Origin of the sequence: Pseudomonas sp. PI1, assembly GCF_000812405.1 — a bacterium.
In the GTDB taxonomy this organism is placed as follows: Bacteria; Pseudomonadota; Gammaproteobacteria; order Pseudomonadales; family Pseudomonadaceae; genus Pseudomonas; species Pseudomonas citronellolis.
On sequence record NZ_JWMC01000006.1, the window covers coordinates 1 to 57,141 of the forward strand.

Here is a 57,141-nt window from a genome sequence, read left to right on the forward strand (position 1 = left end):
TGTTACTTGTGATGCTGATAATCTTGCGATCACCAGTCTTAACTCACAAGCACCCACACGAATTGCTTGATTCAACTTGTTAAAGAGCAGTTGGCTGAGGCTTTCGTCTCAACCGAGGCCGCGCATTCTACAGCAACCTCGCTTCCCGTCAACACCTGATTTAAAAAATATTTTCTTTAAATTCAGCGTCTTATGTAAAACCCAGTGGGCTTTGCCAGTTGACGGGCGGCGAATTATATAGACATCCGAACAGCTGTCAACAGCTTCTTTCAAAACGATGCTTCTCGCTGCCGATTCAGGCGCACACGCTCATCTATATATAGAACGTGCCGTAGGGCTGCTGCCCAAGGCCAGGGAGGTGATTCCCCACCCCACCGCTGAAGCATCGCCCGATGCCGACGGGGCGGGGAACCGCTTCTGTAGACAGCGCTACGACAACAAGTTCCCCTCCCGCTGCATCCCCGCGATATCTCTCCGAGAAGGCGATGCATTCGCCGCGCGCCCTGCATCCGTGCGCACGGCCAAGGCCGGCTGAGGCACCTCAGCCCAGCGGCCGCTCCACGCTGCGCAAGTGGGCCAGCACCTGGTCCACCGCGCGGTCCAGGCAGCCCTTGAAGAAATGGTTGGCGCCGGCGAACAGGGTGACCGGGCGCTGTTCGGGCCGCGCCCAGTCCAGCAGATTGGCCAGCGGCGCCATTTCATCGGCCTCGCCGTGCAATAGAAGGCAGTCCGCCGGCAGCGCCATGGGTTCGTAGTGCCGGCCGCCGGGCACCGTGCCCACCGGCAGGCCCATCAGTACCACGGCCTCGGCCGGCTGCGCCAGGTCGCGGGCGGTGCGGGCAAACACGTAGGCGCCGAAGGAAAAGCCCACCAGCGCCAGCGGCAGGTCCGGGTAGCGCTCGCGCAGATAGGCAGCCACCGCCTGGCTGTCCTGCGCCTCGCCGATGCCCTCGGCGTACTCGCCCTCGGTACCGTCCACCCCACGGAAGCTCGGGCGCACCGCCAGCCAGCCGGCCTTGCTCAGGCGCCGCGCCAGGGTCAGCGGCACCAGGTGCCGTGGGCTGCCGCCGAGCAGCGGCTGCGGGTGGCTGACCATGGCTACGCCGCGGAGCGGGCCGGCCGGGGCGTCGATGAGCAGTTGGATCCGGCCTGCCGGGCCATCGATCAGCAGCGGGTTGCGGTCTTCATCGGGCATCGCGGTGTTCTCGTTCATAAAGCGGGCGGCCAGGGTACTGCAGGCGGGCGCAGGAGCACGAGCGGATGACGGCAGCCGCCGGTCCCCGCCACTGATACACTGATCAACTGCCGCCGGCCCAGTGCCCGGCGGCCTGCCCCGGAAACCGGGGCGCCGAACAAGAAGTGAACGAGGACAGTATGAAAGCCGATTTCGCGACCACCCACCTGCAAGCGGCGGTGACAGCATGATCGAGGTAACCGAGGTTTCCATTGCCGAGCTGCGCGACGCGCTCGAGTCCGGCCGCACCACCGCGGTCGAGCTGGTCAAGGCCTATCTCGCGCGAATCGACGCCTACGACGGCGCCGACACCCCCACCGCGCTGAACGCGGTCGTGGTACGCAACCCCGATGCGCCGGCGGAAGCCGAGGCCTCCGACGCGCGCCGCGCCCGGGGCGAGACGCTGGGCCCGCTGGACGGCATCCCCTACACCGCCAAGGACAGCTACCTGGTGAAGGGCCTGACCGCGGCTTCCGGCAGCCCGGCCTTCAAGGACCTGGTGGCCTACCGCGACGCCTTCACCATCGAACGCCTGCGCGCCGCCGGCGCCATCTGCCTGGGCAAAACCAACATGCCGCCCATGGCCAACGGCGGCATGCAGCGCGGCGTGTATGGCCGCGCCGAAAGCCCCTACAACGCCGCCTACCTCACCGCGCCCTTCGCCTCCGGTTCGTCCAACGGCGCGGGCACGGCCACCGCGGCCAGCTTCTGCGCCTTCGGCCTGGCCGAGGAAACCTGGTCCAGCGGCCGCGGCCCGGCCTCGAATAACGGCCTGTGCGCCTACACCCCGTCGCGCGGGGTGATCTCGGTGCGCGGCAACTGGCCGCTGACGCCGACCATGGACGTGGTGGTGCCCTACGCCCGGACCATGGCCGACCTGCTGGAAGTGCTGGACGCGGTGGTGGCCGAGGACGCCGACAAACGCGGCGACCTGTGGCGCCTGCAACCCTGGGTGCCGATCCCCGACGTCGCCTCGGTGCGCCCGGCGTCCTACCTGGAACTGGCCGCCAAGGCCGACGCCCTGGCCGGCAAGCGCCTCGGCGTGCCGCGCATGTTCATCAACAAGGATGAAGCGGCCGGCACCAGCGAGAACCCCGGCATCGGTGGCCCGACCGGGCAGCGCATCCACACCCGGCCCTCGGTGATCGCCCTCTGGGAACAGGCCCGCAAGGCCCTGGAAGCGGCCGGCGCCGAAGTGGTCGAGGTGGACTTCCCGCTGGTTTCCAACTGCGAGGGCGACCGCCCCGGCGCGCCGACGGTGTTCAACCGCGGCATCGTCTCCAAGGAGTTCCTCCACGACGAGCTGTGGGAGCTGAGCGGCTGGGCCTTCGACGACTTCCTGCGGGCCAACGGCGATCCCAAACTGAACCGCCTGGCCGACGTGCAGGGCGAGCTGATCTTCCCCCACGACCCCGGCACCCTGCCCAACCGCGAGGGCGACCTCGCCGCCGGCATGGACGAATACGTGCGCATGGCCCAGCGCGGCATCAAGCCCTGGGACCAGATCGCCACCCTGCCCGATGGCCTGCGCGGCCTGGAGAAGACGCGCAAGCTCGACCTGGAAGACTGGATGGACGAACTCGGCCTCGACGCCGTGCTCTTCCCCACCGTGGCCGACGTGGGCCCGGCGGACGCCGACGTCAACCCGGCCTCGGCGGACATCGCCTGGAGCAACGGCGTGTGGGTCGCCAACGGCAACCTCGCCATCCGCCACCTGGGCGTGCCCACGGTGACGGTGCCCATGGGCGTGATGGCGGACATCGGCATGCCGGTGGGCCTGACCTTCGCCGGCCGCGCCTACGACGACTCGGCCCTGCTGCGCTTCGCCGCAGCCTTCGAGTCGACCGGCAAGCGCCGCATCGTCCCGCCGCGCACCCCGCCGCTGGCGCACGGCTGACGAGGCCACGGGCAGGCTTCCGCCACCTGGGCACCTCACCCAACGGCTACCTGCGGTACGCGCTGCAAGTAGCGCCATGTAAGGCGCATGGGTAGCCGACCTGCCCCACACCAAACGCCTACGACATTCCCCCTCAGCCGGAAATGAAAGCCCGGTCGCAGGAAGAATCCTCCTCTGCCGACAGCGCGTAGGGCGAATAACCGTTCGCGGTTATCCGCCGCTGGCCGGAGCACCGATGTCCGACGACTTGCATGGCCGGTGGCCGATCGCGGACGGAGTCCTACGATTCCAGGAAGCACGGCTTTTCGTAGGATGGTGTTGAGCGAAGCGATACCCATCACCACGGCAGCATGGGTATCGCAAGCTCAACCCATCCTACGAAGGGCACCTCGGCGCAAGACGGTTGCTCCTACATTGCAGGTGGGCACGGCTCCTACGTCCGTGCCCCCCCGGACTCCGTCCGCGATGATCCCTCCCTGGAAACAGCCGCCCCTCAAGGCCACCTTGGTGACGATCTGTAAATGCTAATTGTTTTTATTTACAACATATTTACTTTTCCTTACCATTTTGCCGGCGGAGAAATCCCTCTCCGATTTCCTACGTAAACAAGAATCGCAGCCGGCCTCTGCCACGGCCTCATGCGGCTTACATCCGACCAGGACCCTGCAAAATGAGACAAGTAGTATCCAGCGCCCTGTTGCTAAGCCTCTCCGCCCTCCCCCTGGCCATCCAGGCCGCGGCCAAGGATGACCGTGTGGACCTGGGCGCCACCGAGGTGCTCGGTACCCAGGACCCCGCCGCAGCCGCCACCACCGAAGGCAGCGGCTCCTACACCACCAAGGCCATGCGCACCTCGACCAAGATCCCCATGTCGATCCGCGAGACGCCGCAGTCGGTCAGCGTGGTGACTCGCCAGCGCATGGACGACCAGGGCATGAACGACCTCAACGACGCGGTGAAGGGCGTCACCGGCCTGACCGTCCAGCAGTACGGCCCGGCGCGGGTGAGCTACGCCTCGCGCGGCTTCGACGTCGACAACATCATGTACGACGGCCTGCCCACCAGCATCTCCACCTACACCCAGGACGTGATCTCCGCGGCGGACCTTGCGATGTTCGACCGCGTCGAAGTGGTGCGCGGCGCCACCGGCCTGATGCAGGGCGCCGGCAACCCGGCGGCGGCCATCAACATGGTGCGCAAGCGCCCCACCCAGGACTTCCACATGAGCCTGGAAGGCAGCGCCGGCACCTGGGACCGCTACCGCAGCGAAGCCGACGTCTCCGGCCCGCTGAACAGCGAAGGCACCCTGCGCGGCCGCGCCGTGATGGCCTACCAGACCAAGGACAGCTTCCAGGACTACGTCAGCAGCGAGCGCGGCGTGCTCTACGGCATCACCGAGGCCGACCTGAGCCCGGACACCACCCTGGCCATCGGCGCCTCCTACCAGGACGACAACCGCAACGACAACTGGGTGGGCCTGCCCGCCCCGCTGGGCGGCCGCCACCTGGACCTGAAGCGCTCCGACTACTACGGCGCCGACTGGTCCTACTGGGATACCAAGACCACCCACCTGTTCAGCGACCTGACCCACCGCTTCGACAACGGCTGGCAGATGAAGCTGGCGGCCGACAAGCTGTGGGCGCGCATCAACATGCTCGGCCTGTACAACAGCTGCTACTACACCCAGGACTGCCCGACCATGACCCAGGGTGCCGGCAAGTACGACTACACCGACGACCACGAGAGCTACGACGCCTTCGCCAACGGCCCCTTCCAGCTGCTGGGCCGCGAACACGAGCTGGTGGTGGGCGCCAGCTATCGCCAGGAGCGCTTCGACGGCCACGGCGGCTGGGGCGACCTGTTCAAGAAGGATGGCACACCGCTGGGGGAAATGGACCCGACCCAGTGGGACCCGACCTCGACCCTCAAGCCGAGCATCGACATGAACCTCTGGGGCATGAAGCTCGACCAGGAGCAGAAAGGCACCTACGTCACCACCCGGCTGAACATCGCCGACCCGCTCAAGGTGATCCTCGGCGGCCGCCTGGACTGGTACGAGGCCGACGCCCACGGCGACACCGACGTCTTCAAGGTCACCCGCAAGGTCACCCGCTACGCCGGGGTGATCTACGACCTCAACGACACCTACTCGGTCTACGCCAGCTACACCGACATCTTCAAGCCCCAGGACACGCTGGACGCCACCGGCAACGTACTCACCCCCATCACCGGCAAGAACTACGAGATCGGCCTGAAGGGCGAGCACTTCGGCGGCGCGCTGAACTCGCAGATCGCGCTGTTCCAGGTGGACCAGGAAAACCGCGCCACCGACGACACCAGCAGCCCCAACCCGTGCCCGGCCAACCCCAGCTCCTTCGACTACTGCCAGCGCGCCTCCGGCAAGGTCCGCAGCCAGGGCGTGGACATGGAACTGAGCGGCGAGCTGAGCCAAGGCTGGCAGGCGATGGTGGGCTACACCTACGTCGACGCGAAGTACAAGCATGACGCCGACGAGTCCAACGTCGGCAAGCCCTTCGACCCGAGCAAGCCGCGCCACCTGTTCAAGCTGGCTACCACCTACAACCTGCCGGGCGACCTGCACAAATGGCGCGTGGGCGGCAACCTGACCACCCAGAGCAAGACCGAAGATACGGAAACCGGTTTCCAGCAGGGCGGCTACACCGTGGTCGACGCCATGCTCGGCTACAAGGTCAGCGAGAACATCGACACCCGCGTCAACTTCAACAACATCTTCGACAAGTACTATTACAGCGGCATCAGCTTCGGCAACCTGAACTACGGCGAGCCGCGCAACCTGATGTTCAGCGTCAAGTACTCCATGTAACGCCCCCGGAGCACCGAGCAGCTGTCTTGCAGGCTGCGCCGAGGTGCTCTTCGTAGGATCGATCGAGAGGGACGCCTGGTTCTTGCTCGCGAACAGACTCCGCTGCGGGGCTTGTTCGCGAGCAAGCTCGCTCCTACGAGAAGCCGTGCCCGTTCGGGCCTTAATCCACGATCACCAATACACACCGGCCTGTCCCTTGCACCCTCCCTGTAGGAGCGGGCCCTGCCCGCGAATCGCGCGCAGGGCGCGCTCCTACATGGGAATGGCAGGGATATGAGACTCCGTCCGCGGTCACCGACACACGCCGGCCTGCCGGCCGGATCGCGGATGAATCTCCTACGGTTTGCCCCCTGTACCGAGGTGCTTTTCGTAGGATGGGTTGAGCTTGCGAAACCCATGCGGCCGTGGCGATGGGTATCGCTTCGCTCAACCCATCCTACGGGCCCGGCAAGACCGCCGCTCCCGCTCACGGCCGCCGTCCCGCCCCGCTGCGGGCTATCGGCTCGCCGCCCAGGCGCGGTTTGTAGAACAGGAAATGCTCGGTCCGCGCCGTCCTCAGGTAGGTCCTCGCCCAGGACGGCCTGACGTGGCGGTCGTGGAAGTACAGCGCGCCGTCGGTGCGATCGGGCAACTGGCGGTTGAGCGCCTTGCGCGCTATGTCGCGGGCCAGGTCGTAGCGCTTTTCCTCCACCACCTGGTCGGGGCGGCCATCGCACCACCAGGAGAACTGGCAGCTCCTGCTCTCCGAACCCTGCTTGACCACGGCGCAGACGGTATCGGGGAAGTCCTTGCTGGCCACCCGGTTCATCACCACGTTGGCCACCGCCTCCATGTCACCGCGCGATGCGCCCTTGGCCTCCCAGTAGACGGAGCGGGCCAGGCAGGTGATGGCGTCGTCCAGCGGCGCCTCCCCGGCCGGGTCCACGGCGCGGGCCTCGCTGCGGGTGATGGGCCTGACCTGGGCGGCCGTGCCGCTCGCCCCCTGCTCGGCCGCCTGCTCCTCGAGCACCTCGGCCTTGTTCTCCGCCACCGCGGCCTTCTGCCCGAGCGGCCCGGCGAATGCCGGGGCGCCGAACAGCAAGGCGACGATGCACGCTACCCGGACTGCCCAGCGCATGATCGACCTCACTCGCCGGCACCTGGCGCGCCACGCCTGTTCGCGGCGCTGCCGGCCGGCTTCGCTCGGTTCTGTAGACCGCCGCGCTGGCGGATCATTCATATTGATTCCGCCACAGCCCACGGCTGGCGCGGCCTGTAACGCAACGGCGGGTGTCCGCGAGGGCTCTGGCGCGCCTCTCGCCGGCCTCGCTCAGCCCAGGAAGGCGCACACCTGCGCCAACACCTCGTCGGCTTTCTGCCGGTGCGGAACGTGGCCACAATCCGCCAGCAGCTTCATGGCGGCCAGCCCGGCGGCGCGGGCGACGAAGCGCTCGGGGTGGCGAGCCGAGCCGAACTCGTCCTGCTCGCCGTGCAGGCACAGCAACGGGCACTGCAGGCGCGCCAGCTGGGCATCCAGGTTCCAGTCGCCGAAGGCATCGGACAGCCAGGTATCCACCCAGGCCCGCAATACCCAGTGCGCCTTGTCGCCGTGGTATTTCGCCAGGCGTTCCAGTCCGCCTGGCCGGGCGAAGTCGCGCTCGGCGGCGCGGATGCCTTCCAGGGTGCGGTCTTCGACGAAGGCCTGGGCCGACTCCAGCACCAACGCCTCGCAAGCCGCGCCGAAGGTCGCGGCGCAGCCCACCGCCATGCCGCCGCCAACGCTGTGGCCGAAGGCGACGAAGCGCTCGAAGCCCAGTCGCTCGCGCAGCGCGGAGAAGCCCTGCCGCGCCTCGTCCTCGACGAAGCCCCGCGCCAGCGTCCCCGGATGGGCGTCGGACTGGCCGAAGCCCAGGCGGTCGTAGGCGATCACCTCGCGCCCGCTGGCCCGCGCCAGTTGCTCGGGGAGTTCGCGCCACAGCGCCACGCAGCCCAGGGAGTCGTGGAACAGCACGATGGGCGCCGCGGCGCCGCCCCCAGTCGGCGTCCAGCGCCGGGCGAAGAGCCGGCCGAGCGGCGTGTCGATCCAGTGTTCGCGGGTGCTGACCGCTGTCATGGGGGCTTCCTCTGCTGCTCCGGTGGCCGGCCACTGCCCGGCGGGGGAGCGGCGCGCTGAAGGGATTCGCTTTTAGGCCGGCAGCGGCCGGAATGCAACCCCGGCGACGTACGGCCGAGTGGGAAACCACCGGCAGGTCAATACTGGTGAACATGCCCTGCCCTGCGCGGTAGTCGATCATCCGGCCATGCGGAGCAGCGGCTCCGTCGGCGAAGCGCAGCGGCCACGCGGCCCCATGGGCCGCCACGCCTGACCGCCGGGCAAGACTTTGTGAACTCCTGCGAACGGGCAGCCTCGACTGTTCAGCTCTTACCGGGGAGGCGCGGGCCATGAATACCTTTTTCATCCTGCTGATCATCGCCGTGGCGGCCCTCATCATCATCATGGACCTGGGCCACCGCTAGGGTGCCAGCAGCGGACGGCAGCACCCATGGCGGCTCGCAGGGCCGCCGGGCAGACGTGGCCGTCTCGCCGGCACAGGGCGAAAACACCAGGGACGGCCCTGCGAAGCACATCCCACTCCACCTACCGACAGGAAATCGAACAATGAGCCCGGAGCGCATCGCCGAAATCCTCGAGCAATACCTGCCGTTCTACGAATGCCGCATTTCGCGGGAGGCGGACGGCCAGCTCACCCTCCACTTCGACAGCCGAGTCACCACCCGAACGCACTTCACCATCCCCGGCGTACAGCCCGAACTGATCACCAGCGAACCGGCCGTGCGCGCGCTCAGCCGCGCCCTGGGCAACGAGTTCGCCCTGGTGCGCGCCGGCCAGCGCCGCGCACCGCAGGTCGCCGCCTTCGGCCTGCACCAGGGTCGCTAGCGAGGGATCTTCGCCCGCCCCGGAGCGCCGTCCTCCTGCGCCGCCAGCGACAGCGGCGGCGCCACGGCCTCCAGGGCGCGGCGCTCGGCCGCCACGCCCCAGCGCGCCTGCACCAGCCCGGCGAACACCATCAGCCCGGCGCCTATCCCGTAGCCGATGAACAGGTTCTGCCGGCTGGCCGTCTCGATCAGCTGGCCGAACAGCAGCGGCCCGGCGATGCCGCCCAGGCCGGTGCCCAGGGCATAGAACACGGCGATGGCCAGGGCGCGGATCTCCAGCGGGAAGGTCTCGGCCACCGTCAGGTAGGCCGAGCTGGCCGCTGCAGAGGCGAAGAAGAAGATCAGCGTCCAGGCGAGGGTCTGCTGCGTCGCGTCCAGCCAGCCGCGCAGGAACAGGTAGCCGCTGGCCAGCAGCAACACGCCGGAGATGAGATAGGTGGCGCTGATCATCACCCGCCGCCCCACCACGTCGAACAGCCGCCCCAGCAACAGCGGCCCGCAGAAATTGCCCAGGGCGAAGGGCAGGATGTACCAGCCAACCCGCTCCCCCGGTACGCCATAGAACTCGCCCAGCACCAGCGCATAGGTGAAGAAGATGGCGTTGTAGAAAAAGGCCTGGGCGGCCAGCAGCGTCAATCCGACCAGCGAGCGACGCAGGTGCCGGCGCAACAGCGTGGCGGCCACCTCCCCCAGCGGCGTGTGGTGGCGCCCGCGCAGGCACAGCGCCTGGCCAGGCGCCACCGGCGCCAGCACGTGCCCCTGGGCGCGCAGCTGCGCCTCCAGGCCCTCGACGATGCGCCTGGCCGCCTCGGGGCGCTGGTGGATCAGCAGCCAGCGCGGGCTTTCCGGCAGCCACAGGCGCATCGCCAGGATCACCAGGCCCAGCGCCGCGCCGATGCCGAAGCACAGCCGCCAGCCCAGGTCGCCACCGACCCGCTGCGGGTCCAGCAACACCAGGGAACCCAGCGCGCCCAGCGCCGTGCCCACCCAGAAGGTGCCGTTGATGGCGAGGTCCACCCAGCCGCGGAAGCGCGCCGGGGTGAACTCCTGGATGGTCGAATTGATGGCCGAGTACTCGCCGCCGATGCCCGCCCCGGTGAGGAAGCGAAACAGCAGGAAGCTCCACAGGTTCCAGGAGAAGGCCGTGGCCGCCGTGGCGCCGACATAGACGAACAGGGTGACGAAGAACAGGCGGCGGCGGCCGAGCCGGTCCGCCAGCCAGCCGAACAGCAGCGCCCCCAGCACCGCGCCGGCGATGTAGACGCCGCCGGCCAGGCCGACCCCGGCATTGTCCAGGCGCAGCGCCGGGCTGGCCTTCAGGGCGCCGGCCACCGCGCCGGCCAGGGTCACCTCCAGCCCGTCCAGCAGCCAGGTGATGCCCAGCGCCACCACCAGCCGGCTGTGGAAGCGCCCCCAGGGCAGACGGTCCAGCCGCGCGGGCAGGTCGGTGCGGTACACGGGGGCGGGCGTGCTCATGCGGCCGTCCTCTTCTTCCTCCTGGCTGCGAACAGCGCAGCGACCCATGGCTGGCCACTACGCCCTGTGCAGGTAGGGCCGCTGCGGCGCGCGGGAGTTCAGTGCAAACGCAGACGCGCGCGCCCACCCCCACGCCGGTCATCTTCTCGTCGTCGGAGAGGCTTTACAGCAATACTGTATGCACATACAGTATTTTCCACAGAGTCAATCAGCCACTTCCCAGACGCCAGGGGGACACCATGCACGCCGATACCTACCAGCAGCTCTCCGCCCGGGTTAACGCCCAGATCGCCGCCCACGACGCCCGCCAGCGCCCCGGCCTGACCCTGCAGCGCATCCCCGGCGACGACGCCAAGGCCTGGGAACGGGTGCTGATGGAACTGCGCGGCGCAGACAACCTCACCGTGCTGCCACTGCGCGACGGCGCGGTGCGCCTGGCCTGGCACAGCTGGCTGGACTGAGCCGGGGCGAACGCGCCCCTACGGGCCGTGCCGCCGCAGCCATTCGTCCACCACCTCGCCCATGGTCGCCGGGGCGCCACTGCGTATCCAGGCCATGAAGGCACGCTCGAAACGAAAGCCCTCGCCGCACTGCTCGCGCAGGAAGCGGCGGACGTTCTGGGTGTTGCGGTAGCCCGGATCGACCGGGGTCTGCCGGGTGATCGGCTGGCTGTGCCAATCGAAGCGCATGGGGCCACTCCCAGGTTGCGGCATGGAAGGAGTTAGCCTGACAGGATGCGGCGTGGCCAACCAGGGCCATGTCGCCATGCGTTGCGGATACGGCTTCCGGGCAAGCGCTCCTGAACTATCCGTCCGCAACCCGAGCGCACGGCGGCCGCACCACACCTGGGCCACGCTGGCCGGCGAGTTCATCCGCTGGTCGACCTGGGCGCGCTTACGGGGAAACGATGTGGAAAGCCCCGTAGGATGGCGTTGAGCGAAGCGATACCCATCGCCACGGCCGCATGGGTTTCGCAAGCTCAACCCATCCTACGAAGAGCGATGAGGCTGGGGTGCCCTAGCCTCAGCGCCGGGTTCGTATGTTTGTATGAAAACCCGCCGCCCAATCGTTAGAAATGCACGATGGGTGGCGCCGGCGCTGCTCGGCGAGATTATGGGAAACAACAACCCATGGGCTCTCGCCATGAAACGCTCCCTCTGGCTCCAGGAAATTGCCGACGAACTCACCCCGACCGCGCCCCTGCGGGAGGACCTCAGCGTCGACGTCGCCATCATCGGCGGCGGCTTCGTCGGGCTATGGACGGCGCTGCGCCTGCTGGAGCTCGAACCGCAGTGCCGGATCGTGATCCTCGAACGCGACATCTGCGGCGGCGGCGCCTCGGGGCGCAACGGCGGCTTCGTGATGTCCTGGTGGCCGAAGATCAGCTCGCTGGTGGCGCAGTGCGGCAAGGAAGAAGCCCTGCGCCTGGCCCGCGCCTCGGAAGCGAACATCGGCGAGATCGGCGAGTTCTGCGCGCAGCACGGCATCGACGCGCACTTCCGCCGCGGCGGCTGGCTGTGGACCGCCACCAGCGACGCCCAGCGCGGCGCCTGGAAAGGCGTGCAGCGCACCTGCGAAAGCCTGGGCGAGCAGGTCTTCCGCTCGCTGCCGGACAACGAAGTGCAGCGCCGCGCCGGCTCGTGCCAGCACCTGGAAGGCGTGATCGAGGCCAGCAACGCCACCGTGCAGCCCGCCCGCCTCGCCCGCGGCCTGCGCCGGGTGGCGCTGGAGAAAGGCGTGCGAATCTTCGAGAACACGCCCGTGGACGACATCCAGCGCAGCGAACCGGCGGTGCTGCGCACGCCCTCGGGCTCGGTCACGGCGCGGCGCGTGGTGCTGGCCACCAATGCCTGGGCCGCGCAGATCCCCGAACTCAGCCGCGTCGTCCTGCCGGTCACCAGCACCATAGTGGCGACCAACCCGATCCCCCGGCGCCTGGAACAGATCGGCTGGACCGGCGGCGAGTCGATCACCGATTCGCAACTGATGGTGGACTTCTACCGCACCACGCAGGACGGCCGCATCGCCTTCGGCAAGGGCACCGGCATGATCAACTACGCCAGCCGCATCGACGCCAGCTTCGACGACAACCCGCGGCTGAGCGAAGAGACCGAGAAAGACTTCCGCCGCACCTACCCCAACCTCGCCGACGAGCCCATCAGCCACGCCTGGTGCGGCCCCATCGACCGCACCTACGACAGCATGCCGGTGTTCGGCCACCTGAAAGGCGCGCCGCACATCTTCTACGGCATCGGCTGGAGCGGCAACGGCGTCGGCCCCAGCCGCCTGGGCGGGCGCATCCTCGCCAGCCTGGTGCTGGGGCGCAGCGACGAATGGAGCCGCTGCGGCCTGGTGGGGCGCCGGCCCAAGAGCTTCCCGCCGGAGCCCATCCGCTACTTCGGCGGCCTGCTGGTGCGCGGCGCGGTGCAGCGCAAGGAGGAGCAGGAAGCGCAGAACCGCAAGCCGTCCTGGCTCGACCTCAGGTTGAGCAAGTTCGCCCCCGTGGGCCTGGAAGACAAGAGCGCCTGAACAGGCGAGGAGACCCCCGATGCAGCACCTGATCCATCTGCCCGATACCGCCCGCTTCCCGCTGCCCGCCGGCGTGCCAGCCAAGGCGCCCGTGGGCACGCCGGTGGCCGAAGCCGCCACCTACGCCGCCGAAGGCCAGGGCGGCCTGCTGACCGGCGTGTGGGAATGCACGCCGGGGCGCTTCCGCCGCCAGGTCATGGAGCGCGAGTTCAGCCACTTCATCAGCGGCCACGGCTTCTTCATTCCCGACGAGGGCGAGCCCATCGAACTGCGCGCCGGCGACGCCATCCTGTTCCCGGCGAACTGTCACGGCACCTGGGACATTCGCGAAACCCTGCGCAAGAGCTTCGTGATCATGCCTTGAGGCCGGCGATGTCCGCCGCGCGCAGGGCGATCCACAGCACGGCGACGTCCTCGGTGGAGTCCAGCGAGAGGCCGGTGATCTCCTCGATGCGGCGGATGCGGTAGACCAGCGTCTGACGGTGCACGTTGAGCCGCTCGGCGGTCTTCTGCCAGGAGCGGTTCTGTTCGAGGAACACCTGCAGCGTGTGCTGCAGCTGCGCGCCCTGCTGCTGGTCGTAATCGGCCAGGGCGCCCAGGGCGCGGCGGTGGACCAGCTGGGCTTCCTCCAGGCTGGACGGCAGCCACAGCAGCTCGCCGGAAGCCCGCCCGTAGTGGGCGACCTGGCGGCTGGCCGAGGTATGCGCCAGGGCCAGGCGCGCCTCGCGCAGCGCCTCCGGGGTGCGGCCCGAGTGCCCCAGCGGATTGGACAGCCCCAGCGGGCAGCCGAGCACCTGCTGCACCTGCTCCGCCGCCGCGTCCGAGGCCAGCAGCAGGATCAGTTCCTCGCCCTGCACGCGCGACAATAACGCCACGCCCTGCAAGTGCAGCCGCTGCGACCAGCGCTCGGGCAAATCCGCCTGGCAACGGGCAACGGCGAAGACCGCCTGGCCGACGGGGTAGCCCAGGGCGCCCAGGCGCTCGTGGGCGGGCCGCTCGCTCAGGCGCTGCTGCAACAGGTCATCCAGCAACTCCCAGCCCTGGCGCAGCAGGCGCTCATGCTCGACCTGCTGGCGCTCCAGCTCGATGCCCAGCACCGCCGTCACGTGGTGCAGCAGGCCGTAGTCGATCAGGCCGCCGCCGCACGCGAGAATCTTGCAGGCCGGCACCGAAGGCAGGGCCATGACCAGGGCGTCGCCCTCCTCCGTCGAATGGCGGGTGACGGTGGTCGTGGTGTTCGCACGCTTGCCCAGGGCCGCCCGCCAGTGCGCCGGCAGCGGCGCCAGGCCCGCATGCCAGGGCTCCAGCGAGGCGGCGTCGAACAGGTACAACTGCGTGCGCAAGTCCGCCGCCAGGCGCTGCAGCAGGAACTCCACGCCGACGTGGCGCAGGCCCATGCGGGCGCTTTCATAGATGCGCGCCACCGCGCTGCGGCGCTCCTGCTCCTCCTGCTTGCTGGCGTCGATGATCGCCCGGGCGACCGCCGAGAACGGCACCGAGCTGTGCGTCAGCAGCAGCGGGAAATCCAGTTGCATGGCGGCATCGAACAGCGCTTCCATGTCGCTGGGCGCGTGCATGTTCTCGCCGATCATCAGCCCCGCCACCCGGGCCCTGGCCAGCCGCTCGATGTACTCGCGCTGCGCCGCGGCGTCGGCGGGAATGCCCAGGCCGGTGGTCATCAACAGCTCGCCCTCGCCCAGCCATTGCGAGGGGTCGGGCAGTTCGCAGACGTGGGCCCAGCGCAGCAGCCGCCCGACGTGGCTGGCGCCGCTGACCAGGCGCGTGGACAGCGCGTTGTCATCGAGGATGTCCTGAATCGAAATCGGCACGGCGCCTCCGGCAGGTGGGTTCGCAGCAGCGAATCAGAGGATCGCATCGGCCCCGGGCCGTTGAATCCATACAAAGGTATGAACCAGCTGCTGGCGAATTGTAAATCTGTCTGATGTCGCCGCGCCCGGGCCCTGGGGAAACTGGAGGTCAGGCCGCGCGCAGTCCAGCGCCCCCCGGCCCATTGCCCTCACCGGACATTCCCTCGACTCATCGGAGCCCATAACAATGCCAAAGTCTCTGAGCAGCGTCATCGCCCTTTCCATCGCGTGTCTTTCCACCCACGCCCTGGCCGACCTCACCGTGGCCTCCCAGGGCGGGGCGAACAAGAACGCGCAGCAGCAGGCCTACTACCAGCCCTACAGCGCGCAGACCGGCAGCCGGATCATTGCCGACGAATTCAACGGCGAGATGGCCAAGGTCAAGATCCAGGTCGACACCGGCAGCGTCTCCTGGGACGTGGTGGAGCTGGAAACGCCGGAACTGCTGCGCGCCTGCGACGAGGGGCTGCTGGAGGAGATCGGCGACGACCCGGCCATCGCCGCCCTGGCGCCCAAGCTGGTCAAGGGCGCGATCAACACCTGCGGCGCGGGCATCTTCGTCTGGTCCACGGTGCTGGCCTACAACGCCGACAAGCTCAAGACCGCGCCCACCGGCTGGGCCGACTTCTGGGACGTGAAGAAGTACCCGGGCAAGCGCGGGCTGCGCAAGGGCCCGATGTACACCCTGGAGTACGCGCTGATGGCCGACGGCGTACCGTACAAGGACATCTACGCCGTGCTCGCCACCAAGGAAGGCCAGGACCGCGCCTTCCGCAAGCTCGACGAGATCAAGCCGTACATCCAGTGGTGGGAAGCCGGCGCGCAGCCGCCGCAGTACCTGGTCTCCGGCGACGTGGTGATGAGCGCCGCGTACAACGGGCGCATCTCCGCCGTGCAGAACGAAAGCAACCTGAAGGTGGTGTGGAACGGCGGCATCTACGACATCGAGTCCTACGCCATTCCCAAGGGCGCCAAGCACGCCGAGGAAGGGCGCAAGTTCATCCGGTTCGTGCTGCAGGAACCGCAACAGAAGGCCTATTCCGACCACATCGCCTACGGGCCGGTGAATCTCGAGGCTGCGGCGCAGATAGCGCCTGCGCAGAGCCGGGACCTTCCCAGCGCGCCGGATAACCTGGGCAAGCAGCTGGCGATGGATGCGGCCTTCTGGGCGGACCATGGGGAGCAGCTACAACAGCGGTTCAATGCCTGGGCGGCGCGCTGATTCTTGGGTGTGTTTGCGCCGCTTCGGCGTGCTCGGAGGTTTCTCTGGAAATCCGAATCGCGGACGGAGTCCGCTCCTACGGTTACAGGGAAACACGGCTTTTCGTAGGATGGCGTTGAGCGAAGCGATACCCATCAGCGCAACCGCATGGGTTTCGCAAGCTCAACCCATCCTACGAAGAGCGCCCCCGCGGCACGGACAGCCCCCTCTCCCGCTTGCGGGTGAGGGCCGGGGAGAGGGCGCTACAAACTCTCCCTGACCGCCTCCAACCCCGGCCTCCCATCGACGGTCGCCACATCCTTCAACCACGGCTCCAGCACCTGCGGGTTCTTCTTCAGCCAGGCCTTCGCCGCGTCCTCGGGTTCCATCTTGTCATCCAGGATGGAGCCCATGATGGTGTTCTCCATGTCCAGCGTGAAGCTGAGGTTCTTCAGCAACTGCCCCACGTTCGGGCATTCGTCCACGTAGCCCTTGCGGGTGCTGGTGTAGACGGTGGCGTCGCCGAAGTCCGGGCCGAAGAAGGCGTCGCCGCCGGTGAGGAAGCGGATTCTGAAGCGGGTGTTCATCGGGTGCGGTTCCCAGCCCAGGAAGAGGATCGCGTTCTTCCTGCGGATGGCCCGGTCGACCTGGGACAGCATGCCCGACTCGCTGGACGCCACCACGTTGAAGCCGGCGTCCTTCAAGCCGAAGGCGTTCTGCTCGATGGCCTTGAGCACGGCATTGTTGCCGCCGTCGCCCGGCTCCAGGCCGTAGATCTTGCCGTTGAGTTCGTCCTTGAATCTGGGGATGTCCGCGAAGTCCTTCAGCCCGCGGTTCCAGAGCTCTTCCGGCACCGCCAGGGTGTACTTGGCGTGCTTGAGGTTGACGCGGACGATGTCGATCCTGCCGGCGTCGCGGTAGGGCTTGAGGTCCGGCTCCATGGTCGGGATCCAGGTGCCGAGGAAGACGTCCATGTTCTTGCCTTCGGCCAGCGCCTTGTAGGTCAGCGGCACCCCCAGCAGGGTCACCTTGGTCTTGTAGCCCAGGCCCTTGAGCAGGGTGTTGGCGATGGCGGTGGTGGACTGGATGTCGGTCCAGCCGGGGTCGGACATCCTGACCAGTTGGCACTGCGCGGGCTCGGCGGACTGCGCCGCAATGGGGAGAACGGCCAGGGCGCCCAGGAACAGCAGGGATGCAGCTTTCATCGGGAGAATCCTCAAGGCAAGGTTTTGTTTTTGTGGGTTGCGCCTGCGCAGGGCAGGCCCGCCTCACCGGCGTATGCCGATGGTCTTCCCGCAATAGCCGGGGTGCCGGGCCCCCTGGAACTGCCGGAAAAGCTCGGAAATCCGCGAATCCACCGCCCCGGCGAAGGCACTGGACCTGCCGGTTCGGCTGTCGATGTTCATCAGCATCTGCTCGCTCACCGCCAGGGGCTCGGCCGCGCCCTCGCGGTAGAGGTTGTGCACGATGTGCAGGCGCTTGAGGTCGCGGTCGATGAACGACGTGCGCACTTCCAGCGCCTCGTGCAGCTTCGCCTGGGCCAGGTAGTTGATGTGCGCTTCGAGGGTGAACAGGGTGTGCCCGGTGTCGGCCCGGCCCGCCGCGTCCAGGCCGATGCGCGCCATCAGCGCATCGGTGGCGTAGCTGAAGATGAGGAAGTAGAAAGCGTCGCGCAGGTGCTCGTTGTAGTCGATCCATTCGCGCAGCACGGGCGTTCGATAGGTCAGCATGGCGTGTCCTGCTCTGGGGGGAGTGGGCTTACAGGTCCAGTTCCAGGGTTGCGGAAAGCGCCCGGGACACGCAGACCATCAGGGTGCGGTTGGCCTTGCGCTCCGCCTCGCTCAGCACGCTGTCGCGGTGGTCGGGGATGCCGGCCAGCACCCGGGTCTCGCAGGCGCCGCAGGTGCCCTCGCGGCAGGAGTTCTCGACGCAGACGCCGTTGGCCTCCAGCACCTGCAGGATGCTCTGCCCGGCCGGCACCTCCAGGCACTTGCCGCTGCGCGCGAGCTCGAGGGTGAAGGGCGCGCCGGCCCCGGCCTTCTCCACCTGCCGCGGCGAGAACCATTCGAAATGCACCTGCTCGGCGGGGAAGGCCCTGGCCGCAGCCTCCACCGCCAGCATCAAGGGCGTGGGGCCGCAGGTGTAGAGGTGCGCCCGCGCCGGCAGGCGGGCCAGGTTGCCGGCGATGTCGAACAGCCCGCCGGCCTCTTCGTCGGCATGCAGGGTCACCCGGCTGCCGTAGGCCGCGAGCTGGTCGAGGAAGGCCGCGCGCTCGCGGCTGCGCACCAGGTAGAACAGCCGCCAGGGGCGCCGGTTCGCCTCGCACCAGTGGATCATCGAGAGGATCGGCGTGATGCCGATGCCGCCGGCGAAGAAGACCAACTCGGCGGCGTCCTCGAACAGCGGGAAGTGGTTGCGCGGCGGCGTGACGCTGAGCAGGTCGCCGACGCGCAACTGCTGGTGGACGTAGCTCGAACCGCCGCGGCTGGCCGGCGCCAGGCCGACGCCGACGCGGTAGGCGTCGCGCTGCCGGGCGTCGCCGCATAGCGAGTACTGGCGCACCAGGCCGCCGGGCAGGTGCAGTTCGATGTGCGCGCCGGGGGTGAAGGCCGGCAGCTCGCCGCCGGCGGGATCGCGCAGTTCGATGACCAGCGCGTCCCGGGCGGCGCTGGCGATCTCCGCCACCCGCAGTGTCAGACGTTGGACCGACATGATGACCTCTGCTCCTGGATCGGGGACTACGGCCGGCGGAACGCTTATGCCCCGCCAGCCTGCGAACGACCTCAACGGCTTATTTGCGCCGCAGGTTCGCGGTGGTCTTGAGCATCGCGGTGATCAGCTCGTCGCGGGCCCGGGAAAGCTCTGCCTGGGTGCCGTCGGCGGACTCGGCGGCCACACCCTGGACCAGCAGCGCCGCGGTCTCGGCATCCAGCCGCGGGTCGCCCAGGTCGTCCCACCAGCGGTGGAAGCTCTCGGCGTACTTCTGGCAGAAGGATTCCAGGCCGCCGGGCCCGCCGCCCAGGTGGAACAGCAGCGTCGGCCCCATGGCCGCCCAGCGCAGGCCGGGCCCGGCCCACACGGCGGTGTCGACGTCCTCGACGCTGGCCGCGCCGATCTTCACCAGGTGGATGGCCTCGCGCCAGAGCGCGGCCTGCAGGCGGTTGGCGACGTGGCCGGGGACTTCGCGGTGCACGCGGATGGTCACCTTGCCGACCTGCTGGTAGAAGCGTTCCGCGCCCTCGACCGCATCCTGCGCGGTGCGCTGGTTGCCCATGACCTCCACCAGCGGGATCAGGTGCGGCGGGTTGAACGGGTGGCCGAGGACGAAGCGCGATGGGTCCCGCCAGCCGGCCTGCATCTCGCTCAGCGGCAGGCCCGAGGCGGACGACGCGACTATGGCGCCGGCCTTCAGCAGCGGTTCGATTTCGGCATAGAGCGCATGCTTGATCCGGATGCGCTCGGGCACGCTCTCCTGGATGAAGTCGGCGTGCTTCACCGCGTCGGCGGCGTTGCGGTGGAAGCTCAGCTCGCCCGGCGCGCCCTCCTTCACCAGGCCCAGTTCCACCAGGGTGGGCCAGGCGTTCTTCACGTACTCGCGCACCTCGTCCTCCATCCCCTCGGCAGGGTCGAAGACCGCCACGTCACGGCCGGAGGCCAGGAACAACGCCGCCCAGCTGGCACCGATGACACCGGCGCCCAATACCGCCACATTCTGGAATTCACGCATCAGAAGAACCTCGGTTGGAGTGGAGAGGCGGCGGTCAGTCCGCCGTCGATGACATAGCACTGGCCGGTGACGAAGCCGGCCTGTTCACTGGCGAGCCAGGCCACCAGCCCGGCGACGTCCTGGGGCCGGCCGAAGCGCCCGGCGGGGTGCCGGGCCAGGGCGTCGGCCTTGGCTTTCCCGGGGTCGCGGGCCTGGGCGAAACCGTCCTCGGCCATGGCCGTCATGATCCAGCCCGGGCACACCGCGTTGCAGCGCACGCGCGGGCCATGGTCGATGGCTATGGAGCGCGTCAGGCCATGCACGAAGGCCTTGGAGGCGTTGTACAGGGCCATGGACGGATCGGCGTTCAGCCCGGAGATCGAGCCGAGGTTGACGATGCTGCCGCCCCGCTCCGCCATGACCGGCAGCACGGCGCGGCAGAGGTTGAAGGTGCCCTTGGCATTGATGCCCATGACCTGCTCCCAGTCCTCGTCGGTGGTGGCGTCGAGGGTCTTCTCCACCTGCACGCCGGCGTTGTTGACCAGCACCGTGGGCGCGCCGAAGTGTTCGAGAGTGCGTTCCACCACGCGCCCGGCATCGGCGCTGCGCGAGACGTCGGCCTGCACCCACAGCACCGCTTCATCCAGGTCGGCCGGTCGCTCTCCCCGGCCGCAGGTCGCGACCTGCGCGCCCTGGGCGCGGAACCGGTCGACGATAGCCCGGCCGATGCCGCGCCCGCCGCCCGTCACTATCACGATGTCCTTGTCCATGGCCTTCACCCGTGCGCGAACATGACGTGGCGGACGGCGGTGTAGGCTTCGAGGGCGAACACCGACATGTCGCAGCCGTGCCCCGAGCCCTTCATGGCCGCCCAGGGCATTTCCGGCGTGGCCACGCCGTGGGTGTTCACCCAGGTGAAGCCGTAGCGCAGGCGGCTGCTGGCGGCCATGGCCCGCGCGCTGTCCCGCGTCCACACCGAGGAAGCCAGGCCGTAGCGGCCGGCGTTGGCGATGGCTATCGGGTCGTCGCCGGCGCCGAAGCGCGACACCGTGACCACCGGCCCGAAGATTTCACAGGTGGCGATCTCCGCATCGTTGTCGACGTTGGCCACCACCGTGGGGCGGTAGAAGAAGCCGGGGCGCTCCTCGGCGAAGCCGCCGGCCACCACTTCGGCGCGCCCGCGGGCGCGCTCGACGAAGCCGGCCACGCGCTGGCGGTGCGCCTGGCTGATCAGCGGGCCCATCTCGGTGCCCGCCTCGCGCGGGCCGCCGGTGCGTATCGAGCCCACGGCGTCGGCCAGTGCGGCGACGACCCGCTCGTAGACCGCGTCGGCCACCAGCAGGCGGCAGGGTTGCGCGCAATCCTGGCCGGCATTGAAGAACGCGGTGCCGCGCAGGGTGGCGACCAGCTTGTCGACGTCGGCATCGGCGTAGACGATCACCGGCGCCTTGCCACCCAGTTCCAGATGCACCTGGCGCAGTTGCTGCGCCGCCGCGCGCATGGCCGCGGCGCCGGTGGCGGGCGATCCGGTGATGCTGACGCCTTCCATCCCAGCAGCATTGATAAGACGATCACCGATGCTCGCTCCTCTTCCGTTGATCACGTTGACCACGCCCTTGGGCACTACGTCCTGCAGCAACTCGGCCAGGCGCAGGGTCGACAGCGGCGTCAGCTCCGAGGGCTTGAGTACCACCGTGCAGCCGGCCGCCAGCGGCGCGGCCAGCTTCCAGGCGGCCATCATCAGCGGGTAGTTCCAGGGCGCGATGGCCGCCACCGGGCCCAGCGGGTCGCGGCGGATCAGGCTGGTGTGTCCGGCCACGTATTCGCCGGCGGCGACGCCCGCCAGGGTGCGCGCCGCACCGGCGAAGAAGCGGAAGCTGTCGAGGGTCAGCGGCATCTCGTCGTCCAGCGCCGACGGCCAGGGCTTGCCGACGTTGGCGCTTTCCAGCGCGGCCAGCTCCGGCGCGTGAGCCTCGATGACTGCGGCGATGTCCAGCAACAGGGCGGAGCGTTCGGCAGGCGTGCTGCGGCCGTAACGGTGGAAGGCTTCCTCCGCCGCGCGGGCGGCGGCGTCCACCTGTTGCGGACTGGCCTCGTGGACCTGGGCGATACACTCGCCGCTGGCGGGGTCGATCACCGCCAGGGCCTCGCCCTCGCCCGCCACCAGTTCGCCGTCGATCAGCATTCGGGTCTGCATGAGCTTCTCCCTTCTCAGAACTCGACCTTGTCGCCGCCCTTGAGCCCCAGGCGCGCGCGGGCTTCGGCCGGCGTGGCGACCTTGAGGCCGAGGCTTTCGACGATCGAACGGATCTTGCGCACCTGCTCGGCGTTGCTTCTGGCCTTCTCGCCCGGCGCGACGTAGAGGCTGTCTTCCAGGCCGACGCGCAGGTTGCCGCCCAGCAGCGCGGCCTGGGTGGCGAAGTGCATCTGGTTCTTGCCGGCGGCCAGCACCGACCACTCGTAGTCCTTGCCGAACAGCTTCTGGGCGATGGTGTGCATGTGCATCAGGTTGTCCAGGTCGGCGCCGACGCCGCCCAGCACGCCGAACACCATCTGCACGAAGAACGGCGGCTTGATCCAGCCCTGGTCGATGACCCAGGCCAGGTTGTAGAGGTGGCCCAGGTCGTAGCACTCGAACTCGAAGCGCGTGCCGTGGCCCTCGCCCAGCTCCTTCACGATGTACTCGATGTCGGCGAAGGTGTTGCGGAAGATGAAGTCGCGGGTGCTGTCGAGGAAGGCCGGCTCCCAGTCGTGTTTCCAGCTCGGGTACCTGGCCTTCATCGGGAAGATGCCGAAGTTCATCGAGCCGACGTTCAGCGAGGCCATTTCCGGGCTCAGGCTCACTGCGGCGCGCAGGCGCTCCTCGCGGCTCATGCCCAGGCCGCCGCCGGTGGAGACGTTGAGCACCGCGTCGCTGGCGCCCTTGATCTGCCCCATGAAGTCGCGGAACAGCTCGGGGCGCGGGTCGGGCTTGCCGGTCTCGGGGTGGCGGGCATGCAGGTGGATGATCGAGGCGCCCGCCTCGGCCGCCTCGATGGACGAGCGGGCGATCTCGTCCGGGGTGATCGGCAGGTATTCGGACATGGTCGGCGTGTGCACGCCGCCGGTGGTGGCGCAGGTGATGATGACGGACTTGGGCATGGTCGCTCTCACAGTTTCATTTGTTGGACTTGTGCGGTCAGCCCGCCATCGAGCACCCACAGCTGCCCGGAGGCGTAGCGGGCTTCGTCGCCGGCGAGCCAGTTCACCAGGTTGGCGACGTCCTCCGGGGTGCCGTAGCGGCGCAGCGGGTGCACGTCGCGCACGGCCGCTTCCAGGCTCTGGATGTCGCCGTGGTCGCGGAAGAAGCTGCGCAGCATCGGCGTGTCCACGTAGCCGGGGCAGACGGCGTTGACGCGGATGCCCTCGGGGCCGTGGTCGCAGGCCATGGCGCGGGTCAGCGCGTGCACCGCGCCCTTGGTGGCGCAGTAGGCGGCAAGGCCCGGGTCGGCGATGAAGCCGTCGTAGGAGCCGAAGTTGACGATGCTCGCCGCGCCGCTGTCGCGCAGCAGCGGCAGGGCGAATTTCGAGACCAGGAAGGTGCCGGTGACGTTCACCGCGAAGATGCGGTTCCAGTCTTCCAGGCTGGTCTGCTCGATGGTCTTCTCGATCTCGATGCCGGCGGCGTTGACCAGGACGTCGAGCTTGCCAGCCCGCGCCTGCACTGTCGCCATGGCCTGGCGCACGCTCTCCTGCGAGCTGACGTCGAGCGGGACGAAGGTCGTGCCCGGCACGGCCGCGGACTCCTTCAGGTCGGCGGCGAACACCGTGGCGCCCTCCCTGACGAAGCGCGCGCAGATGGCGTGGCCGATCCCGCCCAGGCCGCCGGTGACGAAGGCGACCTTCCCTTGCAGTGAGCCGCTCATGCCTCGACTCCCTGCTCATACGCGCCCAGCACCAGGCCATGGAAGTGGTGCAGCGCGTGCTCGGACTTGCCCGAGCCGTTGGGGTCGGTGACGATGCGTCCCTGCTCGAAGGCCGGCGTGCGCATGCCGCGCTGGACGTTCTCCACCAGGGCGATGTCCTCCACCTGCAGCACTTCGTCGAGGTAGCGGATGGCTTCCTTCTCCATCTCGTTCGCCTCGGGCGTTTCGAGGAAGAAGTCGTAGGTCTCGTAGGTCAGGTCGGGGCCGGCCGGGATGATGTGCAGCACGATCATCGAGCTGCGCCCCGGGTAGCGCATCAGGCAGGTGTTGGGCCACAGCCACCACACCGCGTGGGTGCGCACCTTGGCCTGGGAGGTGTCGTAGGCGCTGTTCTGGCCCTGGCCGGCCTCGGCCATGTGGCTGGAATAGATACCATGGGTGCGCACCTTGTAGGTGCTCATGTCCACCAGGGTGCAGAAGTCCTTGTGCGCCGTCGGGCAGTGGTAGCACTCCAGGAAGTTGTCGACGACATTCTTCCAGTTGGACTTGATGGCGTAGGTCAGGCGGTGGCCGAAGGTCAGGTTGGCGATGTCCGGCGCCCAGTGCAGGATTTCCTCCTGCAACTCGCCGGACTGCTCGCGCAGCGGCCGCGCGGCGGGGTCGAGGTTGACGAAGATGAAGCCGCAGAACTCCTCGACCTGCACGGGGCTGAGGTGGATCTCGCCCTTGTCGAACTCCTTCAGGCCGCCGACGTGGGGCGCGCCGCTGAGCTGGCCGTCCAGGCCGTAGCACCAGGAGTGGTAGGGGCAGATGATGCGGTTGACCTTGCCCTCGCCGCTGAGCACCGGGTGCGCGCGGTGCTTGCAGACGTTGTAGAAGGCCCGCAGCTTGCCGTCGTGGTCGCGCACCACGGCGATGGGGTTGCCGGCGATTTCCGCAGTGGTATAGGTGCCCGGCTCGCGGACCTTTTCCACGTGGCAGACCCATTGCCAGGACTTGGCGATGATCTGCTGCTGGTCCAGGCGGAACCATTGCGGGTCGACGTAGGCGTCCGCGCGCAGCGACTGGGAGATCAGCGGGTCCGGGTGGTAGCCCCGGGCGATGTTCTGGAGTTGTACTTTGGAGATGACTTCAGACATATCAGCGGCCTTCCGGTACAGGAAATTCCTGGGTTTGTGTTCTTGTCTCGGGGCCGATAGTGGTCGTCGCGGGGCGGGCAAAATGTGCAGGATTCGCCGCGTTTTTTTCGTTTTTGGCCATGGTCGCTTTTGGATATGAACGTCCTGTTTGCGACCGCCCTGGGCCGGGCGCGCAGGCTCCCGCCGCCCGGGCGGGGCGGCGTCAGCAGCAGCTTTGGGGGAAAGGCGTCAGGGCGTGACCTGGTGCATCGGCCAGGCCCGGAACTCGAAGGGAATGCGGCCGTCGAGGCGGTCGCGGCGCGGCGTCAGGCCGAAGCGCTCGCGGTAGATGCGGCTAAAGTGCGACTGGTTGGCGAAGCCCGAGGCCACGGCGATCTCCATCAGCGACATGTCGGTCTGGGTCACCAGGCAGCGCGCGCGGTCCAGGCGGATGTCGCGGTAGTACAGCGCCGGGCTCTTCTGCACGATCTGGTTGAACAGGCGGTCGAGCTGGCGCTGGGAGATGCCGATGCGCTCGCAGATGTCCGGGATCGGCACGGCCTCCTCCAGATTCTGCTCCATGATGCGGATGGCCTGCTTGACCAGGTCCGGCACGGTGTTGCCCAGCGGCTGCGGCGTCTCCGGGTTCTGCTGCGTGCCCAGCGGGCGCAGGCGCTCGTGGAACAGGTAGCGCGCGGTTTCGTTGGCCAGGGTGTCGCCGTGCAGCGAGCGGATGACGTGCAGCGCGCAGTCGGTGGACGCAGCGCCGCCGCAGCAGGTGATGCGCTTGCCGTCCATCACCAGCATGTCTTCGCAGATCTCCACCTCCGGATACAGCTCCTTCAGCGAATCGATGTGCTCGTAGTGCCCGGTGGCGCGCTTGCCGTTGAGCAGCCCGGCCTCGGCCAGTAGGTAGACACCGGTGTCCAGCGCGCCGAGCACCACCCCTTCCCTTGCCCACAGTCGCAGCGCCGCGCTCAGCGCCGGGCTGTGCAGCGTCTCCGGGTTCCAGCTGGAAGACAGCATCACCAGGTCGGGCACGCCCTGCACCTGGGCCAGCGCCCGGGTGTCGGTGCTCATGGCATTGCTCGCCACCACCGGCCCGCCGTTCATCGACACCACCTCCCAGTGGAAATGGGTGTGGCCGCTCAGGTAGTTGGCGGCGCGGAACGGGTCGATGAAGGCCGTGGTGGCCGCCAGGTTGTAGTGCGGGAACACCAGGACGAGGATCGAGAACGGCGCGGAAGGTTGAACCGGCATACAGGGTCACCGCAGGGCCGATTGAAAGGAGATGGCTATCCAGGAATATCACAGAGTAGCCCGGCCATCCGTATCGAACGCACGCTGGCTGGCCTGGGTACGCCCCGGGTGCTCAAGTCATTCCGCGGTAGCGCCGGGCGCTGGGCCGGACGGCCGGGTTCGGCGGCTGCCCGCACCGCCGAAACCCGATCAGCAGTCAACGGTTATGTGCGAAAACGTCGCACCAAGGCATCCAGTTCGCTGGAAAGGCCGGCCAGGCTCTCGGAATCCTGGCGTGCGGCATGCGCCAGCTCTGCCACCAATTGAGCGTCCCCATGGATCTGGCTGATATGGCGATTGATGTCCTCGGCCACTTGGTGCTGTTCTTCGGCGGCGGTGGCAATCTGGGTGTTCATGTCACGGATGATGTCCACCGACTCGCGGATCTGGCCGAAGCTATCACGGGCCAAGCCGATACGGCTGACCGACTGCTGGGATACCTCGAGGCTGGCGTGCATCTGATCGGCAACCTGGGCCGTGCGCGTCGCCAGGTTCCCCAACAGACCGTCAATCTCGGCCGTCGAGTCGGCGGTGCGCTTGGCCAGCGCCCGGACCTCATCGGCGACCACCGCAAAGCCACGGCCCTGGTCGCCGGCCCGGGCGGCCTCGATGGCGGCATTCAGGGCCAGCAGGTTGGTCTGTTCGGCGATCGAGCGAATGGTGCCGAGAATCGACTGGATGGCGTTGCTGTCGCGCTCCAGCTGCTGAATCGACAGCGCCGACTGTTCGATCTCATGGCTCAGGCGATCGACACTTTGCACCGCCGCATCGATCTGGTGCTGGCCTTCGCGAGCCTGCTGCTGTCCATTGTCGGCCGACTGGGCAGCCTGGCTGCAAGAGCGGGCGACCTCGTTGGCAGTGGCAACCATCTCGTGGAACGCGGTGGAAACCATGTCCACGGCCTCGCGCTGGCGGCTGGCGGCCTCGGCCATGTCGTTGGAAACCCGGGTCGAGCGGCTCGACGTGCCGAGGATATTGCCGGCAGCCACGCCGATGTGCTGGATCAGGCCCCGGATAGCCTCGAGGAACTGGTTGAACCAGTCGGCCAACAGCGCGGTTTCGTCGCGGCCACGGACCTGCAATCGACGGGTCAGATCGCCTTCCCCCTGGGCGATGTCCTCCAGGCCGCTGGCCACGCCGTTGATCGGGCGGACGATGAGTTTGGCGAAGGCCGCGCCTATGACGGCGAAGGTGGCCGCCAGAATCACCGCGATCAGGCCGATCAGCCAGGCAAGATGAGTGGTCTCCTGCATCACCTCGTCATGACGAATCAACCCGATGAAAGTCCATCCCAACTTCTCGTCCGGATGGACATTGGCCATGTAGCGTTCGCCATCGATACTGACCTCGACGAAACCTCGGGCCGTCCTGGCGAGCTCGGCATAGCCATTGCCAAGGCTGGACAGTTGCTTGAAGTTGTGGCCGGCATCATGGGGGTCGACCATCACGTTGCCGCCCTGCTCGACCAGCATCAGATAGCCGCTTTCACCGAGCTTGATGTTCCTGACGATTTCCGTGAGGCCCTTGAGGGATACATCGATATTCACGACGCCGCCCACCTGCCCCAACCGATTCGTCACGGCCCGCACCGTGCTGATCAAGACGGCGTTGTCGGCCGCCCAGGTATAAGCGCCCGTGCGCACGGTCTTGCCGGGGTTGGCCATGGCCAATTCATACCAGGGCCGCCGGCGCGGGTCATAGTTGGAAAACCGCTGTCCGGCAGGCCAGGAAACATAGCCACCGTCGCTCACGCCATAAGACACATAAGCGTACTCAGGGTGAGTGCTCGCCAGCCGAGTGAAGAATTCAAGCAGCTGCTTGTCGTGTTCACCAAGCGCAACGGCGTCCGTGCTCGAATTCAAGTACTTGTTCAGGTTGCCGCCTGTATCCGCAATCAAGGGTTGCGCCGCCAGGTAGTCCACATTCTGGTCGATCCCCTGGAAGAATATTTTCATGGCGTTGCTCACCTGGCGAATCTCCCGGCTGCTACCGTCGAGAAAATCGTCCCTGGCTTTGTCACGCAGATTGAGAATGACCAGTATCGCCACGAGAGCGATGGGGAAGCCTGCAATAAAGGCGAACGCCAATGTCAGTTTCTGTTTGATTTTCATGCGCGCGGCAACTCTTCTCGACCGACGCATGGGGCGACCTCGGGATCGATCCATGATCGGATTCGCTGTATGGGAAATATTGATGGCAGATGGAAAGCACCCTGGAAGTTTCGTCGCGACAGGCTCAGGTATCCAACTTCGGCGCACCCGCCGCAAAGCCACGGTACTTATCAGGGATGATTCAGGGATGATTCAGGGATGATTCAGGAATGATGCGAATGCATCGGCGTTTCCAAGGCTTCCCGGCCGTTCATTACTTTATTGACCTGACACACCCATAGCGCACCTCCCTGGAGGGTGAGTAGCCATAGAACGATGCGTAGCACTTGCTGAAATGGCTGGGCGATACGAAGCCGCAGGCAACCCCCACGTCGAGGATCGGCAGGTCCGAATGCTGCAGCAGGCGGCGGCTTTCGGTGATGCGCAGCTCCAGGTAGTAGCGTACCGGCGTGGTGCCGAGCTGTTCGCGGAACAGCCGTTCGATCTGTCGCTTGGAGCGGCCGACGTACTGGGAAATCTGGTCCTGGCTCAGCGGCTCCTCGATGTTGGCACTCATCAGGTTGATGGCGTCGCGCAGCGGCTGGCTCATCTTCTCGTGCAGCGTCGGGCGCGTCCTCCGGTAGCGGGACTCCTCGAAGGCGAGGATGTCGACGATGGCGTCCACCAGCGCGCGGCCGTGCTGCTTGTTGATCCACTCCAGCACCAGGTTGAAGGCACCGGTCGGGCTCGCCGCGGTCAGGCGATTGCGGTCGACCATGTAGCTCTCGCTGGTCACTAGGCTTTCCCGGGCGGTTTCCGCCAGCGCGGCGCGGTGCTCCGGGTGGATCGCGCACTTGTAGCCGTCGAGCAGCCCGGCCTGACCGAGGAACCAGGCGCCGTTCCACAGCCCCGCCAGGGCCACGCCCTTCTCGTCCGCGGCATGCAGCAGATGGGTGAGCGCCGGGTGGGCGCGCAGCGGCGTGCGCAACCCGCCGCAGATCACCAGCAGGTCCAGCTCCTGCAGGTGCCGGCTCTCCAGCATCGCGTTCGGGCAGATGACCAGGCCCAGGTCGCTCGCCACCGACTCGCCGTCCAGGCTGAAGGTCCGTGTGACGAAGGCCCCGGCGCGGATCAGGTTGGCGGTGACCAGGGTATCCAGGGCCTGGGTGAAGGCCGGCAGGGAGAAATGCTCGAGCAGGACGAAGCCCACCCGCGCCTGGCGTCCCGGCTCGTTCTTCTTCTCTTCGATGAAGCGGAGGTTCTGCCCCTGCAGGGCGCCGCTGAATTGCCTTCTCGCGACCAATCTCTATCTCTACCAACTGGCGTTCATATCAGGCGAGGGAAACCCCCGCGCACCGTTCAAGCGACCTGGAAGCCGTGGGCCAACGGGTCGCGGTCATCGACGAAAATCGTGTTGTGCCCCGTCACCTGCGCCCAGCCGGCGACGCTGGGCAGGATGCCCTGGTAGGCGCCCACCCGAGCGGGAGCTTCGATCCGCCCATTGTAGACAGTCCCGATCAGGCTTTCGCTACGGTAGCTGTCGCCCACCGCAAGCCGGCCCTTGCCATGCAACTGCGCCATGCGGGCGGAGGTGCCCGTGCCGCCGGGGGAGCGGTCGATGGCCTTGTCGCCATAGAACACCACGCAGCGGCCATCGGATTCGCCGCTGCGGCCCGTATCGCACCAGATCGCGTGGTGGACGCCACGAATCCGGCCATCCTCGGGATGCACCGGATCGCAGATGCCGGCCAGGACGGCGCGCAAGTTTCGGCTGTGGGTGACGATCTCGGATGAGGACAGGCCATCCAGGCCCGGCCAGTTCCCTTGCGGCTCGACGACCGCGTAGTAGTTGCCGCCGTAGGCGATGTCGACGACCAGGCGGCCCAGCCCCGGCACTTCGACTTCCACGTCAGCCTGGTGCAGGTAGCTCGGCACGTTGAACAGGCGTACCGACTCGACCTTGTCGCCGACCTGGGTGTACTCGACCTCCACCTTGCCGGCCGGGGTCTCGATCGCCAGCCTTCCCGGTGTGCGGGGCACGACCAGGCCTTCCTCGATCACCACGGTGGAAAGGCCGATGGTGCCGGCCCCGCACATCGGCAGGCAGCCACTGACCTCGATGAACAGTACGGCGAAATCGCAGTCGCTGCGCACCGAGGGGTAGATGATCGCCCCGGACATCACGTCGTGCCCCCGGGGCTCGAACATCAGGGCCTTGCGCACCCAGTCGTGCTCGCGCACGAACAGTTCGCGCCGCTCGGCCATGCCCAGGTGGGGCATCAGCGGGGCGCCACCGGCGACGACCCGCACCGGGTTGCCGCAGGCATGGGAATCGATGCAGAAGAACGAATGGCGCACGCTATCTCTCCTCAGGCCATCCTGCGCACGGTGCGACGCTGCAGCGCCCCGCGCGACAGGCGGTCCAGCAGCAGGGCGACGGCGACGATAGCCAGCCCGGCGCGCAGGCCCAGGCCCATTTCCATGCGCGTCAGGCCGCGGGTCACTTCCGCGCCCAGCCCGCCGGCGCCGACCAGGCCGGCCAGCACCACCATGGCCAGGGACAGCAGGATGCACTGGTTGAGCCCGACCATCAGCGTCGGTGTGGCGGTGGGAATCTCGATCTTGAAGAGGATGTCCCGCGGCTTGGCGCCCATGGCCTGGCCCAGTTCGAGCAGGTCCTTGGGGATCTGGTTGAAGGCCAGGGTGGTGAGCCGCATCATCGGCGGGATGCCGTAGACGATGGTGGCGATGATCGCCGGTACCTTGCCCAGGCTGAAGATGATCACCGCGGGGATCAGGTACACCCACGGCGGCACCGTCTGCATGATGTTGAGCAGCGGGCGCACGGCGGCGTCCAGGCGCTTCACCCGCGAAGCCAGGATGCCCAGCGGGAAGGCGATGGCCACCGAGATCAGCACCGCGACCGAGACCAGCGCGATGGTCTGCATCGATGCCGTCCACAGCCCCGAGACCAGGCAGAAGCCGAGCATGAAGACCGACAGCAGCGCCGCGCGAAGGTTGATGAGGAAGTACGCCAGCACGGCCACCACGGCGATGAGCACATAGGCGGGGGTGGCCAGCAGCGCGCCCTCCACGCCGCCCAGCACAGCCTCTATCACCTTGCTGATAGCCGCGAACAGCGGGTGCAGGTTGGCGTTCAGCCAGTCCACCGCCGGGGCGAGGTAGCGGCCCGGGGAAAAGGTCATTTCAGCGAGACTCATGGCTAGCCTCCCGTCCGATGCGCGAGGCGCTCTGCGCCAGGCGGTCGAGGATCAAGGTCAGGATGACGATGGCGATCGCCGCGTCGATCGACTTGGCGATATCGAGGGTGCGGATGGCACCGTAGATCGACTCCCCGAGCCCACCGGAACCGACGATGCCGGCGATCACCACCATGCCGAAGGCCATCATCAGGCTCTGGTTCACGCCGGTCATGATGCTCGGCAGGGCGAACGGCAGGCGGATCTTGAAGAACAGCTGCCAGCCGTTGGTGCCGCTGGCCTGGCCCAGTTCGATGAACTCCTTGGGCGTCATGCGGATACCCAGCGAGGTCAGGCGGAACACCGGCGGCACGGCGACGATGAAGGTCGCCACCATGGCCGTCGCCGGCCCATAGCCGAGCAGCGCGATCGCCGGCAGCAGGTAGATGTAGGGCGGCAACGTCTGGATCAGGTCCAGCACCGGCTCGACCACCTTGTCCAGCGCCGGCAACAGCCCCGCGGCCACGCCGGCGGGCACGCCCACCAGCAGCGCCAGGGTGGTGGCGGTGAGGACCAGGGCGAGCGTGCTCATGGTCTCGCCCCACAGACCCATGACCGCGCAGAAGACCAGCGTGAGGGCCGAGAGCACGCCGAAGCGTAGATTGGCGGCGAGCCGCCAGGCCAGTACGCCGATGACCAGCGCCACCACGTAGAAGGGCGCCAGGTTGAGCACCCACAGGACGGCCTCGTAGAGCCCCTTGAGTGCGTCGTTGATGAGGTCGAAGGCCGACGCGCCGTTATCCGAGACCCATTCCAGGGCCGAGTCGACCGTCGCATCGAAGCCGGCGGCGAAGTCTGCAATGTTCATCGCGAAGCCTCCAGCAGCGCCCCCGAACGAGCGTCCTGGGACTCGTCCGGAGCCCCCTGGACTCCGCGCAGCAGGTCACGCTGGGTGATCACCCCGAGCATCTCGCCCTGGTCGACGACCACCACCGCGTCGCGCTCGGAACGCACCATCAGGTTGATCAACTCGTCCAGGTCGGCCTGCGGGGAGGCGGTGTTGAGCTTGCCGAGGTCGACGGTGGGATGGGCCGCCCGGTAGGCATCGACTGGGGTCATCACCGAATGGGCCTTGACCAGGTGCAACCGCGAGATGCCGGCGACGAAGTCGGCCACATAGGCATCCGCCGGCTTCAGCACGATTTCCTCGGCGGTGCCCTCCTGGATGATCACCCCGTCCTTCATGATGGCGATGCGGTCGCCGATGCGGATGGCCTCTTCCAGGTCGTGGGTGATGAATACCGCGGACTTGCCGAGGGATTTGGTGAGCTGGCGGAATTCGTCCTGCAGCTGGCGGCGGATCAGCGGGTCCAGCGCGCTGAAGGGCTCGTCCATGAGGATGATTTCCGGGTCCGCGGCGATGGCGCGGGCCAGGCCGACGCGCTGCTGCATGCCCCCCGAAAGCTCGGAGGGATAGCGCGACGCCCAGTCGGAAAGACCGACCTTGGCCAGCGCCTGCTCGGCCACCCGCTGCCGCTCGGCCTTGGCGACGCCTTGCACCTCCAGGCCGAAGGCGGCGTTCTCCAGCACCGTGCGGTGGGGCAGCAACGCCACGCTCTGGAACACCATGCCGATGTGCTTGGCCCGTACTTCACGCAAGGCCGCCGCGTCCAGCTTGGCCAGGTCCTGGCCCTTGACCAGAACCTGGCCGGCGCTCGGCGTGATCAGCTTGTTGAGCAGGCGAATCAGCGTCGACTTGCCGCTACCCGAAAGTCCCATGATGCAGAAGATCTCGCCACGGCGGACCTTCAGGCTCACATCGGACACGCCAACGACACAGCTGAAATCCTGCAGGATCTGTTTCTTGGTCAGACCCCGCTCCAGGTACGCCTTCATGGCGGCGGAAGCGTTGTCACCGAAGATTTTCCAGACCGACTGGCAACTCACCAGTACGTCGTCGACGTCATTACTCAAGGTATTCATTTCGCACCCTTGAACCAGAGCACTCTGGTCTAATTATTAATATCGAGTAGGCAGCGGCAATTCAGATGGAGCTCAGTACTTCTTGATGTTCTCCCAGCGCTTGAGCAGGTCCGCATGCTTGTCGGTCCAGTCCTTCACGGCCTGGTCCATCGACTTGCCGTCCTTCACTTCGCCATTGATCGCGGTGATGTCCGCCAGGGGGACATAGACGCTGGCGATGACTTCACGCGCGTGCGGGTCTTCCGCCGAGAACCCCTTGTGGGCTATCCAGTAGTAGCCTTGCGGCGGGGCGAAGGAGCCCTTGGGGTCCTTGAGGAACTTCAGGTCGAACTTCTGGAACATCCAGGACGGCTCCCAGATGGTCACGGCGATCCACTCCTTGCGGTCGATGGCCGACTTGAGGGCGGCGGTCATGGCCGCGGAGCTGCCTTCGAGCAGGTTCAGCTTCAGCCCGTAGTCGCCGACGGCCTTGGCCGCGTCGCTCATCAGGCCGGAACCGGGCTCGATGCCGACGATCTTGTTGCCGAACTTGTCGGCGTTCTCGTTGAGCTGCTCCATCGAGTCGATGGTCACGTACTTGGGCACGGCAACCGCCTGGTAGAGCCCATGGGAAACGGGCGAGAGCTTTTCCAGGCGGTTCTTGTTCTTGTTCCAGTAGTCCTGCGCAACATAGTCGATCTGCGAGGCGAGGATCTGGATGTCACCCTTGCTTAGGGCGGCATAGGCGATACCCCATTCCGAGAACGAGGTGACCTTCACCGTATAGCCGGAATCTTCCAGGACCTTCTTGGTGATACCGGTGATGGGCGTCAGGTCTTCCCAGGACAGCGTGCCCATGTTGATGACCTTTTCCTCGGCATGGGCATGGGCCTGGAACATGGTCATGCCGACTACCGCCACGGCGCATAGCGTCTTCCACAACTTTTTCATGGTTCTTCCTCTGCTGCTTGGTGCTGTTTGAGCCCACCCTGCGGCGGCCCGTTTCTTATGGCAGCCGGCGCGCATGCGCCGAATGCATTCGTTGCCAGCAAGCGGGCGCACGCGCCCACTCGACCGGCTCGCAAGCGAGCCGGTCGGCGTTCCTTGCTATTCATTTCTCCAATTGGGGCGCTCTCTTGCGTGCGATGCGGCTCGCCAGTACAGGCCGAGCGTCACTTCGAGCGCTCCCGCAATGGACCTCCCCGCTACCAGTTGCCGGGGCTGTCGGCCCAGGCATCGGCCTTCAGGCCTTGCGGGGCAATGAAGATCTCCATGTTTCCGCGCGACAGTTCCCAGTGCTCGAAGACCAGATCCACCACGGCGGTCTCGTCATGCCGGGCAAAGGCCTCGATGAAGGCGTCGTGGTGTTCCACTGCCAGGCCCAGGTGCCGCTCCATTTCCTCGTTGCGCGGACGGAAGAACGTATGTCCGATTCTCGCGTGGTCGATCAGCAGGCGGCCGAGGCTGGGCTCCAGGTATGGGTTGCCGGACATTTCGCCCATGATTTCGTGGAAGCGATTGTTCTCCACCACCATGGCCATCGGGTCCCGGGAAAGGCTGGCCTTGCGGAAACGCTCCTGGGTGTCCTTGAGCGCCAGCAACTGGCCGGGCTTGAAGTTCTGCACGGCGAGGCGGCCGATGGCAGCGTAGATCATCGGCGCCACCAGGAAGAAGTTGCGCAGCGTCGAGTGATTCATCGGCGCCACCCGCGCCCCGCGGTTCTCCTGGATGTCCAGGTAGCCCTCGCCCGCCAGGCGGCGGAACACCTCCCTGACCGGGGTGCGGGAAAGCCCGTAGCGCTCGCTGAGACCGACTTCGTCCAATACCTGGTCGGGGTCCAGTTCCATGGTCAGGATCTGCCGCTTCAAGTCATCGTAGAGACTGTTTTTGCCGCTTCTCACCGTAGGCCTCCAGCGCTAGCCAAGTAGTAGCAAATGGCTGATGGAGCGGAGACTCGCACGGGTCCCAAGGCCGGTCAATCGCTTTGTATTCTTTGTGTATACCCAATAAATTCACAAAGAATACCGAGTTCTCCGCATTTCCCCTTGGATTTCAATCAACTAGAGCGCCGATACGGACAGCGCTATTTGTCGTTAACGGATATGCCGAGGTCGCTTCCAGCGATGAGGGCGTTCTTTTTCCAAATGGGAGCCCCACCGACATCCCCTGCTGCCCGCCCTGGCCACGCGGAACCGGCCTCTTGGGCGAAGTATGGTGAAATACCCCCGGATGGACGGCCCGGCGCTGCCTGAGCAGTCCCTTTCCAGACGCCTCCTCGGCGATACCGCCTGCGCTCCCAGGCTCACCACAGCCGCCCCACCTGGTCGCCAGCCCGTGGCGAAGGCCTGGCGGGGAGCGGTGGAACAGCCGTTTGTCGCGTCCGAGGTCGTACGAAAAATTCCTGTAGACATATTGTCTAACAGGCCTTTATAGTCGTTATACAAACTGTAGACACAAACCATGACAAGCAGAAAGGCTCCCATGAAGGCCCAGATCGAAGTCGACCAATCCAGCATCGATGCCCCGCTCGACCGCAAGGTGGTGCTGGCCGATACGCTGCGTCGGCGGATTCTGAGCATGGAACTGGCTCCCGGCGCGGTCGTTGACGAACTCGCCCTGTGCGACGAGTTCGGCCTTTCACGGCCACCGGTGCGGGAACTGCTACGCCAGATAGCCGCCGAGGGCTACATCGAGCTGGAAGCCAACCGCGCGCCGCGCGTGGCGTCCATGAGCCACGAATCGCTGCACAGCTTCTTCCTTGCCGCGCCGCTGATCTACATCGCCACCACGCAGTTGGCGGCCACCCATGCGTCCGCCGCCGAGATCGAGGCGCTGAAGGACATCCAGCGGAGATTCCGCAAGGCCATCGAAGAAAAGGATGTCGAGGCTCGCGTCTTCTACAACGACGAGTTCCACCTCGAGATCGGCAAGATGGCCCACAACGATTACCTGATGCCCAGCCTGCGCCGGCTGCTGATCGACCATGCGCGCCTGGGCAAGATCTTCTACCGCCACCCCACCACCGACGACATGCAGCAGGACCTGGAAGTCGCCTGCGAACAGCACGAGCAGATGATCCAGGCCATCGAGCGGCGCGACCCCGATGCCGCGGCCGACATCGTCCGGGCGCACTTCGAGCTGTCGCGCCGGCGCATGGCCGAATACGCGGCCCCGGCGGGGGTCGAGGTGGCACTTGTCTATTGAGTTCTAGGTAGTAACCCGAGCGCCGGTGTTCTCGCACGACAGTGAGTCATTTCACGCAAGGGATGGTTAACAGGCACAAACAATAAGAGTCAGGTCCCTGAAATGATGAAAGTGACGCACTTGCCTTCCGACGATTCGACCTGTGGCTGGTATCACCTGAGCAGGTCGCGGCAGCCCAAGCCGGCCCACCATGGCAAGAGCGCCGCCCGCTGGGTGGTCGTGGGCGCCGGCTTCACCGGGCTGGCCGCGGCGCGCCAGCTGGCGCTGAACTTTCCCGATGAGGAGATCGTGCTGGTCGAGGCCCAGGAAGTGGGCTTCGGCACCTCCGGGCGCAATGCCGGCTTCGCCATCGACCTGCCCCACGACATCGGCGCCGACGACTACATCGGCGACATCGCCACCGCCAGGATCGCCCTGAAGCTCAACCTCGCCGGCCAGTCCCAGCTGACGGAACTGGTGGAGCGCCATGGCATCGACTGCCAGATGAAGGCCTGCGGCAAGTACCAGGCGGCGATCGAGGACCGCGGCATCGCCGTGCTCGAGGCCTACCGCCGCGGCCTCGACAAGCTCGGCCAGGCCTACGAGATGATCGAGGCCGCCGACCTCCCCGCGCACATCGGCACCCACTTCTACCGCCAGGCGCTGTTCACCCCCGGCACCGTGCTCATCCAGCCCTCCGCGCTGGTCAAGGGCCTGGCCGACTCGCTGCCGAGCAACGTGACCCTGTACGAACACACCCCCATCACCGAGGTGGAGTACGGCGAGAAGATCGTCCTCAGCCACGCCAACGGCGCCATCGTCGCCGACAAGCTGGTGCTGACCAACAACGCCTTCGGCATGAGCTTCGGCTTCCTCAAGGGCAAGATGCTGCCGGTCTTCACCTACGCCAGCATCACCCGGCCGCTCACCGCCGAGGAGCAGGCGCGCCTCGGTGGCAAGCCCTACTGGGGAGTGATCCCGGCGGACCCGTTCGGCACCACCGTGCGCCGCACGCCCGACAACCGCCTGCTGATCCGCAACAGTTTCAGTTTCAACCCGGACGGGCGCAGCAACGCCAAGTACCTGGAGCGCTTCGTCAGCCGCCACCAGGCCTCGTTCGACGCGCGCTTCCCGATGCTGCCCGACGTCGGCTTCGAATACACCTGGGGCGGCGCCCTGGCCCTGTCCCGCAACCACAACGGGTACTTCGGCGAGCTGGCCCCCAACGTCTACGGTGCACTGTGCTGCAACGGCCTGGGCGTGACCCGCGGCACCGTCACCGGAAAACTCCTGGCCGATTGGCTGGCTGGCGAGCGGAACGAGCTGATCGACTTCCTGCTGCGCTCCCCCGGCCCCAATGCCAATCCGCCCGAACCCTTCCTGTCCCTGGGCGTGAACCTCAACCTGAAGTGGGGTCAATACCGGGCAGGCAAGGAAAGCTGATCACGTAGGAGGCTTGGCGCCGCAGGCGCCTCCCAGGACGTCGGCCCCGACCGACTGCCAGTTTCGGCGGCTTTTCGAGCCACCAGGGCTGAAGACTCTTCTTCGGCTCTGCGGGTTCGCTCAGCCTGAAAACATCCGGCCGCTCTTAGAGTCAGGAGAAAACAATGACAATCAACGACACCTCGATCGAAGACGTACCCCTCAATGGCTTTCACCAGTTGCTGACGATCCGCTCCGGCGGCGGCTCCTTCGTCGACGGCTACGTGCTCAGCATCATCGGCGTATCCATGGTGCAGATGACCGCCGCCCTGGGCCTGAGTACCCTCTGGCAGGGCATGATCGCCGCTGCGGCGCTGATCGGCATTTTCTTCGGCGGCTTCATCGGCGGCTGGCTGACCGACCACTTCGGGCGCAAGCGCATCTTCTTCGTCGGCCCGGTGCTGTTCATCCTCAGTTCGCTGGCGCAGTACTGGGTGGAGTCGGCCCTGGCGCTGTTCCTGCTGCGCCTGCTCATCGGCATCGGCGTGGGCATCGAATACCCCGTCGCCACCTCCCTGCTGGTGGAGTTCCTGCCGAAGAAGCACCGCGGCCCGCGCCTGGCGACCCTGACCATCCTCTGGTTCGCCGGCGCCGCGCTGGCCTACATGGTCGGCAACGCCCTGCTCAGGCACGGCGGCGACGACGCCTGGCGCCTGGTGCTGGCCAGCGCCTCGGTGATAGGCGCGGCCCTGTTCCTGGTTCGCCTGGGCACCCCCGAATCGCCGCGCTGGCTGCTGGGCAAGGGCCGTGCAGCCGAGGCCGAGCAGGTCATCAAGAGCGTCTACGGGCCGCGCTTCTCGCTGCAGAACCTGCCCGAGCAGCCCAGGCAGAAGAAGCTCTCGGTGTGGAACCTGCTGCACTCCGGCTACGGCAAACGCATGCTGTTCGTCAGCATGTTCTGGACCTGCTCGGTGATCCCGGTGTTCGCCGTCTACGCCTTCGCGCCCAAGGTGCTGCTGGCGCTGAACCTCCAGGGTAACTGGGCCTCCTTCGGCTCGGAAACCATCACCCTGCTGTTCGTGGTGGGCTGCATCATCGCCACCCGCCTGATCAACGTCATCGGCCGGCGCAGCATGCTGATCTACAGCTTCCTCTGGTCCGGCCTGGCGCTGCTCGGCCTCGGCGCCTTCCACGCCTCCTCCGAAGCCGTGATCCTCGCGCTGTTCGGCGCCTACGCCCTGTTCATCGGCGGCGCCCAGGTGCTGCAGCTGGTCTACCCGAACGAGCTGTTCCCCACCGAGATCCGCGCCTGCGCGGTCGGCGTGGGCACCTCGCTGTCGCGGGTCGGCGCCGCGGTCGGCACCTACCTCGTCCCCCTGTCCCTGGACAGCCTGGGCATCGCCCAGACCATGTACGCCGCGGCCATCGTCACCCTGGTCGGCCTGCTGTTCGCCTGGGCGCTGGCCCCGGAAACCCGCTCGCTCAACCTGCAGCAGGCGGCCTCGCTCACCTGATCAAGGGCCGCCGCGCCGCTGGGCGCGGCGGCCGACCACCACGACCCCACTGGAGAACGCATCATGAAATTCGAAGGCATCTACACCCCCGCCATCACCCCCCTGGCGGCCGATGGCCAGATCGACCATCCGGCCTTCGCCGAAGTGCTGGAATACCTGATCGCCTCGAAGGTCCACGGCATCATCATCGGCGGCTCCACCGGCGAGTACTACGCCCACACCGCCCAGGAGCGCTTCGACCTGGCGGCCAAGGCCAAGGACGTGATCAACGGCCGCCTGCCGCTGATCGTCGGCACCGGCGCCATCCGCACCGAGGACTCGGTGGCCTACGCCAAGGCGGCGAAAGAGATCAAGGCCGACGCCCTGCTGGTCGGCTCGCCGCCCTATGCCCTGCCCACCCAGCAGGAGATCGCCGACCACGTGCTGGCCGTCGACGCCGCCGCCGACCTGCCGATCATGCTGTACAACTACCCGGCGCGCATGGGCGTGGACATGGGCGAGGAATTCTTCGCCGCCGTCGCCGGCTGCAAGAACATCGTCGCCATCAAGGAAAGCTCCGGCTCCACCGGCCAGCTGCACCGCCTGGCCTGCAAGCACCCGCGCATCGCGCTGTCCTGCGGCTGGGACGACCAGGCCCTGGAGTTCTTCGCCTGGGGCGCGCGCAGCTGGGTCTGCGCCGGTTCCAACTTCATCCCCGGCGAGCACGTCGCCCTGTACCAGGCCTGCGTGGTCGAGAACGACTTCGCCAAGGGCCGCCGCATCATGGCGGCGATGATGCCGCTGATGGACTTCCTGGAAGGCGGCAAGTTCGTCCAGTCGATCAAGTACGGCTGCGAGCTGGCCGGCCTGCGCAGCGGCGGCGTGCGCGCCCCGCTCAAGGGCCTGACCGAGGCCGAGAAGGCCGAGCTAAAAGAGATCGTCGCCGTACTCAAGCGCGAAGTCGCGCAGATCACCGAGGGCACCCACAATGGCTGAATTGCTGAGCAAGGCGCAATACGCCGCCATCGCCGCCGAACTGCGCTTCCCCACCCAGGCCTTCATCGACGGCAGCTTCCGTGACGCCGTCTCCGGCCGCACCTTCGCCAGCAGCAACCCGGCCACCGGCGAGCGGCTGGCCGACATCGCCGCCTGCGACGCCGAAGACGTCAACCTGGCCGTGGCCAGCGCCCGCCTGGCCTTCGAGGACGGCCGCTGGAGCAAGCGCTCCCCCGGCGAGCGCAAGGCGGTCATGCAGCGCTTCGCCCAGCTGCTCGAAGACCACGCCCACGAGCTGGCGGTGATGGAGAGCCTGGACAGCGGCAAGCCGGTGCGCGAATGCCAGAACATCGACGTGCCGGAGACCATCCACACCCTGCGCTGGCACGCCGAGCTGATCGACAAGATCTACGACAGCACCGCGCCGGTCGGCTCCGGCGCCGTGACCATGGTGGTGCGCGAGCCCATCGGCGTGGTCGGCCTGGTGCTGCCGTGGAACTTCCCGCTGCTGATGCTGGCCTGGAAGATCGGCCCGTCGCTGGCCGCCGGCTGCTCCATCGTGGTCAAACCGGCCCGGGAAACCACCCTCACCGCCCTGCGCGTCGCCGAGCTGGCGCACCAGGCCGGCATCCCCGCCGGGGTGTTCAACGTGGTGCCCGGCGGCGGCCGCGAGGCCGGCGAGCCCATCGGCCGCCACCCGGACGTGGCCATGGTCAGCTTCACCGGCTCCACCGAGACCGGCCGGCTGTTCCTCAAGTACGCCGCCGAGTCCAACCTCAAGCGTGTGGTGCTGGAGTGCGGCGGGAAGAACCCGGCGGTGGTGATGAACGACGTGGAAGACCTCGACCAGGTCGCCCAGCACGTGGTCAACGGCGCCTTCTGGAACATGGGCGAGAACTGCTCGGCGTCCTCGCGCCTGATCGTCCACGCCGACATCAAGGACGCCCTGCTCGAACGCATCGGCGTGCACATGCGCGACTGGAAGATGGGCGACCCGCTGGACCCGGACAACCGCCTCGGCGCCCTGGTCAGCAAGGCGCACTTCGAGAAGGTGCGCTCGTACATCGAGCAGGCCCGCAGCGAGCGCCTGGACTTCGTCTATGGCGGCCAGACCCAGGGCGACATCTTCGTCGAGCCCACCGTGGTCGACGATGTCGAGCCGCAGAGCCGGCTGTTCCGCGAGGAAATCTTCGGCCCGGTGCTGTCGGTCACGCCCTTCACCGACATCGACGGCGCCATCGACCTGGCCAACGACACCGTCTACGGCCTGGCCGCCTCGGCCTACACCGGCAGCCTGCGCAACGCCCTGCGCCTGGCCCGGGAAATCCGCGCGGGCATCGTCACCGTCAACTGCTTCGGCGAAGGCGACGCCTCGACGCCCTTCGGCGGCTACAAGGAGTCCGGCTTCGGCGGGCGCGACAAGTCGATCTGGGCCCACGACCAGTACACCGAGCTGAAGACCATCTGGATCGATGCTTCGTGAGACCCGCGGTAAAATCCTGACCTGACCCGCAGTACAGCCCCCTGCGCCGCCCGGCGCTGGGGGCGCCACCCATCCAGGGCGGCGAACGAACAGCACGGCTCACGGAAGAGCTTCTCAATGCTGCATCGCCGTCGGTGTCGGCCCGTGCCGCTCACCACACACAACCTTCTCGACCAGACACCCAACCGTTGCGCACGGCGCAGCGGTGCGCACACCATTTTTGAAGAATCACTGCCATGCTTACATCCGACCTCCCCCACACAACTTGCGCCTCGGCGCACCGCAACGCCCTGCTGGTGGCCCACGTCGCCGCCGTGCTGTTCGGCCTGACCGGCATCCTCGGCGCGCTGATCCAGGCCGACGCCAGCGTCATCACCTACGGCCGCGCCGCCTTCGCCATCGTCGCCCTGGGCGCCGTCGCCCAGCTGCAGCGGCGCCCGCTGCTGCGTGGCCTGAGCTGGCGCAAGATCGGCGTGCTGGCGCTGACCGGGACGCTGCTGACTTCGCACTGGGTAAGCTTCTTCATCGCGGTCAAGGTCGGCGGCGTCGCGGTCGCGACCCTCGGTTTCGCCAGCTTCCCGGCCTTCATCGCCCTGCTGGACCTGGCGGTGTTCCGCGAGCGGATCGGCTTCGGCGAAGCCTGCCTGCTGCTGATGGCCACGGCGGGGCTGGTGCTGGTGGTGCCGTCGTTCGACCTGGCGGACCAGGGCACCCTGGGCCTGCTCTGGGGCCTGGGCTCGGGCCTGTCGTTCGCCCTGCTGGCGATCGCCAACCGGCGCGCCACGCGCGGCATGGACGCCATGCAAGTGGCCTTCTGGCAGAACCTGACCGTCGCCGTGCTGGTTTCGCCCTTCGCCCTGACGCACCTCGCCCACCATGCGCTGCTGCCGGCGGACTGGGTCTACCTGGCGCTGCTGGGCATCTTCTGCACGGGCCTGGCGCAGTACCTGTTCGTCAAGAGCCTGGATGCGCTGGAAGCCCGCAGCGCGGGCATGATCATCGCGCTGGAGCCGGTCTACGCCATCGCCTGCGCCTGGCTGCTGTTCGGCGAGCAACCCTCGCTGCGCATGCTGCTGGGGGCGGCGCTGATCATCTTCGCCACCCTCCTCTCGGCTCGCAGCAAGCTGTCCCAATCCACTGTGCACTGACGCGACGACGGGAAGCCGGCCCCGGCCTCCCGTCGCTTTCTACGCGGGCCTCAGGCGCCCTGCTCCACCGTGCCGGAACGCGCGGCCGCCGTGGCGTGCCGGCGCGCGGTGAGGTTGCCGAGCAGCAGGATGACCACTGCCAGCGCCAGGGTGGAACTCACCTCCAGGCGGTGCTCCGGCATCACGAACATCACGCCCAGGGCGAACACGATGAAGCCGATCACCGCCCAGGTCAGCCAGGGGAACAGCCACATCTTGAAGGCGATCTCGGCGTTGCGCCGCTGCAGGATCGAGCGCATGCGCAGCTGCGAGAAGGCGATGACCAGGTACACCAGCAGCGCGATGGAGCCGGAGCTGGCCAGCAGGAAGGCGAACACCTGGGCCGGGGCGAAGAAGTTCACCGCCGTGGTCAACATGCCGATGACGGTGCTGGCGATCACCGCCGCCCGCGGCACGCCGGCTGCCGAGGTGCGACGGATGAAGGCCGGTGCGTCGGAGCGCTTGGCCAGGGAGAAGATCATCCGCGAGGAGATGTAGATCGACGAGTTCAGGCAACTGGCCACCGCCACCAGCACCACCATGTCCACCAGGAACTTCGCGTAGGGGATGTGCATCACCTCCAGCGCGCGCTGGTAGGAGCCCTGCACCGGCAGCAGCGGGTCGTTCCAGGGCACCACGGAAATGATCACGAAGATCGACAGCAGGTAGAACACGCAGATGCGCCAGATCACCGAGCGGGTGGCCTTGGCGATGTTCTTCGCCGGGTTGCCGGATTCGGCGGCGGCGATGGTCACCGCCTCGGTGCCGAGGAAGCTGAACATGGTGGTCAGCAGCGCGCCGATGATCGCCGTCCAGCCATTGGGCATGAAGCCGCCGTTGCTCGCCATCAGCTGCGAAAGGCCGCTCACCTCGCGGCCCGGCAGGCCGCCGGCCAGGGCCACGGCGCCCAGGGCGATGAACAGCACGATGGCGATCACCTTGAGCATGGCGAACCAGAACTCGAACTCGCCGTACTTGGCCACGCTGAACAGGTTGGTGAGGGTCAGCAGCACGGTCATCGCCAGGGCGAAGAACCAGGACTCCACCTGCGGGAACCAGTTGTTCAGCACCACGCCGGCGGCGATCGCCTCGATGGGGATCACCAGCACCCAGAACCACCAGTACAGCCAGCCGATGGTGAAGCCGGCCCAGCGGCCGATGGCCTGGTCGGCGTAGGTGGAGAAGGAACCGGTGTCGGGGCTGGCCACGGCCATTTCCCCCAGCATGCGCATGACCAGCACCACCAGGGTGCCGGCGAGCACATAAGCCACTATGGCGGCGGGGCCGGCAGCCGCGATGGCGTGCCCCGAGCCTACGAACAATCCGGCGCCGATCACGCCGGCGATGGAAAGCATGGTGACGTGCCGCGGCTTGAAGCCTTGCGCGAGCTCGCCATTGCGGATTTGCGTTCTTGTCGTTGTCATCCTGAGGCCTTCTTCGTTGTTCTTGTCATGTCCGTGCCCAATGCCGCCAGCCAGGGCCGCATTGCGCGAAGCCAAGCTAGTTCACGTGCGCTGCCGGGCAGTTGTTCCAGCGCGCCGCTTCCTTGACCAGGCCCGACAGCGACGGCCGCAACGCAGCGCCGCCGCTCTCCCCGCGCGGCGCTTTCCGCCCATCGGAAAAATGACTTTTATTGCTTTTGAAACAAAGACATAGGCCAGCGTATATCCGCCGGCATATGGACACCCACAAGGCCCGTCCCTAGCGTGGAGCCCCACGGCAATCCCACACCAACAACAAGCAGGAGATACCCATGGGACGACTGAACGGCAAAGTGGCGCTGATCACCGGCGGCGCGGGCGGCTGCGGCCTGGCCGCGTCCGAACTCTTCGCCCGCGAAGGCGCCAAGGTCGCCTTGCTCGACCTGCCGCACAGCGACGGCAAGGCGGTGGCCGAGCGGATCAACGCCGCCGGCGGCACGGCCCTCTTCGTGCCCACCGACGTCTCCGTCGCCGAGCAGGTCGAGCGCGCGGTAGCGCAGGTGGAGGAACGCTTCGGCGCCATCACCGTGCTGATGAACCACGCCGGCACCATCCACGTCGGGCCCTTCCTGGAAACCCGCGAGAGCGACTGGGACCGGCTGATGAACATCAACGTGAAGAGCATGTTCCTGGTCACCCGCGCCGTGCTGCCGAAGATGATCGAGGCCGGCGGCGGCAGCATCATCTGCACCTCGTCCATCTCAGGCGTGGTCGGCACCCCCATGGAAGTCCTGTACTGCACCACCAAGGGCGCCTGCCACATGTTCGCCCGGGCGATCTCGGTGGAGTTCCGCGACCGCAACATCCGCAGCAACGCCATCTGCCCCGGCTTCATCGGCACCGCCCACGGCCGCCGCGAGCTGGACCTGCTGCGCGAATTCGGCACCGAGGTTTCCGACGAGGCGCTGCGCGCCATGCAGGGCCGCCTGTGCGACCCGCGCGAGGTGGCCTCGGCGGCGCTGTTCCTGGCCAGCGACGACGCCAGCTTCGTCAACGGCGCCCACCTGTTCGTCGACAACGCCTACACCGCGGCCTGACCGGCCCGAGCCGCGCGCCCAGACCAACAACAACGCCCGGCTCGCAAGACACTTAGCTCTGCCAATAGACAAGAAACCTACAAGAGACAGAGGCAGCTAATGGAAAACATCGGCACGTACGTCATCTACCTCATCATGGCCTGCGCCGTGGTCGGCGCCATCGCCTCCATCCTCGACGCCGAGTCGGAGCTGGGCAAGGAGTTCAACGCCGGCCTGCACAGCATCGGCCCGATCTTCATCCCGGTCGCCGGCATCATGGCGGCGATCCCCTTCATCTCCAGCTTCATCAGCCACTACGTGGGCCCGCTGTTCACCGCGCTGGGCGCCGACCCGGGCATCGCCGGGGCGATTTTCATCGCCTCGGACCTGGGCGGCTACCAGCTGGCGCAGGCCCTGGCCCACGACCCGGAAGGCTGGATCCTCGGGCTGATCACCGGCTTCCAGTCCGGCTCGACCATCATCTTCGTCATCCCCGTGGGCCTGGCCATGCTCGCCAAGGCCGACCACAAGTACATGGCCCTGGGCATCATGGCCGGGCTGCTGAGCATCCCCATCAGCATCGTGTTCATCGCCATGGGCATGCAGCTGCTGGGCCTGGGCGTGCGCCCGGACATCGCCACCAGCGGCGCCGCCACCCTGCAACTGCACTTCGACCTGCCGATGCTGCTGCGCAACCTGCTGCCGCAGATTCTCTTCTGCATCGCCCTGGCCGCCGCGCTGCGCTACGTGCCGGGGCTGATGGTGCGGCTGTTCCTCAAGCTGGGCAGCATCATGTACGCGGCGGTCACGCTGATCCTGGTGGCGTCCATCGTCGAGTACTTCACCGGCTTCTTCACCGCCAACTTCGGCAGCTGGGGCTTCGCCCCCATCATCGCCGACAAGCAGGACCAGTTCCGCGCGCTGGAGATCTCCGGCTACGTGGGCATCATGCTCTGCGGCGCCTTCCCGATGGTCTACCTGATCAAGCGCTTCCTCTCCCGCCCCATCGAGCGCGTGGCCTCGCACCTGGGCCTGTCGCCGGTGGGCGCGGCGGGCATCCTCGCGGCGTCGGCCAACATCCTCGCCATGTTCCGCCTGGTGGCGGACATGCCGCCCAAGGACAAGGTGCTGGTCATCGCCTTCGCGGTGAGCGCGGCCTTCACCTTCGGCGACCACCTGGCCTACTCCGCCAACTTCCAGCCGAGCTTGATCCTGCCGCTGATCATTGGAAAACTCGGCGGTGGCCTGATCGGCATGCTCCTGGCCTACTGGCTGGCGGTGCCCAAGGCACAGCAGCTGGGCAGCCAGGAAGCACCGCACGACGCACTGCGCGCCTCGACCGGACTGTCCTGACGCACCCGCGCAGGGGCGCCCCGCGGCGCCCCTGCCAGGCCCAGGCACCCGCCGGCCCCGCGCCGGCGCGGCAACACCTGCTCAAGACAGGCGACGCAGCCCTCCATGAACAGCCAAGACGCGAAGAAGCTGGCGGACCTGATGGCCGCCGTCGGCACCGACAAGCTGGGGCACGCCATCGGCTCGCTGCTGGACGGCAGGGTCGGCTTCGACATGAGCTGCGGCTACCTGTTCCGCTTCGACCGCAACGCGCAGCTGCTGCACGACGGCTACAACGGCCAGGTGTCGGCGAAGACCCTGGAGGCCTATTCCCGTGGCGGCTACCTGCTGGACCCCTTCTACGTGGCCAGCATGAACCGCCACCCGGCCGGCCTGTGGCGCATGAGCGACCTGGCGCCGGACAGCTTCTTCTCCTCCGGCTTCGCCCTCTCCCGCGACCTGCACCCCTGCGTGTCGTCCACCCACGGCACCCAGGTCGAGGAGATCGGCTACATCATCCACCTGCAGCCGCGCACGGCCATCGTCTTCTCGCTGATGAAGGCCGAGGACCACGGCCCCTTCGCACCAAAGGAAGTCCAGCACCTGGAAACCCTGGCGCCAGTGATAGCCGCGGCCTGGGAACTGCACTGGCGCACCGCCCTGAAGCCCGCCGAAATCACCACGGAAGCGCCCGAAAGCGAACTGGAGAGCGCCTTCGTCGACATCCTCCAGGGCCAACTGACCGACGCCCAGCGCTACATCGCCAAGCTCATCCTGCAAGGCCACAGCAACGCCTCCATCGCCCACCTGCTGGGCATCTCCGAAGGCACCGTGAAGGTCCACAAGCACAACATCTACCAGCGCCTGGAAATCTCCAGCAACTCCGACCTGTTCCGGTTGTTCATCGGCTATATCGCGCAGTCGGCGAGGTAGGGATGTTTGCTCTGTTGGCAGAGTCCGCTCCTTGGCTCCAGGGAAGCCCCGTAGGATGGGTTGAGCTTGCGAAACCCATGCGGTTGCGGTGATGGGTATCGCTTCGCTCAACACCATCCTACGAAAAGCCATACTCGCTCATGCGGTAGGAGCGGACTCCGTCCGCGATTGGGCCCACCGACCACGCCGAACGCCCCGGTGGCACGGCCCACTGCGGATACAGGAGTCCCAGGATGACTCCGGACTCCCCGCCCACTCCGAACGGCCCCCTCTCCCTCCGGGAGAGGGCTGGGGTGAGGGTGCTCTTCTGCAAACCTGCGCTCCAACCTCAACCCCATCACTCCACGCTCACAAGAATGACAAGAGAGAGCTAGGCGCCCCCGGATAACTCCGGATAATGAACGGCATCCCGCCCGCGTCGAAACAAGAGGCCCCAATGCTCACCGTGCAAGACCTGATCGAGATCGAGCTGCTGAAACTGCAGGCGGTCGCCGGCCTCGCCGGCACCGGCAGGCTGATCACCTGGGCCCACGCCGTCGACCTGCCGGACCCGTGGCGCTGGGTTTCCCCGGGCGACCTGGTCATGACCACCGGCGTTGGCCTGCCCGAAGCCGCGCAGGACCAGGTCGCCTGGCTGGAGCAACTGGTACAGAGCAACGCCAGCGCACTGGTGGTCGCGCCCCGTGACGACGCCCCGGCGCTGTCGGACGAGCTGCTGGCGGCGGCCGATCGCCTGTTGTTCCCCGTTCTCCGCGGCAGCTTCGAGCTCGAGTTCGTCAAGCTGTCCCACCATGTGATCGAAAGCGTGCTGCAGGCCCAGCGCGAGCGCTTCAATGCCAGCGAGCGGCTGTTCCAGACCTACGCCGAAGCCCTGCGCAAGGAGCCCGACATGGCCGGCCGCCTTTCGATCCTGGCCGCCTCGCTGGATATGTACCTGGCGATCGAGGACGCGGTCAGCGGCGTCGACATCGTCGAAACCCGCTCGGCCCGCAGGCCGCCCCCGGAGCGGCTGGAACGGATACCCATCGCCGGGCGGGCGCGGGCCAACCTGGTCATGGCCCGCAAGGGCGAAAGAATGCTGGACGACCCCCTCCTGGTACGTTCGCTGGTCGGCCTGCTCGGCGTCGAGCTGGAACGCCTGATGATCCACCGCGACCAGCAGCGCGAAGAGGGCTCGGCGCTGCTGCGCAGCCTGCTGGAAGGCGAGACGGAGTTCAGCCTCGCCCGCCCCCTCCTGGAACAGCGCGGCCTGCTCGGCACCCTGGTGTGCCTTGCGATCAAGCCGGGCGGCAACGGGCCCTGGGGGCCGGACGAACTGCACCAGGCGCCCGCCCTGCACCAGGCCAGTCCCCTGCTGCTGAACGACAAGGGCCTGCTGCTGGCGATCAGCCGCGACGACAACGGGCTATTCGATGCCCTGCGCGGCAACCTCGGCGAGGGCACCGTGATCGGCGTGAGCGGGCCGATCGCCGCGGCGACGGGCTTTCGCGAAAGCGTCAGGCAGGCGCGCCTGGCCCTGGCCCAGGCGCAGGAAGTGGAGGCTGGCGTGCTGCGCTATGGCGAGGCGGAGACCGGCCTGATCATGGCGCCGAAGTCCCTCGCCGAAGCCCGGGCGCTGGTGGGGCGCTACCTGGGCCCGCTGATCGAGCACGACCGCACCCAGGGCGCCGCGCTGCTGCCCACGCTGCTGGCCTTCCTGGAAAACGACGGGAACTGGAAGGCCACCGCCTTCGACCTGGGCATCCACCGCCAGACCCTGGTCTACCGGCTGAAGCTCGTGGAACAGCTGACGGGCCTCAAGCCCACCTCCACCAACGGCATCGCACGCTTCTGGATCGCGCTCCAGGCCGCGAAGAACACCGAGCTGTTCGATCGGACACCTTGAATGCAAACGGCCCCGCACCTGGGGTGCGGGGCCGTCGGAGCCCACTCGCCGCCAGCCTCAGTCGCTGGTCGGCATCGCGAACTCGGCCCCCTTGGCGATGGCCTGCGGCCAGCGCTGCATGATGCTCTTCTGCCTGGTATAGAAGCGCACACCCTCCTCGCCATAGGCATGCATGTCGCCGAACAGGCTCTTCTTCCAGCCGCCGAAGCCGTGCCAGGCCATAGGCACCGGGATCGGCACGTTGATGCCGACCATGCCCACCTGGATGCGCCGGCCGAACTCGCGGGCGATGTGGCCGTCGCGGGTGTAGAGGCTCACGCCGTTGCCGAACTCGTGGTCATTGATGAGCTGCACCGCCTCGGCGAAGTCCTTGACGCGCAGGCACGCCAGTACCGGGCCGAAGATTTCTTCCCGGTAGATGCGCATGTCGCGGGTGACGTCATCGAACAGCGTGCCGCCCAGCCAGAAGCCATCGCCGCAGCCCTCGCCCGCCGTCTCGCCGTCGAAGCCGCGGCCGTCCACCAGCAGCGTCGCCCCTTCCCGGACGCCCTGCTCGATGTAGCCGGTGATGCGTTCGAGCGCGGCGCGGGTGACGATCGGCCCCATCTCGGCCGCCAGGTTGCTGCCCTCGAGCACCTTGAGCGCGCGGGTGCGCTCGATCAGTTTCGGCATGACCTTCTCGGCGGTCTCGTCGCCGACGAAAACCGCCACGCTGATGGCCATGCAGCGCTCGCCGGCCGAGCCGTAGGCCGCGCCGATCAGCGCATCCACCACCTGGTCGATGTCGGCGTCGGGCATGACCACCAGGTGGTTCTTCGCTCCGCCCAGGGCCTGGACGCGCTTGCCGTGGCGCGCGCCGGTCTCGTAGATGTGGTTGGCGATGGGCGTGGAGCCGACGAACGAGATGGCCTGCACGTCGGGATGTTCGAGCAGCGCGTCGACCGCCGTCTTGTCGCCCTGCACCACGTTGAACACGCCGTCGGGCAGGCCGGCCCGCTTGAGCAGCTCGGCGATGAACAGGCTCGGGCTGGGGTCGATCGGGCTGGGCTTGAGCACGAAGGTATTGCCGGTGGCCAGGGCCACGGGGAACATCCACATCGGCACCATCACCGGGAAGTTGAACGGCGTGATGCCCGCCACCACGCCCAGCGGTTGGCGCAGCGTCCAGTTGTCGATGTTGCTGCTGACCTGGTCGGTGAAGTCGGTCTTCAGCAGCTGCGGCGCGCCGCAGGCGAATTCGACGATCTCGATGCCGCGGGTGACTTCGCCCTGGGCGTCGGTGAACACCTTGCCGTGCTCGGCGGTGATCAGCCGGGCCAGTTCGTCGCGGTGCTCGTTGAGCAGGGCCAGGAAGCGGTTCAGCACCCGCGAGCGGCGCAGCGGCGAGAGATTGCTCCAGGCCGGGAAGGCGGCCTTGGCGCAGGCCACGGCCGCGTCCACGTCGGCGTGGCTGGCCAGTTGCACCTGGCCGGTGACGACGCCGGTGGCCGGGTTGTAGACCGGCAGTTGCTGGCCGCTGGTGGCCTGCGCCTGGGCGCCGGAGATCCAATTCATGATGGTTTGGGTCATTGTCTTTCTCACATCAAGGGATAACAGCGGTAGCGCTCAGCCACCACCTTGCAGAATCAGTAGATCGCGTACACCTTGCGCACGGTCTCCAGCACGTCCCAGCGCCCTGTCCAGCCCGGAGGCAGGATGATCAGATCGCCACCGGTCACTTCCACCACCTCGCCGCTACCGCTATCGGTGAGCAGCGCCTTACCGGAGATGATGTAGGTGAACTCGGTGTCGGGGCGCTCGACCACCGGCCAGCCGCCGGGCTGGCATTCCCAGACGCCGAGGTTGCCGGTCGCCTCGGGCGCCAGCTGCTGGATGGCGATCTGCGGGTCGCCCTTGTCCGCCCCGGCGCGCTGGCCGGCGGGGGTCAGGGGCAAGGCTTGGATGGCGGCGGACTTGATGATCGTGAAAGTGCTCACGGCGTACTCCTGTTAATGCGCACCTGTCAGCTTCTCGAGCAACATCGCGGTGCGGGATGGACGATGGGTGATGCGCTCTTCGATGTCGCTCAGCGAGGCCGCGGCGAGCCCACTGTTGACACCCAGCCAGCGCAGCGGCTCGGGCTCCCAGGACGGGGAGCGGTGGTTGACCAGGGGCAAGGCGTTGATCGCCTCGTCGCGGCCCTGGATCAGGTTGCGCAGGATGCGCCCCGCCAGGTTGCTGGTGGCGACGCCATCGCCCACGTAGTTGCCGGCCCAGGCGATGCGTTTCTTCCGGTCGATGCTCACCGTGGGGCACCAGTCGCGGGCCACGCCCAGCGCGCCGCCCCAGCGGTGGGTAATGCGCGCATCGGCCAGGTCCGGGAAGAATTCCAGCAGCGTCTGGTGGATCTTCGCGTGGATGCCGTCCACCAGGTCGGCCTCCTCGGTGATCCGGGAGCCCAGGCGATACGGCGCGCCGCGGCCGCCGAAAACCAGCCGCCCCTCGGCCGTGACCTGCCCGTAGACGCGAAGGTGGCGCATGTCGTTGAAGGCCAGGCGGTGGTCGAGCCCCAGCCCGCGCCTCAGCTCGGCGGGCAGCGGCTCCGTCGCCAGCACCAGCGAATACAGCGGGATGACGAAGCGCGAGTGCCCGGGTTGCTGCGAGGTGAACGCCTCGGTGGCGCGCACCGTGAACTTCGTGCGCACCGAACCACGCCCGGTGCGCACCACGCCCTCGGCAAACTCGGTGACGGCGGAATGCTCGTGGATGGTCGCGCCCATCGTCTCCACCAGCCGCGCCAGGCCACGCACCAGCTTGCCGGGGTGGATCAGCGCGCAATGCTCGGTATAGAGCCCGCCCAGCGTGCCTTCGGCGCCGACCCTGGCGCCGGCCTGGGCGCCATCGAGCAGTTGCCACTGCTCCGGCAGCCCGAAGCGCGCCGAGCCTTCCACCGCCGCCCGCGCACGGGCCAGTTGCGGCGCGCTGCGGGCCAGGGAGAGGAAGCCCTGCTTGGCGTAGTCGGCGTCGACGCCTTCCAGCGCCAGCACCCGGCCGATCTCGTCCACCGTGTCGTTCATGGCCGCCTGCAGCTTCAGCGCGGCATCGTGGGAATACATCTCGGCCACCCGGGACAGCGAGATCGGGAAAATCGCCGAGGCCCAGCCCCCGTTGCGCCCGGAGGCGCCGAAACCGACTTCGCGCTTTTCCAGCAGCACCACACGCAGGGAGGGGTCGCTCTTGAGCAGGTAGTAGGCCGTCCACAGGCCGGTGTACCCCGCGCCGACGATGACGACATCGGCGTCCGTGGTGCCCTCCAGCGCAGCGCGGACCGGGCCTTGTTCGAACCAGAGCGGCTTGTTGGGTAACTGGGTCAGATCGAATTTTGCGGTCATGGGGTTGGCTTCCAATTGACGGCCATGGGTGGGGGCTACGAAGCGCTGCGTGCGGGTAGCACGGCGGCTTGCCGGCGGCAGCGGGACAGCCGCACCAGCGCGTAGGAGGCAGCGATCGCGGCGATGGCGATCAGGCACTGCAGCAGGCTGATCTGCATCGAGGGGTCGAAGGCCATGCTCACCAGCACCGCCACGATCGACGCGGTCACCAGCAGCGGCAGCCAGGGGTGGCCCCACATCGCGAACTTCAGGCTGCCCTCCTCCACCCATCTGCGGCGCAGCTTGAGCTGCGACAGGCAGATCATCAGGTAGACGAACAGGAAGACGGTGCCGGAGGAGTTGATCAGGAACTGGAACACGGTATCGGGCCAGAGCGCCGCGATGACCACGCAGCCATAGCCCACCAGGGTGGAGGCGATGACGCCGCGCACCGGCACGCCCTTGCGGCTCACCCCGGCGATCCAGCTTGGCGCCTCGTCGTTGGAGGCCAGCACGTACAGCAGGCGCGACGAGGTGTAGAGCCCGGCATTGAGCACCGACAGCACCGCCACCAGGATCACCGCGGTCAGCATGTGGCCGGCGCCGGGAATGCCGATGTGCTCCAGGGTGGCCACGAACGGCGACTTGCCGGCCTTGATCTCGGTCCACGGCTGCGCGACCACGATGAAGAAGGTCGCCAGGACGAAGAACACCAGGATGCGCAGCATCACGGTATTGACGGCCTTGCGGATGTTGCGCGAAGGGTTCTCGGACTCCGCCGCGGCGAGGGTGGCGACTTCCACGCCGGTCATGGAGAAGATGACCACCACCACGCCGGTGAACAGCGACGTCACGCCGTGGGGCAGGAACCCGCCATGCGCGGTGAGGTTGCCGAAGCTGGCGGTGGAGCCCGGCCACAGCCGGAAGGCATAGGCCCCGGCGACGACCAGGAACACGACGATGGCCGCGACCTTGACGCCGGCGAACCAGTACTCGGCCTCGCCGAAGGAGTGCACCGACATCAGGTTCAGCAGCGTCATGCCCACCATCAGCCCCAGGGCGATGGCCCATACCGGGATGTCCGGGAACCAGCCGTTGATGATCTGGCCGCCGACCACGGCCTCGAAGCCCACCACGATCACCCAGAAGTACCAGTACAGCCAGCCGGTCATGTACCCGGCCGGACGGCCGAAGGCCAGCCTCGCGTAATCGACGAAGGAACCCTTGGCGGGATGCGCGGCGGCCATCTCGCCGAGCATGCGCATCACCAGCGCGACGATCAGCCCGGTGATGGCATAGGTGATGAAAGCGCCGGGCCCGGTCGAGGCGATGACCGCGCTGGAGCCCACGAAAAGCCCGGCGCCGATGACGCCGCCCAGGGCCAGCATGCTGATGTGCCGCGTCTTGAGCGCACGCTTCAGGCGCGGGTCGTGTTCTGTCTGAATAGGCACTGGTCGTCTCCTTTTATTATTGGTAATCAACGCTGCCTTTTCAGAAGGTTAGGGACCTTCGGCGGGACTGGACATCGACAAAATCCAAGGGACGGGCAGTTGCGCTAGACAAATGTATGAAGGGAGTCGTGGGGGATGGAGAGGTTGGCCCAACCCTCCGCAGATACCGATCGCATCGGCGCCATCGGCATCTGCGGAGGCGGCGCCTACACCATCAACGCAGCCATCACCGACCATCGAATGCGCCACGTCATCGACTATCTGCCAGGCTCGGTAGAGGCAGGCAGATCGCCTCTTCGTAGGGTCGAGGGGACGCCTGGTTCTTGCTCGTGAATGAGCAGCGCAGTGAAGTGTGTTCGCGAGCAAGCTCGCTCCTGCGAGAAGCCGTGCCCACCCGTATGGCAGGAGCGGACCTTGTCCGCGATGGCCGGAAGCTCCGGCGCGATTCGCGGATGAGATCCGCGTTCTCCCGGACAGCATGTAGGAGCGCGCCCTGCGCGCGAAATCGCGGGCAGGGCCCGCTACAGGTTGGCGCCGAACTCCCCGAGCATGCCGGGCAGCCCCCTCTCCCGCTTGCGGGAGAGGGCTGGGGAGAGGGTGCTCTTCTACGCCCCCGCTCCGATCTCAACCTCAGCACGGAACACAGTCCAGTTCCAGGGACACACGAACGTAGCGAGCATGGCTTTTCGTAGGATGGTGTTGAGCGAAGCGATACCCATCAGTGCAACCGCATGGGTTTCGCAAGCTCAACCCATCCTACGGAAAGCGCCTCGGCGCAGACAGTTGTTCCTACAGGTTGGCGCCGACCCCACCGGGCCCGGCCCCACGAAGAACCGATGCCAGGATCAGGGACGTGCGCGATTCACATCGATGAACGGCAGCGTCGAGCCCGGCAGCATGGTTTCCGGCAGCTTGCCGTCCCAGCGTTCGGCCTTGGTCAGTTCGATGAGGTTCTGGTTCGAGGCCAGGGCCTCGGCCTTGGCGCGGATGGCATCGGCCTCGGCCTGGCCGCGCAGGCGGGTGGCCTCGGCGTCGGCCTTGGCCTGGGCCAGCTTGGAGTCGGCCTCGGCCTGCGCCTGGGTGACCTGGATCTGCGCCTGCACCTGCTCGGTGGCGAGGTTCTGCTGGCGGGTCTGGATCGCCACCTCGGCCTTCATGCGCTCCTCGATGGAACGTTCGTAGGCGTCGGAAAAGTCGATGTTCTCCACCTGCACGCCGTCGATCACCACCGGGCCCTTGACCGCGGCCTTGACCGCGGTGGCCACGTCGGCAACGAACTGCCCGCGGTTCTGCACCGCCTGGATCGCCGTATAGCGGCCGAAGACGTTTTCCACCTGGGTCGGCACCTGGCGGCTGATCAGACGGTCCACCAGCCCCTGCAGGTCGCCGTAGCCGGAGTAGACCTTCGCCACCTCGTCCGGCGTCACGTGCCAGGACACCGAGACAACCAGCGCCGCGCTCTGCTGGTCGCGGCTGTAGGCCTGCAGTTGCTCGTAGCGGCTGGTGTGGTTCTGGATCGACAGGGTCTTCACCGTCTCGATGAACGGCACCTTCCAGCCCAGCCCGGGCTCGGCCACGTCCACCAGCTTGCCGTTGCGCAGCACCACGCCGCGCTCCTTCTCGTCGATGGTGTAGAACGAGCCGCCCACGGCGACCAGCACCAGCAGGCCGATCAGGCCGCCGGCGACGAGTTTCAGGGGAAAGGCGCGCGGCAGCGCCTGGGGAATGTTCGCCATGGGGCATCTCCTTGAAAGTGGCGTTCCTGGGGCCCGGCACCTGCGCCGGGAGCGGCAAGCCTAGCGGATCGACCTGGGCCGGCACCAGCGTCGAATGTCGCTCGCCTCGAAGGAAACGAACTCCACCAGCAATCCTTCAACCCTCGCTCGACAACCTCAACGTCCTGATCAACAGGCTCCGCAGGCTATCCACGGCCTTGGAGCCCTGGGAAGCGCGGCTTCGATAGACGGCGACCTCCATGGGCTCCAGCGGGCCGAGCCCCTGCTCGACGCCCAGTATCTGCAAGTGATCGGGGGCGCTGCATTGCGTCAGCACCGCCACCGCCAGGCCGCTCTCCACCGCGGCGAGCTGCCCGGCGAGGCTGGAGCTGTTGTACACCACCTTGTAGCGCCGGCCCTGCAGCGCCAGGGAATTGATCGCGCTGCGCCGTGCGAGGCTCGTGCTCTCGTAGACCGCGATCGGCAGCGGGTCGCGCCGCCAAAGCTCGAACTGCGGCGAACCCACCCAGACCATGGGTTCGTGGAACAGCAGCGTTCCGCGCCGGGAGTGGTCGCGGGAAACCAGCGCCAGGTCCAGATCGCCGCTGGCTACCCGCGGGATGAGCGCCGTCGACTGCTCGCAGTTCAGTTCGATTTCCACGCTGCCATAGCGCTGGGCGAAACGCTTGAGCACCGGCGTGAGGTACTTGGCCGCGTAATCGTCGGGCACGCCAAGACGAACCCGGCCGCTGAGTTCCTCGCCATGGAAGGCGGCCTGGGCTTCGGCGTGCAGGTCGAGCATGCGGCGGGCGAAGCCCAGCAGCGTCTGGCCGTCCGCGGTCAGCTGCAGGCTGCGCGGGCCGCGCACCAGCAGTTGCCGGCCCAGGGCGCTTTCCAGTTTCTTCAGCTGCATGCTGACCGCCGATTGCGAACGATGCACCTCGCCCGCCGCGTTCGACAGCGAGCCC

The 57,141-nt window shown here is 67.3% G+C and carries 48 protein-coding genes and 1 pseudogene (1 of these 49 only partly in view); 17 read left to right on the forward strand and 32 right to left on the reverse strand.

Annotated features, from left to right (window positions below):
• Positions 1 to 541: 541 nt before the first annotated feature.
• Positions 542 to 1,195 (reverse strand): alpha/beta hydrolase, encoded by a 654-nt coding sequence (locus RN02_RS01420; protein ID WP_043312699.1) that lies wholly within the window; start codon positions 1,193 to 1,195, stop codon positions 542 to 544.
• A gap of 226 nt (positions 1,196 to 1,421) precedes the next feature.
• On the opposite strand from RN02_RS01420, the gene RN02_RS01425 reads away from it, so the two are divergent.
• Both RN02_RS01425 and RN02_RS01430 read left to right on the forward strand, forming a co-directional pair.
• Positions 1,422 to 3,131, forward strand: coding sequence for an amidase (locus RN02_RS01425; protein ID WP_043312701.1), 1,710 nt, complete (start codon positions 1,422 to 1,424; stop codon positions 3,129 to 3,131).
• A 670-nt stretch (positions 3,132 to 3,801) separates the two neighbouring features.
• Positions 3,802 to 5,976 (forward strand): TonB-dependent siderophore receptor, encoded by a 2,175-nt coding sequence (locus tag RN02_RS01430; protein WP_082033694.1) that lies wholly within the window; start codon positions 3,802 to 3,804, stop codon positions 5,974 to 5,976.
• Between the two features lie 466 nt (positions 5,977 to 6,442).
• Here RN02_RS01430 and RN02_RS01435 read toward each other — a convergent pair whose 3' ends face one another.
• The gene (locus RN02_RS01435; protein ID WP_043312703.1) at positions 6,443 to 7,093 is read right to left on the reverse strand and encodes a cell wall hydrolase; all 651 of its coding nucleotides are present in this window, start codon (positions 7,091 to 7,093) and stop codon (positions 6,443 to 6,445) included.
• Between the two features lie 192 nt (positions 7,094 to 7,285).
• A complete protein-coding gene (locus RN02_RS01440; protein ID WP_043312704.1) occupies positions 7,286 to 8,068 on the reverse strand; it encodes an alpha/beta fold hydrolase in 783 nt (260 codons plus the stop codon).
• A 546-nt stretch (positions 8,069 to 8,614) separates the two neighbouring features.
• Between RN02_RS01440 and RN02_RS01445 the strand changes: the two genes are divergently transcribed.
• The gene (locus tag RN02_RS01445; protein ID WP_009620156.1) at positions 8,615 to 8,893 is read left to right on the forward strand and encodes a hypothetical protein; all 279 of its coding nucleotides are present in this window, start codon (positions 8,615 to 8,617) and stop codon (positions 8,891 to 8,893) included.
• Here RN02_RS01445 and RN02_RS01450 read toward each other — a convergent pair.
• Positions 8,890 to 10,368, reverse strand: a complete 1,479-nt coding sequence (locus RN02_RS01450; protein WP_043273836.1) for an MFS transporter — start codon at positions 10,366 to 10,368, stop codon at positions 8,890 to 8,892. The genes RN02_RS01445 and RN02_RS01450 overlap by 4 nt on opposite strands.
• Before the next feature lie 239 nt (positions 10,369 to 10,607).
• Between RN02_RS01450 and RN02_RS01455 the strand changes: the two genes are divergently transcribed.
• Positions 10,608 to 10,829 carry a DUF1654 domain-containing protein gene (locus RN02_RS01455; RefSeq protein ID WP_043312706.1) on the forward strand — a complete coding sequence of 74 codons (222 nt, stop codon included), beginning with the start codon at positions 10,608 to 10,610 and terminating at the stop codon, positions 10,827 to 10,829.
• An 18-nt stretch (positions 10,830 to 10,847) separates the two neighbouring features.
• Here the strand turns inward: RN02_RS01455 and RN02_RS01460 are convergent, their stop codons facing one another.
• Entirely contained in the window at positions 10,848 to 11,057 is a 210-nt protein-coding gene (locus RN02_RS01460; protein WP_009620151.1) for a DUF6434 domain-containing protein, read from the reverse strand.
• Positions 11,058 to 11,511: 454 nt separating this feature from the next.
• Here RN02_RS01460 and RN02_RS01465 point away from each other — a divergent pair, with 454 nt between their 5' ends.
• Entirely contained in the window at positions 11,512 to 12,897 is a 1,386-nt protein-coding gene (locus RN02_RS01465; RefSeq protein WP_043312708.1) for an NAD(P)/FAD-dependent oxidoreductase, read from the forward strand.
• Between the two features lie 19 nt (positions 12,898 to 12,916).
• Complete coding sequence (locus RN02_RS01470) at positions 12,917 to 13,261, forward strand: cupin domain-containing protein (RefSeq protein WP_009620142.1); 345 nt, start codon at positions 12,917 to 12,919, stop codon at positions 13,259 to 13,261.
• Here RN02_RS01470 and RN02_RS01475 read toward each other — a convergent pair.
• Complete coding sequence (locus RN02_RS01475) at positions 13,251 to 14,726, reverse strand: PucR family transcriptional regulator (RefSeq protein ID WP_043312709.1); 1,476 nt, start codon at positions 14,724 to 14,726, stop codon at positions 13,251 to 13,253. The genes RN02_RS01470 and RN02_RS01475 overlap by 11 nt on opposite strands.
• Positions 14,727 to 14,952: 226 nt before the next feature.
• On the opposite strand from RN02_RS01475, the gene RN02_RS01485 reads away from it, so the two are divergent.
• Complete coding sequence (locus RN02_RS01485) at positions 14,953 to 15,987, forward strand: ABC transporter substrate-binding protein (RefSeq protein ID WP_043312713.1); 1,035 nt, start codon at positions 14,953 to 14,955, stop codon at positions 15,985 to 15,987.
• A gap of 242 nt (positions 15,988 to 16,229) precedes the next feature.
• Here RN02_RS01485 and choX read toward each other — a convergent pair whose 3' ends face one another.
• From choX to RN02_RS01575, 19 genes and pseudogenes are all read right to left on the reverse strand, one after another.
• Positions 16,230 to 17,171 carry a choline ABC transporter substrate-binding protein gene (gene choX, locus RN02_RS01490; RefSeq protein WP_043273826.1) on the reverse strand — a complete coding sequence of 314 codons (942 nt, stop codon included), beginning with the start codon at positions 17,169 to 17,171 and terminating at the stop codon, positions 16,230 to 16,232.
• A 63-nt stretch (positions 17,172 to 17,234) separates the two neighbouring features.
• Positions 17,235 to 17,696, reverse strand: a complete 462-nt coding sequence (locus RN02_RS01495; RefSeq protein WP_043273825.1) for a thioesterase family protein — start codon at positions 17,694 to 17,696, stop codon at positions 17,235 to 17,237.
• A gap of 28 nt (positions 17,697 to 17,724) precedes the next feature.
• Entirely contained in the window at positions 17,725 to 18,678 is a 954-nt protein-coding gene (locus RN02_RS01500; RefSeq protein ID WP_043312714.1) for a PDR/VanB family oxidoreductase, read from the reverse strand.
• A 79-nt stretch (positions 18,679 to 18,757) separates the two neighbouring features.
• A complete protein-coding gene (locus RN02_RS01505; RefSeq protein ID WP_043273822.1) occupies positions 18,758 to 19,693 on the reverse strand; it encodes a 3-hydroxyacyl-CoA dehydrogenase NAD-binding domain-containing protein in 936 nt (311 codons plus the stop codon).
• Complete coding sequence (locus tag RN02_RS01510; RefSeq protein ID WP_043312715.1) at positions 19,693 to 20,442, reverse strand: SDR family NAD(P)-dependent oxidoreductase; 750 nt, start codon at positions 20,440 to 20,442, stop codon at positions 19,693 to 19,695. The genes RN02_RS01505 and RN02_RS01510 overlap by 1 nt, the downstream gene beginning before the upstream one ends.
• Positions 20,443 to 20,447: 5 nt before the next feature.
• Positions 20,448 to 21,869, reverse strand: coding sequence for an aminobutyraldehyde dehydrogenase (locus RN02_RS01515; protein WP_043312716.1), 1,422 nt, complete (start codon positions 21,867 to 21,869; stop codon positions 20,448 to 20,450).
• 14 nt (positions 21,870 to 21,883) lie between these two features.
• The gene (locus tag RN02_RS01520; protein WP_043312717.1) at positions 21,884 to 22,813 is read right to left on the reverse strand and encodes a 3-keto-5-aminohexanoate cleavage protein; all 930 of its coding nucleotides are present in this window, start codon (positions 22,811 to 22,813) and stop codon (positions 21,884 to 21,886) included.
• 8 nt (positions 22,814 to 22,821) lie between these two features.
• Positions 22,822 to 23,577, reverse strand: coding sequence for an SDR family NAD(P)-dependent oxidoreductase (locus tag RN02_RS01525; protein WP_043312718.1), 756 nt, complete (start codon positions 23,575 to 23,577; stop codon positions 22,822 to 22,824).
• Positions 23,574 to 24,716, reverse strand: a complete 1,143-nt coding sequence (locus tag RN02_RS01530; protein WP_043312719.1) for an aromatic ring-hydroxylating oxygenase subunit alpha — start codon at positions 24,714 to 24,716, stop codon at positions 23,574 to 23,576. The genes RN02_RS01525 and RN02_RS01530 overlap by 4 nt, the downstream gene beginning before the upstream one ends.
• A gap of 228 nt (positions 24,717 to 24,944) precedes the next feature.
• Positions 24,945 to 25,955, reverse strand: coding sequence for a GlxA family transcriptional regulator (locus RN02_RS01535; RefSeq protein ID WP_043273815.1), 1,011 nt, complete (start codon positions 25,953 to 25,955; stop codon positions 24,945 to 24,947).
• A 203-nt stretch (positions 25,956 to 26,158) separates the two neighbouring features.
• Positions 26,159 to 26,926 carry a methyl-accepting chemotaxis protein gene (locus RN02_RS34635; RefSeq protein WP_411393005.1) on the reverse strand — a complete coding sequence of 256 codons (768 nt, stop codon included), beginning with the start codon at positions 26,924 to 26,926 and terminating at the stop codon, positions 26,159 to 26,161.
• A gap of 90 nt (positions 26,927 to 27,016) precedes the next feature.
• Positions 27,017 to 28,159 (reverse strand): annotated as a pseudogene (locus RN02_RS34640) (cache domain-containing protein); the annotation flags it as partial.
• A 199-nt stretch (positions 28,160 to 28,358) separates the two neighbouring features.
• The gene (locus tag RN02_RS01545; RefSeq protein ID WP_043312721.1) at positions 28,359 to 29,387 is read right to left on the reverse strand and encodes a GlxA family transcriptional regulator; all 1,029 of its coding nucleotides are present in this window, start codon (positions 29,385 to 29,387) and stop codon (positions 28,359 to 28,361) included.
• 56 nt (positions 29,388 to 29,443) lie between these two features.
• Positions 29,444 to 30,442, reverse strand: a complete 999-nt coding sequence (locus RN02_RS01550; RefSeq protein ID WP_043312722.1) for a 4-hydroxyproline epimerase — start codon at positions 30,440 to 30,442, stop codon at positions 29,444 to 29,446.
• 11 nt (positions 30,443 to 30,453) lie between these two features.
• Positions 30,454 to 31,305 (reverse strand): ABC transporter permease, encoded by an 852-nt coding sequence (locus RN02_RS01555; protein ID WP_043273810.1) that lies wholly within the window; start codon positions 31,303 to 31,305, stop codon positions 30,454 to 30,456.
• Positions 31,292 to 32,152 (reverse strand): ABC transporter permease, encoded by an 861-nt coding sequence (locus RN02_RS01560; RefSeq protein WP_043273808.1) that lies wholly within the window; start codon positions 32,150 to 32,152, stop codon positions 31,292 to 31,294. Before RN02_RS01560 ends, RN02_RS01555 begins: the two co-directional genes overlap by 14 nt.
• Entirely contained in the window at positions 32,149 to 33,267 is a 1,119-nt protein-coding gene (locus RN02_RS01565; protein ID WP_043312724.1) for a quaternary amine ABC transporter ATP-binding protein, read from the reverse strand. The genes RN02_RS01560 and RN02_RS01565 overlap by 4 nt, the downstream gene beginning before the upstream one ends.
• Positions 33,268 to 33,339: 72 nt before the next feature.
• Entirely contained in the window at positions 33,340 to 34,197 is an 858-nt protein-coding gene (locus RN02_RS01570; RefSeq protein WP_043312726.1) for a glycine betaine ABC transporter substrate-binding protein, read from the reverse strand.
• A 254-nt stretch (positions 34,198 to 34,451) separates the two neighbouring features.
• Complete coding sequence (locus RN02_RS01575; protein WP_043273803.1) at positions 34,452 to 35,147, reverse strand: GntR family transcriptional regulator; 696 nt, start codon at positions 35,145 to 35,147, stop codon at positions 34,452 to 34,454.
• 580 nt (positions 35,148 to 35,727) lie between these two features.
• Between RN02_RS01575 and RN02_RS01580 the strand changes: the two genes are divergently transcribed.
• From RN02_RS01580 to RN02_RS01605, 6 genes are all read left to right on the forward strand, one after another.
• The gene (locus tag RN02_RS01580; protein ID WP_043273802.1) at positions 35,728 to 36,450 is read left to right on the forward strand and encodes a GntR family transcriptional regulator; all 723 of its coding nucleotides are present in this window, start codon (positions 35,728 to 35,730) and stop codon (positions 36,448 to 36,450) included.
• A 102-nt stretch (positions 36,451 to 36,552) separates the two neighbouring features.
• Positions 36,553 to 37,872: an NAD(P)/FAD-dependent oxidoreductase gene (locus tag RN02_RS01585; RefSeq protein WP_043312728.1), complete on the forward strand. Its 1,320-nt coding sequence runs from the start codon at positions 36,553 to 36,555 to the stop codon at positions 37,870 to 37,872.
• 164 nt (positions 37,873 to 38,036) lie between these two features.
• Positions 38,037 to 39,365, forward strand: a complete 1,329-nt coding sequence (locus tag RN02_RS01590) for an MFS transporter (protein WP_043312729.1) — start codon at positions 38,037 to 38,039, stop codon at positions 39,363 to 39,365.
• A 63-nt stretch (positions 39,366 to 39,428) separates the two neighbouring features.
• Positions 39,429 to 40,340, forward strand: a complete 912-nt coding sequence (locus tag RN02_RS01595) for a dihydrodipicolinate synthase family protein (protein ID WP_043312731.1) — start codon at positions 39,429 to 39,431, stop codon at positions 40,338 to 40,340.
• Positions 40,333 to 41,823 carry an aldehyde dehydrogenase gene (locus tag RN02_RS01600; protein ID WP_043312733.1) on the forward strand — a complete coding sequence of 497 codons (1,491 nt, stop codon included), beginning with the start codon at positions 40,333 to 40,335 and terminating at the stop codon, positions 41,821 to 41,823. The genes RN02_RS01595 and RN02_RS01600 overlap by 8 nt, the downstream gene beginning before the upstream one ends.
• Positions 41,824 to 42,059: 236 nt before the next feature.
• The gene (locus RN02_RS01605; protein WP_043312735.1) at positions 42,060 to 42,971 is read left to right on the forward strand and encodes a DMT family transporter; all 912 of its coding nucleotides are present in this window, start codon (positions 42,060 to 42,062) and stop codon (positions 42,969 to 42,971) included.
• Positions 42,972 to 43,021: 50 nt separating this feature from the next.
• On the opposite strand, the gene gabP is transcribed toward RN02_RS01605, so the two are convergent.
• Positions 43,022 to 44,434, reverse strand: coding sequence for a GABA permease (gene gabP / locus RN02_RS01610; protein WP_043312736.1), 1,413 nt, complete (start codon positions 44,432 to 44,434; stop codon positions 43,022 to 43,024).
• 329 nt (positions 44,435 to 44,763) lie between these two features.
• On the opposite strand from gabP, the gene RN02_RS01615 reads away from it, so the two are divergent.
• The 4 genes from RN02_RS01615 to RN02_RS01630 all read left to right on the forward strand — a co-directional run bounded on the left by RN02_RS01615 (position 44,764) and on the right by RN02_RS01630 (position 49,657).
• Positions 44,764 to 45,528 carry an SDR family NAD(P)-dependent oxidoreductase gene (locus tag RN02_RS01615; protein WP_043273794.1) on the forward strand — a complete coding sequence of 255 codons (765 nt, stop codon included), beginning with the start codon at positions 44,764 to 44,766 and terminating at the stop codon, positions 45,526 to 45,528.
• 99 nt (positions 45,529 to 45,627) lie between these two features.
• Positions 45,628 to 46,860, forward strand: coding sequence for an ethanolamine utilization protein EutH (eutH, locus tag RN02_RS01620; RefSeq protein WP_043312737.1), 1,233 nt, complete (start codon positions 45,628 to 45,630; stop codon positions 46,858 to 46,860).
• Between the two features lie 105 nt (positions 46,861 to 46,965).
• Positions 46,966 to 47,772 carry a helix-turn-helix transcriptional regulator gene (locus RN02_RS01625; protein ID WP_043312738.1) on the forward strand — a complete coding sequence of 269 codons (807 nt, stop codon included), beginning with the start codon at positions 46,966 to 46,968 and terminating at the stop codon, positions 47,770 to 47,772.
• Positions 47,773 to 48,208: 436 nt separating this feature from the next.
• A complete protein-coding gene (locus RN02_RS01630; protein WP_043312740.1) occupies positions 48,209 to 49,657 on the forward strand; it encodes a PucR family transcriptional regulator in 1,449 nt (482 codons plus the stop codon).
• A 57-nt stretch (positions 49,658 to 49,714) separates the two neighbouring features.
• On the opposite strand, the gene RN02_RS01635 is transcribed toward RN02_RS01630, so the two are convergent.
• From RN02_RS01635 to RN02_RS01660, 6 genes are all read right to left on the reverse strand, one after another.
• Positions 49,715 to 51,226 carry a CoA-acylating methylmalonate-semialdehyde dehydrogenase gene (locus RN02_RS01635; RefSeq protein WP_043312743.1) on the reverse strand — a complete coding sequence of 504 codons (1,512 nt, stop codon included), beginning with the start codon at positions 51,224 to 51,226 and terminating at the stop codon, positions 49,715 to 49,717.
• 56 nt (positions 51,227 to 51,282) lie between these two features.
• Complete coding sequence (locus RN02_RS01640) at positions 51,283 to 51,633, reverse strand: cupin domain-containing protein (RefSeq protein WP_043312745.1); 351 nt, start codon at positions 51,631 to 51,633, stop codon at positions 51,283 to 51,285.
• Positions 51,634 to 51,645: 12 nt separating this feature from the next.
• A complete protein-coding gene (locus RN02_RS01645) occupies positions 51,646 to 53,028 on the reverse strand; it encodes an NAD(P)/FAD-dependent oxidoreductase (protein WP_043312748.1) in 1,383 nt (460 codons plus the stop codon).
• Positions 53,029 to 53,063: 35 nt separating this feature from the next.
• Entirely contained in the window at positions 53,064 to 54,458 is a 1,395-nt protein-coding gene (locus RN02_RS01650; RefSeq protein ID WP_043312749.1) for an amino acid permease, read from the reverse strand.
• A gap of 845 nt (positions 54,459 to 55,303) precedes the next feature.
• Positions 55,304 to 56,194 carry an SPFH domain-containing protein gene (locus RN02_RS01655; protein WP_009620067.1) on the reverse strand — a complete coding sequence of 297 codons (891 nt, stop codon included), beginning with the start codon at positions 56,192 to 56,194 and terminating at the stop codon, positions 55,304 to 55,306.
• Positions 56,195 to 56,330: 136 nt separating this feature from the next.
• Positions 56,331 to 57,141 carry the 3' portion of a LysR family transcriptional regulator gene (locus RN02_RS01660; RefSeq protein WP_043273784.1) on the reverse strand. 59 nt of this gene lie beyond the right edge of the window, so only the last 811 of its 870 coding nucleotides appear in the window; its start codon lies off the right edge, out of view; its stop codon occupies positions 56,331 to 56,333.

Excerpts from the sequence above, each read along its gene's own strand:
- RN02_RS01635 (WP_043312743.1), bottom strand. The coding sequence starts at position 51,226 with ATGACCCAAACCATCATGAATTGGATCTCCGGCGCCCAGGCGCAGGCC.
- RN02_RS01590 (WP_043312729.1), top strand. The coding sequence starts at position 38,037 with ATGACAATCAACGACACCTCGATCGAAGACGTACCCCTCAATGGCTTT.
- RN02_RS01625 (WP_043312738.1), top strand. The coding sequence starts at position 46,966 with ATGAACAGCCAAGACGCGAAGAAGCTGGCGGACCTGATGGCCGCCGTC.
- eutH (WP_043312737.1), top strand. The coding sequence starts at position 45,628 with ATGGAAAACATCGGCACGTACGTCATCTACCTCATCATGGCCTGCGCC.
- RN02_RS01520 (WP_043312717.1), bottom strand. The coding sequence starts at position 22,813 with ATGCCCAAGTCCGTCATCATCACCTGCGCCACCACCGGCGGCGTGCAC.
- RN02_RS01465 (WP_043312708.1), top strand. The coding sequence starts at position 11,512 with ATGAAACGCTCCCTCTGGCTCCAGGAAATTGCCGACGAACTCACCCCG.
- RN02_RS34635 (WP_411393005.1), bottom strand. The coding sequence starts at position 26,926 with ATGGCCGAGGCCGCCAGCCGCCAGCGCGAGGCCGTGGACATGGTTTCC.
- RN02_RS01440 (WP_043312704.1), bottom strand. The coding sequence starts at position 8,068 with ATGACAGCGGTCAGCACCCGCGAACACTGGATCGACACGCCGCTCGGC.
- RN02_RS01560 (WP_043273808.1), bottom strand. The coding sequence starts at position 32,152 with ATGAACATTGCAGACTTCGCCGCCGGCTTCGATGCGACGGTCGACTCG.
- RN02_RS01445 (WP_009620156.1), top strand. The coding sequence starts at position 8,615 with ATGAGCCCGGAGCGCATCGCCGAAATCCTCGAGCAATACCTGCCGTTC.
- RN02_RS01565 (WP_043312724.1), bottom strand. The coding sequence starts at position 33,267 with ATGAATACCTTGAGTAATGACGTCGACGACGTACTGGTGAGTTGCCAG.
- RN02_RS01420 (WP_043312699.1), bottom strand. The coding sequence starts at position 1,195 with ATGCCCGATGAAGACCGCAACCCGCTGCTGATCGATGGCCCGGCAGGC.
- RN02_RS01580 (WP_043273802.1), top strand. The coding sequence starts at position 35,728 with ATGAAGGCCCAGATCGAAGTCGACCAATCCAGCATCGATGCCCCGCTC.
- RN02_RS01515 (WP_043312716.1), bottom strand. The coding sequence starts at position 21,869 with ATGCAGACCCGAATGCTGATCGACGGCGAACTGGTGGCGGGCGAGGGC.
- RN02_RS01555 (WP_043273810.1), bottom strand. The coding sequence starts at position 31,305 with ATGAGTCTCGCTGAAATGACCTTTTCCCCGGGCCGCTACCTCGCCCCG.
- RN02_RS01585 (WP_043312728.1), top strand. The coding sequence starts at position 36,553 with ATGATGAAAGTGACGCACTTGCCTTCCGACGATTCGACCTGTGGCTGG.
- RN02_RS01570 (WP_043312726.1), bottom strand. The coding sequence starts at position 34,197 with ATGAAAAAGTTGTGGAAGACGCTATGCGCCGTGGCGGTAGTCGGCATG.
- RN02_RS01525 (WP_043312718.1), bottom strand. The coding sequence starts at position 23,577 with ATGAGCGGCTCACTGCAAGGGAAGGTCGCCTTCGTCACCGGCGGCCTG.
- RN02_RS01595 (WP_043312731.1), top strand. The coding sequence starts at position 39,429 with ATGAAATTCGAAGGCATCTACACCCCCGCCATCACCCCCCTGGCGGCC.
- RN02_RS01495 (WP_043273825.1), bottom strand. The coding sequence starts at position 17,696 with ATGCTGACCTATCGAACGCCCGTGCTGCGCGAATGGATCGACTACAAC.
- RN02_RS01425 (WP_043312701.1), top strand. The coding sequence starts at position 1,422 with ATGATCGAGGTAACCGAGGTTTCCATTGCCGAGCTGCGCGACGCGCTC.
- RN02_RS01470 (WP_009620142.1), top strand. The coding sequence starts at position 12,917 with ATGCAGCACCTGATCCATCTGCCCGATACCGCCCGCTTCCCGCTGCCC.
- RN02_RS01655 (WP_009620067.1), bottom strand. The coding sequence starts at position 56,194 with ATGGCGAACATTCCCCAGGCGCTGCCGCGCGCCTTTCCCCTGAAACTC.
- RN02_RS01455 (WP_043312706.1), top strand. The coding sequence starts at position 10,608 with ATGCACGCCGATACCTACCAGCAGCTCTCCGCCCGGGTTAACGCCCAG.
- choX (WP_043273826.1), bottom strand. The coding sequence starts at position 17,171 with ATGAAAGCTGCATCCCTGCTGTTCCTGGGCGCCCTGGCCGTTCTCCCC.
- RN02_RS01460 (WP_009620151.1), bottom strand. The coding sequence starts at position 11,057 with ATGCGCTTCGATTGGCACAGCCAGCCGATCACCCGGCAGACCCCGGTC.
- RN02_RS01615 (WP_043273794.1), top strand. The coding sequence starts at position 44,764 with ATGGGACGACTGAACGGCAAAGTGGCGCTGATCACCGGCGGCGCGGGC.
- RN02_RS01510 (WP_043312715.1), bottom strand. The coding sequence starts at position 20,442 with ATGGACAAGGACATCGTGATAGTGACGGGCGGCGGGCGCGGCATCGGC.
- RN02_RS01630 (WP_043312740.1), top strand. The coding sequence starts at position 48,209 with ATGCTCACCGTGCAAGACCTGATCGAGATCGAGCTGCTGAAACTGCAG.
- RN02_RS01485 (WP_043312713.1), top strand. The coding sequence starts at position 14,953 with ATGCCAAAGTCTCTGAGCAGCGTCATCGCCCTTTCCATCGCGTGTCTT.
- gabP (WP_043312736.1), bottom strand. The coding sequence starts at position 44,434 with ATGACAACGACAAGAACGCAAATCCGCAATGGCGAGCTCGCGCAAGGC.
- RN02_RS01505 (WP_043273822.1), bottom strand. The coding sequence starts at position 19,693 with ATGCGTGAATTCCAGAATGTGGCGGTATTGGGCGCCGGTGTCATCGGT.
- RN02_RS01645 (WP_043312748.1), bottom strand. The coding sequence starts at position 53,028 with ATGACCGCAAAATTCGATCTGACCCAGTTACCCAACAAGCCGCTCTGG.
- RN02_RS01500 (WP_043312714.1), bottom strand. The coding sequence starts at position 18,678 with ATGTCGGTCCAACGTCTGACACTGCGGGTGGCGGAGATCGCCAGCGCC.
- RN02_RS01435 (WP_043312703.1), bottom strand. The coding sequence starts at position 7,093 with ATGCGCTGGGCAGTCCGGGTAGCGTGCATCGTCGCCTTGCTGTTCGGC.
- RN02_RS01535 (WP_043273815.1), bottom strand. The coding sequence starts at position 25,955 with ATGCCGGTTCAACCTTCCGCGCCGTTCTCGATCCTCGTCCTGGTGTTC.
- RN02_RS01430 (WP_082033694.1), top strand. The coding sequence starts at position 3,802 with ATGAGACAAGTAGTATCCAGCGCCCTGTTGCTAAGCCTCTCCGCCCTC.
- RN02_RS01450 (WP_043273836.1), bottom strand. The coding sequence starts at position 10,368 with ATGAGCACGCCCGCCCCCGTGTACCGCACCGACCTGCCCGCGCGGCTG.
- RN02_RS01600 (WP_043312733.1), top strand. The coding sequence starts at position 40,333 with ATGGCTGAATTGCTGAGCAAGGCGCAATACGCCGCCATCGCCGCCGAA.
- RN02_RS01530 (WP_043312719.1), bottom strand. The coding sequence starts at position 24,716 with ATGTCTGAAGTCATCTCCAAAGTACAACTCCAGAACATCGCCCGGGGC.
- RN02_RS01605 (WP_043312735.1), top strand. The coding sequence starts at position 42,060 with ATGCTTACATCCGACCTCCCCCACACAACTTGCGCCTCGGCGCACCGC.